The organism is Streptomyces sindenensis, from assembly GCF_014649035.1.
Lineage (GTDB): Bacteria > Actinomycetota > Actinomycetes > Streptomycetales > Streptomycetaceae > Streptomyces > Streptomyces sindenensis.
The window spans coordinates 1-56,947 of the sequence record NZ_BMSG01000037.1 but is presented as its reverse complement, the minus strand read 5'-3'; the positions used below and the strand labels follow the sequence as shown (position 1 = coordinate 56,947).

General features: G+C 74.2%; 45 protein-coding genes and 1 pseudogene (1 of these 46 cut by a window edge). 25 read left to right on the top strand and 21 right to left on the bottom strand.

Going from position 1 to position 56,947, the window contains the following annotated elements; genetic code table 11:
* Nucleotides 1–528 carry the 5' portion of a CGNR zinc finger domain-containing protein gene (locus IE145_RS28930; protein ID WP_189528384.1) on the bottom strand. 36 nt of this gene lie to the left of the window's left edge, so the window shows 528 of its 564 coding nt (coding positions 1–528); its start codon is at nucleotides 526–528; the stop codon falls past the left edge of the window.
* A gap of 104 nt (nucleotides 529–632) precedes the next feature.
* On the opposite strand from IE145_RS28930, the gene IE145_RS28925 reads away from it, so the two are divergent.
* Nucleotides 633–1,871, top strand: a complete 1,239-nt coding sequence (locus tag IE145_RS28925; protein ID WP_189528383.1) for an epoxide hydrolase family protein — start codon at nucleotides 633–635, stop codon at nucleotides 1,869–1,871.
* On the opposite strand, the gene IE145_RS28920 is transcribed toward IE145_RS28925, so the two are convergent.
* The 3 genes from IE145_RS28920 to IE145_RS28910 all read right to left on the bottom strand — a co-directional run bounded on the left by IE145_RS28920 (nucleotide 1,864) and on the right by IE145_RS28910 (nucleotide 5,236).
* Complete coding sequence (locus IE145_RS28920; RefSeq protein ID WP_189528382.1) at nucleotides 1,864–3,297, bottom strand: eCIS core domain-containing protein; 1,434 nt, start codon at nucleotides 3,295–3,297, stop codon at nucleotides 1,864–1,866. The two genes, IE145_RS28925 and IE145_RS28920, sit on opposite strands and share 8 nt — an antisense overlap.
* A 312-nt stretch (nucleotides 3,298–3,609) precedes the next feature.
* Entirely contained in the window at nucleotides 3,610–4,263 is a 654-nt protein-coding gene (locus tag IE145_RS28915; protein ID WP_189528381.1) for a peptidoglycan recognition protein family protein, read from the bottom strand.
* Between the two features lie 94 nt (nucleotides 4,264–4,357).
* On the bottom strand, nucleotides 4,358–5,236 hold the full coding sequence (locus IE145_RS28910) for a lysozyme (protein ID WP_189528380.1): 879 nt from the start codon (nucleotides 5,234–5,236) through the stop codon (nucleotides 4,358–4,360).
* 250 nt (nucleotides 5,237–5,486) lie between these two features.
* On the opposite strand from IE145_RS28910, the gene IE145_RS28905 reads away from it, so the two are divergent.
* Nucleotides 5,487–6,194 carry a bleomycin resistance protein gene (locus IE145_RS28905; protein ID WP_189528379.1) on the top strand — a complete coding sequence of 236 codons (708 nt, stop codon included), beginning with the start codon at nucleotides 5,487–5,489 and terminating at the stop codon, nucleotides 6,192–6,194.
* 10 nt (nucleotides 6,195–6,204) lie between these two features.
* Here IE145_RS28905 and IE145_RS28900 read toward each other — a convergent pair whose 3' ends face one another.
* Nucleotides 6,205–6,468, bottom strand: a complete 264-nt coding sequence (locus tag IE145_RS28900; RefSeq protein WP_189528378.1) for a hypothetical protein — start codon at nucleotides 6,466–6,468, stop codon at nucleotides 6,205–6,207.
* A gap of 427 nt (nucleotides 6,469–6,895) precedes the next feature.
* Here IE145_RS28900 and IE145_RS28895 point away from each other — a divergent pair, with 427 nt between their 5' ends.
* The gene (locus IE145_RS28895) at nucleotides 6,896–7,237 is read left to right on the top strand and encodes an RNHCP domain-containing protein (RefSeq protein ID WP_189528392.1); all 342 of its coding nucleotides are present in this window, start codon (nucleotides 6,896–6,898) and stop codon (nucleotides 7,235–7,237) included.
* Nucleotides 7,238–7,259: 22 nt separating this feature from the next.
* Nucleotides 7,260–7,679: an RNHCP domain-containing protein gene (locus IE145_RS28890; protein WP_189528377.1), complete on the top strand. Its 420-nt coding sequence runs from the start codon at nucleotides 7,260–7,262 to the stop codon at nucleotides 7,677–7,679.
* Between the two features lie 290 nt (nucleotides 7,680–7,969).
* On the opposite strand, the gene IE145_RS28885 is transcribed toward IE145_RS28890, so the two are convergent.
* The 3 genes from IE145_RS28885 to IE145_RS28875 form a co-directional block, all read right to left on the bottom strand.
* Nucleotides 7,970–8,806: a sugar phosphate isomerase/epimerase family protein gene (locus tag IE145_RS28885; RefSeq protein ID WP_189528376.1), complete on the bottom strand. Its 837-nt coding sequence runs from the start codon at nucleotides 8,804–8,806 to the stop codon at nucleotides 7,970–7,972.
* Nucleotides 8,803–9,957 (bottom strand): dihydrodipicolinate synthase family protein, encoded by a 1,155-nt coding sequence (locus IE145_RS28880; protein ID WP_189528375.1) that lies wholly within the window; start codon nucleotides 9,955–9,957, stop codon nucleotides 8,803–8,805. The genes IE145_RS28885 and IE145_RS28880 overlap by 4 nt, the downstream gene beginning before the upstream one ends.
* A 79-nt stretch (nucleotides 9,958–10,036) precedes the next feature.
* Nucleotides 10,037–11,188, bottom strand: a complete 1,152-nt coding sequence (locus tag IE145_RS28875; protein WP_189528374.1) for a Gfo/Idh/MocA family protein — start codon at nucleotides 11,186–11,188, stop codon at nucleotides 10,037–10,039.
* 109 nt (nucleotides 11,189–11,297) lie between these two features.
* On the opposite strand from IE145_RS28875, the gene IE145_RS28870 reads away from it, so the two are divergent.
* The 5 genes from IE145_RS28870 to IE145_RS28850 all read left to right on the top strand — a co-directional run bounded on the left by IE145_RS28870 (nucleotide 11,298) and on the right by IE145_RS28850 (nucleotide 21,081).
* A complete protein-coding gene (locus tag IE145_RS28870) occupies nucleotides 11,298–12,401 on the top strand; it encodes a LacI family DNA-binding transcriptional regulator (RefSeq protein ID WP_229825929.1) in 1,104 nt (367 codons plus the stop codon).
* A 187-nt stretch (nucleotides 12,402–12,588) separates the two neighbouring features.
* Nucleotides 12,589–15,654, top strand: coding sequence for a type 2 lanthipeptide synthetase LanM family protein (locus IE145_RS28865; RefSeq protein ID WP_229825928.1), 3,066 nt, complete (start codon nucleotides 12,589–12,591; stop codon nucleotides 15,652–15,654).
* Between the two features lie 49 nt (nucleotides 15,655–15,703).
* On the top strand, nucleotides 15,704–15,901 hold the full coding sequence (locus IE145_RS28860; RefSeq protein ID WP_189528371.1) for a hypothetical protein: 198 nt from the start codon (nucleotides 15,704–15,706) through the stop codon (nucleotides 15,899–15,901).
* A gap of 79 nt (nucleotides 15,902–15,980) precedes the next feature.
* The gene (locus IE145_RS28855; protein WP_189528370.1) at nucleotides 15,981–18,911 is read left to right on the top strand and encodes a helix-turn-helix transcriptional regulator; all 2,931 of its coding nucleotides are present in this window, start codon (nucleotides 15,981–15,983) and stop codon (nucleotides 18,909–18,911) included.
* Nucleotides 18,912–19,137: 226 nt separating this feature from the next.
* Nucleotides 19,138–21,081: an AfsR/SARP family transcriptional regulator gene (locus IE145_RS28850; RefSeq protein WP_189528369.1), complete on the top strand. Its 1,944-nt coding sequence runs from the start codon at nucleotides 19,138–19,140 to the stop codon at nucleotides 21,079–21,081.
* Here IE145_RS28850 and lanKC read toward each other — a convergent pair.
* The 4 genes from lanKC to IE145_RS28830 all read right to left on the bottom strand — a co-directional run bounded on the left by lanKC (nucleotide 21,068) and on the right by IE145_RS28830 (nucleotide 25,669).
* Nucleotides 21,068–23,713 (bottom strand): class III lanthionine synthetase LanKC, encoded by a 2,646-nt coding sequence (gene lanKC / locus IE145_RS28845; RefSeq protein ID WP_189528368.1) that lies wholly within the window; start codon nucleotides 23,711–23,713, stop codon nucleotides 21,068–21,070. The two genes, IE145_RS28850 and lanKC, sit on opposite strands and share 14 nt — an antisense overlap.
* A gap of 12 nt (nucleotides 23,714–23,725) precedes the next feature.
* Nucleotides 23,726–25,093, bottom strand: a complete 1,368-nt coding sequence (locus tag IE145_RS28840; RefSeq protein ID WP_189528367.1) for an MFS transporter — start codon at nucleotides 25,091–25,093, stop codon at nucleotides 23,726–23,728.
* Nucleotides 25,094–25,268: 175 nt separating this feature from the next.
* Nucleotides 25,269–25,427, bottom strand: a complete 159-nt coding sequence (locus tag IE145_RS28835) for a hypothetical protein (RefSeq protein WP_164873495.1) — start codon at nucleotides 25,425–25,427, stop codon at nucleotides 25,269–25,271.
* 80 nt (nucleotides 25,428–25,507) lie between these two features.
* Entirely contained in the window at nucleotides 25,508–25,669 is a 162-nt protein-coding gene (locus IE145_RS28830) for a hypothetical protein (RefSeq protein ID WP_164873496.1), read from the bottom strand.
* Between the two features lie 320 nt (nucleotides 25,670–25,989).
* On the opposite strand from IE145_RS28830, the gene IE145_RS28825 reads away from it, so the two are divergent.
* The 7 genes and pseudogenes from IE145_RS28825 to IE145_RS28795 all read left to right on the top strand — a co-directional run.
* Nucleotides 25,990–27,138 carry a radical SAM protein gene (locus IE145_RS28825; protein ID WP_189528366.1) on the top strand — a complete coding sequence of 383 codons (1,149 nt, stop codon included), beginning with the start codon at nucleotides 25,990–25,992 and terminating at the stop codon, nucleotides 27,136–27,138.
* Nucleotides 27,135–27,860 (top strand): iron-containing redox enzyme family protein, encoded by a 726-nt coding sequence (locus IE145_RS28820; RefSeq protein ID WP_189528365.1) that lies wholly within the window; start codon nucleotides 27,135–27,137, stop codon nucleotides 27,858–27,860. The genes IE145_RS28825 and IE145_RS28820 overlap by 4 nt, the downstream gene beginning before the upstream one ends.
* The gene (locus tag IE145_RS28815; protein ID WP_189528364.1) at nucleotides 27,857–28,075 is read left to right on the top strand and encodes an aroma-sacti cluster domain-containing protein; all 219 of its coding nucleotides are present in this window, start codon (nucleotides 27,857–27,859) and stop codon (nucleotides 28,073–28,075) included. The genes IE145_RS28820 and IE145_RS28815 overlap by 4 nt, the downstream gene beginning before the upstream one ends.
* A 121-nt stretch (nucleotides 28,076–28,196) precedes the next feature.
* On the top strand, nucleotides 28,197–31,436 hold the full coding sequence (locus IE145_RS28810) for an adenylate/guanylate cyclase domain-containing protein (protein ID WP_189528363.1): 3,240 nt from the start codon (nucleotides 28,197–28,199) through the stop codon (nucleotides 31,434–31,436).
* 3 nt (nucleotides 31,437–31,439) lie between these two features.
* The gene (locus tag IE145_RS28805) at nucleotides 31,440–32,390 is read left to right on the top strand and encodes a S8 family peptidase (RefSeq protein ID WP_229825925.1); all 951 of its coding nucleotides are present in this window, start codon (nucleotides 31,440–31,442) and stop codon (nucleotides 32,388–32,390) included.
* Complete coding sequence (locus tag IE145_RS28800; protein WP_189528362.1) at nucleotides 32,374–32,985, top strand: GAF domain-containing protein; 612 nt, start codon at nucleotides 32,374–32,376, stop codon at nucleotides 32,983–32,985. Before IE145_RS28805 ends, IE145_RS28800 begins: the two co-directional genes overlap by 17 nt.
* 88 nt (nucleotides 32,986–33,073) lie before the next feature.
* Nucleotides 33,074–33,739 (top strand): annotated as a pseudogene (locus IE145_RS28795) (sugar phosphate isomerase/epimerase family protein); the annotation flags it as partial.
* Here IE145_RS28795 and IE145_RS28790 read toward each other — a convergent pair.
* Nucleotides 33,681–34,715, bottom strand: a complete 1,035-nt coding sequence (locus tag IE145_RS28790) for an EamA family transporter (protein WP_444545683.1) — start codon at nucleotides 34,713–34,715, stop codon at nucleotides 33,681–33,683. The pseudogene IE145_RS28795 and the gene IE145_RS28790 sit on opposite strands and share 59 nt — an antisense overlap.
* Nucleotides 34,716–34,827: 112 nt before the next feature.
* Between IE145_RS28790 and IE145_RS28785 the strand changes: the two genes are divergently transcribed.
* From IE145_RS28785 to IE145_RS28775, 3 genes are all read left to right on the top strand, one after another.
* Entirely contained in the window at nucleotides 34,828–35,736 is a 909-nt protein-coding gene (locus IE145_RS28785; protein WP_189528390.1) for a LysR family transcriptional regulator, read from the top strand.
* Between the two features lie 229 nt (nucleotides 35,737–35,965).
* A complete protein-coding gene (locus IE145_RS28780) occupies nucleotides 35,966–37,798 on the top strand; it encodes a glycoside hydrolase family 3 protein (RefSeq protein WP_189528360.1) in 1,833 nt (610 codons plus the stop codon).
* A gap of 123 nt (nucleotides 37,799–37,921) precedes the next feature.
* The gene (locus IE145_RS28775; protein ID WP_189528359.1) at nucleotides 37,922–38,581 is read left to right on the top strand and encodes a hypothetical protein; all 660 of its coding nucleotides are present in this window, start codon (nucleotides 37,922–37,924) and stop codon (nucleotides 38,579–38,581) included.
* A 43-nt stretch (nucleotides 38,582–38,624) separates the two neighbouring features.
* On the opposite strand, the gene IE145_RS28770 is transcribed toward IE145_RS28775, so the two are convergent.
* The 3 genes from IE145_RS28770 to IE145_RS28760 form a co-directional block, all read right to left on the bottom strand.
* Nucleotides 38,625–40,109, bottom strand: a complete 1,485-nt coding sequence (locus IE145_RS28770) for a S28 family serine protease (protein ID WP_189528358.1) — start codon at nucleotides 40,107–40,109, stop codon at nucleotides 38,625–38,627.
* Nucleotides 40,110–40,201: 92 nt separating this feature from the next.
* Nucleotides 40,202–40,630 carry a hypothetical protein gene (locus tag IE145_RS28765; RefSeq protein WP_373296646.1) on the bottom strand — a complete coding sequence of 143 codons (429 nt, stop codon included), beginning with the start codon at nucleotides 40,628–40,630 and terminating at the stop codon, nucleotides 40,202–40,204.
* A gap of 125 nt (nucleotides 40,631–40,755) precedes the next feature.
* The gene (locus IE145_RS28760) at nucleotides 40,756–44,496 is read right to left on the bottom strand and encodes an ABC transporter ATP-binding protein (RefSeq protein ID WP_189528357.1); all 3,741 of its coding nucleotides are present in this window, start codon (nucleotides 44,494–44,496) and stop codon (nucleotides 40,756–40,758) included.
* A 211-nt stretch (nucleotides 44,497–44,707) separates the two neighbouring features.
* Between IE145_RS28760 and IE145_RS28750 the strand changes: the two genes are divergently transcribed.
* On the top strand, nucleotides 44,708–45,343 hold the full coding sequence (locus IE145_RS28750; RefSeq protein ID WP_229825923.1) for a helix-turn-helix domain-containing protein: 636 nt from the start codon (nucleotides 44,708–44,710) through the stop codon (nucleotides 45,341–45,343).
* A 26-nt stretch (nucleotides 45,344–45,369) separates the two neighbouring features.
* Here IE145_RS28750 and IE145_RS28745 read toward each other — a convergent pair whose 3' ends face one another.
* Both IE145_RS28745 and speB read right to left on the bottom strand, forming a co-directional pair.
* Complete coding sequence (locus IE145_RS28745) at nucleotides 45,370–47,052, bottom strand: thiamine pyrophosphate-binding protein (protein ID WP_189528356.1); 1,683 nt, start codon at nucleotides 47,050–47,052, stop codon at nucleotides 45,370–45,372.
* On the bottom strand, nucleotides 47,049–48,038 hold the full coding sequence (gene speB, locus IE145_RS28740) for an agmatinase (protein WP_069742582.1): 990 nt from the start codon (nucleotides 48,036–48,038) through the stop codon (nucleotides 47,049–47,051). Before speB ends, IE145_RS28745 begins: the two co-directional genes overlap by 4 nt.
* Before the next feature lie 177 nt (nucleotides 48,039–48,215).
* On the opposite strand from speB, the gene IE145_RS28735 reads away from it, so the two are divergent.
* The 4 genes from IE145_RS28735 (at nucleotide 48,216) to IE145_RS28720 (ending at nucleotide 52,584) form a co-directional block, all read left to right on the top strand.
* Nucleotides 48,216–49,904 (top strand): PucR family transcriptional regulator, encoded by a 1,689-nt coding sequence (locus IE145_RS28735; RefSeq protein ID WP_189528355.1) that lies wholly within the window; start codon nucleotides 48,216–48,218, stop codon nucleotides 49,902–49,904.
* A gap of 111 nt (nucleotides 49,905–50,015) precedes the next feature.
* Entirely contained in the window at nucleotides 50,016–50,285 is a 270-nt protein-coding gene (locus IE145_RS28730; protein WP_189528354.1) for a DUF1905 domain-containing protein, read from the top strand.
* A gap of 247 nt (nucleotides 50,286–50,532) precedes the next feature.
* On the top strand, nucleotides 50,533–51,642 hold the full coding sequence (locus IE145_RS28725; protein WP_189528353.1) for a hypothetical protein: 1,110 nt from the start codon (nucleotides 50,533–50,535) through the stop codon (nucleotides 51,640–51,642).
* 75 nt (nucleotides 51,643–51,717) lie between these two features.
* The gene (locus IE145_RS28720) at nucleotides 51,718–52,584 is read left to right on the top strand and encodes a DUF3592 domain-containing protein (protein ID WP_189528352.1); all 867 of its coding nucleotides are present in this window, start codon (nucleotides 51,718–51,720) and stop codon (nucleotides 52,582–52,584) included.
* A 69-nt stretch (nucleotides 52,585–52,653) separates the two neighbouring features.
* Here the strand turns inward: IE145_RS28720 and IE145_RS28715 are convergent, their stop codons facing one another.
* Nucleotides 52,654–53,277: a DUF1707 SHOCT-like domain-containing protein gene (locus IE145_RS28715; RefSeq protein WP_189528351.1), complete on the bottom strand. Its 624-nt coding sequence runs from the start codon at nucleotides 53,275–53,277 to the stop codon at nucleotides 52,654–52,656.
* A 228-nt stretch (nucleotides 53,278–53,505) separates the two neighbouring features.
* Nucleotides 53,506–54,933, bottom strand: a complete 1,428-nt coding sequence (locus IE145_RS28710) for an FG-GAP and VCBS repeat-containing protein (protein WP_189528350.1) — start codon at nucleotides 54,931–54,933, stop codon at nucleotides 53,506–53,508.
* Between the two features lie 221 nt (nucleotides 54,934–55,154).
* On the opposite strand from IE145_RS28710, the gene IE145_RS28705 reads away from it, so the two are divergent.
* Entirely contained in the window at nucleotides 55,155–56,063 is a 909-nt protein-coding gene (locus IE145_RS28705; protein WP_189528349.1) for a class I SAM-dependent methyltransferase, read from the top strand.
* 221 nt (nucleotides 56,064–56,284) lie between these two features.
* Here IE145_RS28705 and IE145_RS28700 read toward each other — a convergent pair whose 3' ends face one another.
* A complete protein-coding gene (locus IE145_RS28700) occupies nucleotides 56,285–56,674 on the bottom strand; it encodes a DUF6281 family protein (protein WP_229825920.1) in 390 nt (129 codons plus the stop codon).
* Nucleotides 56,675–56,947: the final 273 nt, after the last annotated feature.

Genomic DNA, 56,947 nt, shown 5'->3' with positions numbered 1-56,947 from the left:
CGCCTTCTTCTGGCGGTTGCCGCAGGTGTTCATGTCGCACCACCTGCGCGTACGGCTCCGGCTGGTGTCGAAGAAGGCGGCCCGGCAGGTCGGCGAGGCGCACAGGGCCAGCTTTCCGTCCCGTTCGCCCGAGATGACGTCGACCGCGTCGGCGGCGATCACGCCGAGGGCGTCCTCCACGGAGGAGGAGCCGAGCCACCATCGCCGCTCCCCCTCGGGCGTCAGGATCGCCGCGGCCCGCCCCTCGACGCTGCGGTCGCCGATGACCTGGACCGCGGCGGCGGGAAGAGCGTCCCGAAGCGCGGCGGCTGTCGCGGCCGCGTGGATCGACTCCCTCAACTCCCGTGCCAGATCCAGCTGTTCAGGCGTGCAGGAGTCCACGGAGAGGCCGTACACCGCCAGCCAGTCGATGAGCCGCCGCGGAACGGGGATGCGCTCCACGGCGTCACCGAAGCGCTCCGACAGGGTCCCCGTGAAGCTCGTCGACAGCACGTTGCCGAGGCGGAAATCAGGAAATCCAGCACGCATGGAACCACCTTAGCCGGTTGCGGGGCCGCCCGGAGAGCTGCTAGAACCGTCTTAGCCGGTTCATACGGAGTCGGCTTCGGCGCCCGTGACCGCCAGGAGGCCCCATGCCCCGCCCGTCCAGCGACGCACACGCGACCAGCGACGCACACGCGACCAGCGACGCAGACGCGACCGACGACGTCCACGTCCACGCCTACGCGACCCGTGCGACCGACGCCGACCTCGACGATCTGCGGGCGCGCCTGACCGCGGCGCGGCTGCCGGAGGCCGAGACGGTCCGGGGCGCTCCGCCCGGCCCCCGCCGATGGGGCCAGGGCGTTCCGCTGGCCGACCTCGCCGAGGTCGTGGAGTACTGGCGTACCGGGTACGACTGGCGGGCGTTCGAGGAGCGGCTGAACCGCATGGGCCAGTTCCGTACGACGATCGACGGGCTGGGCATCCACTTTCTGCACCGCCGGTCCGCGCGCGCGAACGCCGTCCCCCTGCTCCTGACCCACGGCTGGCCGGGCAGCATCGTCGAATTCCTGCACGTCATGGACGAGTTGGCCGATCCGCAGGACGCGGAGGCGCCGGCGTTCCATGTCGTGGTCCCGTCGCTGCCGGGCTTCGGCTTCAGCGAGAAGCCGGCCACCACCGGGTGGGGCACCGAGAGGATCGCGGCCGCGTGGGTGGAGCTGATGGGAAGGCTCGGATACGTCCGGTTCCTGGCCCACGGCGGCGACTGGGGCGGCAACATCACCACGGTGCTGGGCGGCAGGTTCCCGGACCGGGTGATCGGCGTCCACTCCACGTTCGCGGAGGCTCCGCCCGGTCTGACGACCAACGGGCTGACGGAGACCGAGCGCGGGTGGACCGAGGGGACCCACCGTTTCTGGCGCCACCGCGCGGCGTACGCGAAGCAGCAGGCGACCCGCCCGCAGACCATCGGCTACGCGCTCGTCGACTCGCCGGTCGGGCTGCTCGCCTGGATCCTCGACAAGTTCGCCGAGTGGTCGGACACCGAGGACAGCCCGTTCGAGACGGTCTCCCGGGACCGCTTCCTCGACAACGTCACCCTGTACTGGCTGACGCGAACGGGGGCGTCGGCGGCCCGCATCTACTACGAGAGCCACAACTCGCTGGACCCCGCGCTCCGGGTCGACGTCCCGTCGGCGATCACCATGTATCCCCGGGACATCGAGAAGACTCCGCGCCCCTGGGCCCAGGAGCGGTACCGGAGCATCGTCCGGTGGCGGTCGCCCGAGGCCGGGGGCCACTTCCCGTCACTGGAGATGCCCGGCTTCTTCGTCGCCGATCTGCGGGAGGGCCTCGCGGCGGTGCTGGCCGCCCGCGGGGTCACATGAGCCGGCGCTCCCCGGTCTCCTCATCGAGACCGCCGACGTTGATCGGCTGGAGGACGACGGTGATCGCGCCGGCCGTGAAGTGCCGCACCGGGCCACCGGTGTTCCGCCCGTGGAAACTGTTCGGCAGCGCCTGCCCGTTGGTCGGGTCCGAGCCCGCCGTATACATGTCGATGATGCCCTCGTGCCCCTGACGGGCCTGGGCGTCGTCGCTGCCCGCGGCCTGTTCCACCGTGATGCGGTCGTCGCCGTCCACCGCGACCACGGCCGCCACATGGTAGGGCCAGCCGCTGGCGTTGGCGGGCCGCGCGTACCTCCCTCGCCACGCGGTCTCCACGATGGCGTACGCCTGGCCGGCTCCGGGCCGTTCGTCGCCGTCCGTACGGTCGCCCCGGGCCGCCGCGTAGGCCCGGGCGCCCTCCACGTTCTCCCGGTGGCCCAGGCCGAACCGGGCGCCGCCCTCGGCGAACTCGCTGGCGTCCTGCCCCAGAGCCAGCCGCTGCTGGTGCATGATCTCCTCGGCCGTGTGGGCACAGTCCGCGAGGAAGGCCGACTCCGGCTCGTACTCCGCGTACGTACGGCCCCCGATGTCACCGCGCTGCCCGGTCGGCACGCAGTACCGGGGGGCCGGAGCGCCCTCCGCGACCCAGATGACGGTGGTGTCCTCCCCCGGCGTGAGCGGCATGAGGTAGAGGCCGTTCGCCGAGAGCCGTACGTTCCCCAGCTCGGCGGTGTCGCCCTCGGAGAAGCGCTGGAGGGCCGTCGCACCGGGGCCGCGCGCCGCGTGCCGTGTGCCGTGATCGCTCCGGTCGCTCGGGGCGCCTTCGGCGCTCTGCTCGGGCGTCCGCCTCATCACCCGGACCGCGTTGGCCTCGGCCTCGCGCTCGAAGCGGTCGCCGGGGTCGGAGACGCTCAGCCCGGACCCGTTGTCCGTACCGGCCACGGGGCCCTGACGCTGCTGGATGACGTGCGTCAGCTCATGGGCGAGCGTGTGCTTGTCGCCTCCGCCGTCACCGATGACGACGTGGCTGCCGGAGGTGTAGGCACGGGCCCCCACCTCGGCGGCGGAGGCGCGGGCCGCGGAGTCGGTGTGCAGCCGGACGTCGGAGAAGTCGGAGCCGAGCCGGGACTCCATCTCCTCACGCAGCGGTGCGTCCATCGGTCTGCCCGGGGCACGCAGCACGTCGTGCACGGCCGAGCGCTGCACCGGCTCCGCGGCGGGCTCCTGGTGGCCGCAGTCGGGTCCGTGCCGGTGCCGGTCGCGCTGGAGCATGCGGAGGACGGCGGCGTTGCCGGTGGTGCGCTGAAGAGCGAGAAGCGCGTCGGGCGCCCGGCCGCTCGGGGCCGCCGCCTCCCCCGGCCGCTCGGCGGCACCCCTGGTGGGGCGCTGCGGCTCCTTCTCGTTCTCTTTCGGCTCGTGCGCGCGCATGGGCTTCCGCTCGTAGGACTCGTTCGACAGGACTGTGTTCTTCCTGCCTACCCGGTACGGCGGTTCCCGGTAAGGGCTGTTCGGGACACGGTGCGGTGGCCCGCGGGGGCAACGCGCCCGCCCGGTGGGCCCCGGAGCGGCCGCTCACGGACGGTTTTCGCCTGGCCTGCCCTCCTTCTCGCGCGGTTCGGGGGCTTTCCCCCTCGCCCGTCCACGGCGGCGGCCGCATCGCGCAGCCGCCCCGCCGCTCAGCCCATGCCCGGCTCACCTCATGCCCGGCTCAGCCCATGCGCGGCTCAGCCCATGCCCGGCTCAGCCCATGCTCGCCGCGACCTCGCTCCGGAGCTGCGGCAGCTTGTCGTGCAGGACGCCCGGGCAGAGGGTGTCGCCGAAGTCCTTGTGTCCGTACAGGCGGCTGGGCGCGATGCCGTACTGGTCGCAGACGTACGCGCAGAGCGCCACCAGGACCTCCCACTGGGCCCGGGGCGGCTGTGCGCCGTCGTGGTACGCGCCCTCGTTGGCGATGCCGATGGCCTGGCCGTTCTGGCCGGACGTATGGGCGCCGAGGACGAAGTCGGTGCCGCCGCGCAGAGCACTGAGGCTGCGGTGGCGGCCCTCGGTGATCCAGCCGCCCCGGCTGACGAGGAAGTGGTAACCGGTGTCGGTCCACCCGTTCTTGTCCATGTGGAGGTCCTGGACCCAGTGGGCGTGGCGGTGGGCCTGGGCGCGGGAGACGTCGGAGGTGTTGGCGCTGACCGTGTGATGCACGATGATCTTCGTCGGCCGCTGCCCGACCAGGCTCACCGGGGTCCGCGGCGGGCGGGCCTGCCACTGCCCCGTGCCGTCGATGTCCGGTTCGACGACGTCGGCGCCGAGGGCGTGGGCCGTGCCCGGTAAGGCGGCTGCGGCCAGGCCGCCGGCACCGGCGAGGAGGATGTGGCGGCGGGACGGCTGCGGAAGGTGCACGGCGGGCTCCTGGTGTGAAGGGGTGGGCGCACGGTGGGGGTGCGGCCGGGTGAACCGCCGACGGGCTCACCCGGCCGCCGCGAGGGCCGAAAGGCTACGCCGTGTTGTTGGCGAGGGCCTGGAGCCGCGCGAAGCTGCCGTTGAACTTGTTGCGGTCCACGTCGCCGGAGACTCCGCCGACCCGGCCGGTGGCCGTGTACTGCCAGATCGTCCAGGTGGGGAAGCCGGCGGGGATGGTCGGGCTGGCGGTGCCCCAGTGGGCCACCCAGAGCGGGGACTTGGCGGACATGCCGGTCCAGCGGCCGGTGCAGGTGTTCCACCAGCTGGCCGTCGTGTAGATGACGACGTCCCGGGTGGTGCGGGCCTTGTACGTGTTGTAGAAGTCGTTGATCCACGTCCGCATCTGGGTCGTGGAGAGGCCGTAGCACATGGCGCCGTACGGGTTGTGCTCGATGTCCAGCACCCCGGGGAGGGTCTTGCCGTCCCTGGACCACCCTCCGCCGTTGCTCGCGAAGTAGTTGGCCTGCGTCGCCCCGTTGGAGACGTTCGGGCGTGCGAAGTGGTACGCGCCCCGGATCAGGCCGGCGTTGTAGGAGCCGGTGTAGTTGGCGTTGAACCTGCTGTCCTTGTAGGACGTGCCCTCGGTGGCCTTCATGTAGGCGAAGTCGATGCCCGCGGCCTTCACCGAGCCCCAGTTGATCGCCCCCTGCCAGTGGGAGACGTCGATGCCCTGGACACCGCTGGTGTCCATCGGCGTCACGCCGCCCGCCGAGGACGCGGGGCCCTGCTCGATACGGGTGCCCGCCCCCATCCACGCCTGGCCGGACCGGACCGGCTTGTCGGGGGCGGGCGCCGCGGCGGCTGCCGTGCCCGTTCCGGTCAGGATCAGCGCCACGGCACTGCCGAGAGCGCCGGCCAGCACAGCGCCTCGGGGTCTCTTGAGTCGGCGGGACGGAGAACGGTACGCGAGCATGGCCACCTCCGGGCACGTTGACGAGGACGGGATGCGCACGGCACGGCATCCGAGCGGCATCCGATAATCGGATGCCATGCACATGTCACGAGTAACGCACGGGCGCGGAAAGGCGTAAAGGGGTCGTGGGGTCTAGACCTGTGCCGCCGCCCCTCACCTGCGAGAACGTGCCGGAGCGGGGAAAATTTTCATTTCTGAAGGCCGCCGGTGCCGTTGACCGAGGTATTCAAATTTGACTAGATTGGATCGCATGACCGAGACGACGATCCCGATGCTTCCCTGCCGGACCTCCCTGATCGACTCCGTGGTCGCCTTCTACACCGCCCTCGGCTTCGACACGACATACCTGCAGAAGAGCCCGTACGCGTACGCCGTCGTCGAGCGCGGTCCGGTCGAACTCCAGCTGTACGGGATGAAGGAGTACGACCCCGCATCCTCCCACTCCGGGTGTTACGTCCTCACCGAGGACGTGGACGGTCTGCACACGGCGTTCCGGTCGGGGCTCAAGGCGGCCTACGGGCGCGTCCCGACGCGGGGGCTGCCGCGCATCGGCCCGCTGAAGGACATGTCGTACGGGGTGCGGCAGTTCCTGGTGACCGACCCGACCGGCAACACGATCCGGATCGGGCAGCCGATCAGCGAGGACGTGAACCACCGGCCCGCCCCGAAGGAGACGTTCGCCCGCGCGCTGCACCTGGCGGACCTCTTCGCGGACTCCAAGCAGGATCTCCCGGGGGCCGCGAAGATCATCGACCGGGTGCTGGGGCGGGCGGACGAGCGGCCGACCCCGGGGCAGAGGCTGCGGTTGCTCGTCCTGCGCGCCGACATCGCCCAGCGGATGGGTGAGGCGGAGCGGGCGGCGGAGCTGCTGGCGGCGGCGGAGGGGGTCGAACTCGGGCCCGGAGAAAGGGAAGCGGCCACCGACACCCTGGCCAGGCTGGCGGAGCTGCGGGGCTGATCCGCCCGGCTCAGACGGTCCGCGTCAACTTCTTCGCCGTGCTGCAGGAGCCGGCCCGCGCATGCCGCCACAACTGGACGGCCGTGAGGGCGAAGAGGGCCGTGAACGCGAGCAGGAACACGCCCGCGATCACCTGCCGGCCGCCCGGATCCCGGTCGGCCTGAAGGACGAGAACCAGCAGGGAGATGAGCATCCCGCCGAGGTAGACCGGCCGGACCCGCCGCAACTGCCGTACGGCACGGGGTGCGAGCGCTACACGCTTCGAGGTGGCCATGCCCGCCGGATACCCCCCGCTCGGCCGGCCACTCGTCGGCGCACCCGTCCGTGTCGGCCGCCGGGCGAAATTCGATGGCCGGCCCCCCGGCCCCCTTGTTACGGTGCTCGCTCCTCGACCGCGGGTTCCGACCGCGGGTGACCTCTGGGCGTGAGCCCTGGAAAGCAGTTGATGTATGCCCCGGACAGTGACTCCGAGCCTCCCTCGTCGCACCTGTGACGCCGGGGTGACCGGGCCTGACCGTCCGCGGCCGCCGTACACGGCCGACTGCTGACACCTCACGGCCGGCTGCCGTCGCGCGGCCGTCCGGTCCCGCTCCCCGTACGTCCCTGACGCGAGGGTGCTCGGTACTTCCCTGCTGTTTCTTTCCTCATCTTCGGCAAGGAGTATCCGGGTGTCTCACGACAACCCCCAGCACCGCTCAGCCATGTCCTCCCTGGACACCTTCACCTGCGTCCGCTGCGGACTGACCGTCGCCGCGCACGCGCCCGACGGCAGCCCGCGCAATCACTGCCCCAGCTGCCTGCACTCGCAGCACCTCGTCGACCACGTCGAGGGCGGCCGCTCCGACTGCGAGGGCCGGATGACCCCGATCTCCATCGCGGTGCTGCGCACCGGCGACTGGATGGTCGTCCACCGTTGCACCCGGTGCGACGAGCTGACCTCGAACCCCGTCTGCGGGGACGACAACCAGCTGATCCTGATGCGGATGGCCGTGCGTCCGCTGGCTCAGCCGCCCTTCCCGCTCGAAGCCTTCGGTGACCTGTGAACCGGGCGACCGGGAGGCTCCGATGACGCGGCGAGGGCCCCGTCGGGGATCGGGACGGCGTCCGCAGCGGGCCAAGGACGTGCTGCACGGACCGGCCGGGGCGCGCGGTGACGCGTTCCGGTGCGTCGGCTGCCGGCTCGACGTCCCGCTGGCGGCGCCGGGCACCGCCCACCGTAATCACTGCCCGTCCTGCCTGGTCAGCCTTCACGTGGACGGCCGGGTGCCGGGTGACCGGGCGGCGGGGTGCCGTGGGCGGATGGTGCCCCTGAGCCTGTCGGTGCGGCAGGACGGGGAGTGGATGCTCATCCACCACTGCCTCGCGTGCGGGCGGCTCAGCGCCAACCGCATCGCGGGCGACGACAACGCGCTGGCGCTCGTCCGGCTGGCGCTGCGGCCGCTCGCGGACGCGGAGATCCCCGTGCGGGCGATGCTCGCGCTGTGATCCCGGGGGCCGCCCGGCACCCGCCGGGCGGCCCCCGGGGCGGGGCCTCGGGCCGTCCGTCCGAGCCCGCGGCCCGTGCGGGAGGCGGACGGAGGGGCGTGAGCCGGCCGGACAAAAGCGGAATGGGGCCCGGCCTCGCGGCCGGACCCCCCTCGCTTTCCCCTCCCGTCGGGCCTTCCCGTTCCCCCCGGACCCCTCCCCGGAAGTCCCGACGCCCTGTGTGACCCGGGAGGGTACGCAAAGGTTGCAGCCCTTTACGATCTCTTTACTCTCGGTCGCGTCCGGGGCTCTCAGCAGGCATGTCGTACGTACCGTTCCGCCACTTCCGCCAGGACCTCCGCCCCGTCGCGGGCCCACAGTGCCTCGTTGAAGATCTCCACCTCGATCGGGCCGTCGAAGCCGGCCGCTTCCACCGCGCGGCGGAACGCCCGGAAGTCCACACTTCCGTCGCCCAGTTGCCCCCGGCCCAGCAGAACGCCCGCCGGAAGCGGGGTGATCCAGTCGGCCAGCTGGAAGGAGTGGATGCGGCCGCCCGCGCCCGCACGGGCGATCTGGGCGGGCGCCCCGTCGTCCCACCACAGGTGGTAGGTGTCGACGACCACCCCGACCTGCTCGGCCGGGAACCGTTCCGCGAGGTCCAGGGCCTGGGCGAGGGTGGAGACCACACAGCGGTCGGAGGCGTACATCGGGTGCAGGGGTTCGATCGCCAGGCGCACCCCGCGCGTCGCCGCGTACGGAGCCAGCTCCGCCAGCGCCTCGGCCACCCGCTCCCGGGCTCCGTGCAGGTCCCGGCTGCCGGGCGGCAGGCCGCCGGAGACCAGGACGAGGGTGTCGGTGGCGAGGGCCGCCGCCTCGTCGATCGCCGCCCGGTTGTCGTCCAGGGCCCGGGCGCGCTCGGCGGGGTCGAGGGCGGTGAAGAAGCCGCCCCGGCAGAGGCTGGTGACGCCGATCCCGGCGTCGGAGAACAGCCGTGCCGCGCGCTCGACGCCGTACGCCCGCACCGGGGCCCGCCACAGGCCGACCTTGCCGACCCCCGCCCTGCCGCAGCCCTCGGCGAGCTCCGGCAGCGACCACTGCTTGATGGTCTCCTGGTTGACGCTCAGACGTGCCAGGACGTCGTCGGTCATCGTGCGCCTCCCTGGACGGCGAGCAGCGCGCGCATGCGGTGGGCGGCCAGCTCGGGGTCCGGGAACAGGCCGAGCCCGTCGGCCAGTTCGTACGCCGTCGCCAGATGCGGCAGCGAGCGGGCCGACTGGAGTCCGCCCACCATCGTGAAGTGGTCCTGGTGGCCGGCCAGCCAGGCCAGGAACACCACGCCCGTCTTGTAGAAGCGGGTGGGGCGCTGGAAGAGGTGCCGGGACAGCTCGACCGTCGGGTCCAGGAGGGCCCGGAAGCCGGCCACGTCCCCCGTGTCCAGCACCCGTACCGCGTGGGCCGCCAACGGGCCCAGCGGGTCGAAGATGCCCAGCAGGGCGTGGCTGAAGCCGCGTTCGTCGCCCGCGATCAGCTCCGGGTAGTTGAAGTCGTCACCCGTGTAGCAGCGGACCCCGCCCGGGAGGCGGCGGCGGACGTCGATCTCGCGGGCCGCGTCCAGGAGGGAGATCTTGATGCCGTCGACCTTGTCGGGGTGTTCGGCGATGACCTCAAGGAACGTGTCCGTGGCCGCGTCCAGACCGGTGCTGCCCCAGTAGCCCTCCAGGGCCGGGTCGAACATCGGGCCCAGCCAGTGCAGGATCACCGGCTCCGACGCCTGCCGCAGGAGATGGGCGTACGTGGCGAGGTAGTCCTCGGGCCCCCGGGCGGCGCGGACCAGGGCGCGTGATGCCATGAGGATCGGCTGGACGCCGTGCTCCTCGGCCAGGGCGAGCTGCTCCTCGTACGCCGCCGTCACCTCGGCCAGGGCGGGTGCGGGGCCTTCGGGCAGCTGGTCGGTGCCCACGCCGCAGGCGATCCGGCCGCCCACCGCCTTCGCCTCGGCGGCCGAGCGGCGGATCAGCTCGGCCGCGCCCGCCCAGTCGAGCCCCATCCCGCGCTGCGCGGTGTCCATGGCCTCCGCGACGCCCAGGCCGTGCGACCAGAGGTGACGGCGGAAGGCGAGCGTTGCCTCCCAGTCGACGGAGGCCGGTCCGTCCGGGCCGATGTCCGCGTACGGGTCGGCGACCACGTGGGCCGCCGAGAAGACCGTACGGGAGGAGGGGGCCCCGGCTCCCGGCGCCAGGTCGAGCGGGGTGGCGCGGGGGGTGTACGGGCCCTGGGGCAGGTGGATCGTGGTCGTCATGCCGGCCGCTCCCCGTCGTTGCGCCGTGTGGCCGGCGGTAGCGGGTTTCCGTCGCCGCGCCGCGCGGTCGGGCTGTACGTCACAGCGTCAGCTCCGCGACGGCGAGACGGCGGCCCTCGGCGGACGACTTCAGCCCGAGTTCGGCCAGTTGGACGCCCCGGGCTCCGGCCAGGAGGTCCCAGGTGTACGGCGTGTCCTGGACGACATGGCGCAGGAACAGCTCCCACTGGGCCTTGAAGCCGTTGTCGAACTCCTGGTTGTCCGGGATCTCCTGCCACTGGTCGCGGAAGGACTCGGTGACGGGGAGGTCCGGGTTCCAGACCGGCTTGGGGGTCGTCGAGCGGTGCTGGACACGGCAGTTGCGCAGTCCCGCGACGGCCGAGCCGTGTGTGCCGTCGACCTGGAACTCGACGAGCTCGTCGCGGTTGACCCGGACCGTCCAGGAGGAGTTGATCTGCGCGACGGCCCCGCCCGCCAGCTCGAAGATGCCGTACGCGGCGTCGTCGGCGGTCGCCTCGTACGGCTTGCCCTGCTCGTCCCAGCGCTGCGGAACGTGCGTCCGGACCTGCGCGGTCACGGAGGTGACCGGGCCGAACAGCTCGTGGAGCACGTACTCCCAGTGCGGGAACATGTCGACGACGATGCCGCCGCCGTCCTCCGCCCGGTAGTTCCACGAGGGGCGCTGCGCCTCCTGCCAGTCGCCCTCGAAGACCCAGTAGCCGAACTCCCCGCGCACGGACAGGATCTCGCCGAAGAAGCCGCCGTCGATCAGGCGCTTCAGCTTGCGCAGGCCCGGGAGGAAGATCTTGTCCTGGACGACGCCGTGCTTGATCCCGGCGTCGCGCGCGAGGCGGGCCAGGTCGAGGGCGCCCTCGACGTCCGTGGCGGTCGGCTTCTCGGTGTAGACGTGCTTGCCCGCCGCGATCGCCTTCTTGATGGCCTCCACCCGGGCCGAGGTGACCTGGGCGTCGAAGTAGATCTCGACCGTGTCGTCCGCGAGTACCGCGTCGAGGTCCGTCGACCACTCGGTCAGCCCGTGGCGCTCGGCGAGTTCCTCCAGGGCGTGGGCGCGCCGGCCGACGAGCACGGGCTCGGGCCACACCACCTCGCCGTCGCCGAGGTCCAGGCCCCCCTGCTCACGGATCGCGAGGATCGAGCGCACCAGGTGCTGCCGGAGCCCCATGCGTCCCGTGACGCCGTTCATGGCGATGCGCACTGTCCTGCGTGTCACGAAGTTTCCTCCATACAGCCGTAGCAAGCGCTTTCTATCGGAGATGACGCTAGCCTGCCGACAGCGGCCGGACAAGAGGGGGCCGCACGTGACCTCACGGAGGACAGCGATGACAGTCACCCTGGCGGATGTGGCGGCCCGCGCCCGGGTGTCCCCGGCCACCGTCTCCCGCGTGCTGAACGGCAACTACCCGGTGGCGGCGTCGACCCGGGAACGGGTCCTGCGTGCGGTGGACGATCTGGACTACGTGCTCAACGGGCCCGCGAGCTCCCTGGCCGCCGCCACGTCGGACCTGGTCGGCATCCTGGTCAACGACATCGCGGACCCCTTCTTCGGGATCATGGCGGGGGCGGCGCAGACGCAGATCGGCGGGCCCGGAGACGGTTCGGGACGGGCGGGCGGCGAGAAGCTGGCCGTCATCTGCAACACCGGCGGCTCCCCGGAGCGCGAGCTGACCTATCTCACGCTCCTCCAGCGCCAGCGCGCCGCCGCCGTCGTCCTCACCGGCGGCGCGGTCGAGAGCCCGGCGCACCAGGCCGCGATGGCGGCGAAGCTGGCGAAGCTCGCGGACGCGGGCACCCGGATCGTCTTCTGCGGGCGGCCCCCGCTGCCCGAGGGGGACGCGCTCGTCGCCGCCCTCGCGTTCGACAACCGGGGCGGCGGCCGCCGCCTCACCGAGCACCTGATCTCGCTGGGCCACCGCCGGATCGGTTACGTCGCCGGGCCCCCGGAACGCACCACCACCCGCCACCGGCTGGAGGGCCACCGGGAGGCCCTGCGCGCGGCGGGGCTGGAGGACTTTCCGGCAGGGGGCGGTACGGCCGGCGGCGCGGGGGCCGACGGCGACCGGCTCGTCGTGCACGGCCCCTACGACCGGCGCTCCGGGTACGAGGCCACCCTCGAACTCCTGCGCAGGGCCCCGGACGTGACCGCGATCGTGGCCGCCAACGACACCGTGGCGCTGGGCGCCTGCGCGGCGGTCCGGGACCAGGGGATGCGCATCCCGCAGGACATCTCGGTGGCGGGCTTCGACGACCTGCCGTTCTCGGTGGACGCGGTACCGGCCCTCACGACGGTCCGGCTGCCGCTCTTCGAGGCGGGCGCCCGGGCGGGACGGCTCGCGATGGGCAAGGAGAACCCCCCGCCCGGCGGCATCGCGACGATCGCGGCCGAGCTGATGATCCGGGGGTCCACCGCGGCACCGAGGGGCTGACCCGGCCGCGGGGCCGGCCCGGTCGCCACCGCCGTACCCGGTGGGCGTCCCCGGGCCGTGGGGGCGCCCGCAGGCCGGAGGGCGAAAGATGGGGGCGACTCCCCCATGTGCCCGTACCCCCTCCCCCGCCACGATGGTCACGGGCGGCCCGCACGGGGCCGGTCCGGGACCGGGGAGGTGCGGAGCGGTGGCGGAGAAGAACCTGATCGACAGAGGTACGAGCCGTCGCCCGGCCCCTGCCGCCCCTGCCGTCTCCGTCGCCTCCCTCCACCGCGCGGCCTCCGAGCCGTGGTGGCTGCCCGGTGTCGTCGGGGGCAGCGCTTCCGGTGAACCCGCCTGGGCCGCCTTCGCCCGGGAGGCCGTCGCCGCCGCGCCGTGCGACGCGGTGGTCGCCGACCGCGCGTACCCGGGGCTCAGCGGCTTCGGGCCGATCGTCGCGCCGTTCGTGGAGGCGGCCGAGGGACGGCTCCGGGACGCGCTGGCGGACGGGGAGCCCGAGGAGGACGGGGCGCCCGTCCTGGCGGACTTCCGGCGGCAGTTGACCCGGCGGCTGGCCCGCATCGCGGCGCGCACGCTCGTCACCGAGCTGCACGAGGCCCGGCGGCTGGGCCGGTTGAGCGGGGAGGGACCCGAGGAGCGCTTCCGGGACTTCGTCGCGCAGACCGCCCGCCGCGACGGCCTCGACCGGCTCGTCACCGGCTACCCCGTGCTGGCCCGCCTCCTCGCGACGGCCTGCCTCACCACCGCGTCCGCCTTCGCGGAGCTGGTCGCCCGGCTCGCCGCAGACCGCCATCTGCTGGCCCCGGCGGGAGTGTTCGGCGCCCCGGACGGCGGTCCGGGCGGGCTCGGTCCGGCTGCCCGGCCGGGGGCGCTCACCGGGGTCGAGGCCGGTGCGGGCGACAGCCACCGCGGCGGCCGGTCGGTGATGCTCCTGCGGTTCGCCGACGGCACCCGGCTGGTCTACAAGCCGCGCCCGCTCGCGGCGCACCGGCACTTCAACTCCCTGGTCGAATGGTTCGGTTCGCTGCCGGGCGCCCCCGAGCTGCGGGTGCCGCGCGTCCTGGACCGGGGGGACTACGGCTGGGCCGAGTTCGTGGAGGAGCGGCCCTGCGCCTCGGGGACGGAGACCCGGCAGTTCTACCGGCGCCAGGGTGCGCTGCTGGCCCTGCTCCACGCGCTGGACGGTACGGATCTGCACCACGAGAACCTCATCGCCTGCGGCCCGCACCCGGTCCTGGTCGATGTGGAGACCCTGTTCCACCCGCCGCTGGGGCCCGCCCGCTCCGCCGATCCGGCCGCCCGGGCCCTGCACGACTCCGTCCACCGGGTCGGCCTGCTCCCCCAGTTGCTCGTCGGGGACACCTCGGCGCTCGACATGTCCGCCATCGGCGGGGGCCGGGCCGCGTCGTCCCCCATCGAGACCGCCGACTGGGCGGAGGCCGGCACCGACCGCATGCGGCTGGTACGGCGAGCGGGGCGGTTCACCGAGTCCGCCAACCGGCCCCGGCTCGACGCCGAGCCGGCCGACCCCTGCGCGTACACCGAGGCCCTCTGCGACGGATTCCGCGCCGGATACACGGCGATCCACGACCACCGCGACGAACTCCTCGGCGCGGACGGGCCGTTGCGGCGGTTCGCCGAGGACGAGGTGCGCGTCGTCCCCCGGCCCACCTGGACGTACACGACGCTGCTGGACGAGTCGACCCACCCCGACCTGATGCGGGACGCCGCCGAACGGCACCGGGTGCTGTCCCTGCTGCGCACCCCGCTCCTGGGCGTGCCCGCGCTGTCCGGCGTGGAGGACGAGGAGATCGCCGAGCTGTGGTGCGGTGACGTGCCCGTGTTCGCCACCCGGCCGGGCTCCGGCCGGGTGTGGAGCGGCACCGGCCGTACGGTCGTGGCCCCGGCACCCGACGGGGCAGCTCCCGGCGCCGTCGCCCCCACCGGTCTGGCGCGCGTCGAGGCGAAGGTGCGCGCGATGGACACCGTGGACCGCCAGGACCAGGAGCGGATCATCCGGACCGCCATGGTGAGCACCTCCCCCGAGCCGCCGCACCGGCCCGGCCCGGGCAGCCGGACGCCGGGAGCGGCGACCGCGCCGGAGCCCGAGCAACTGCTGTCCGCCGCAAGGTCGGTGGGCGATCAGCTCGTCTCCCTCGCCTACCGGCACGAGGGCCGCACGAACTGGATCGGGCTCGAACTGCTCGGCGAACGCTACTGGCGGCTCACGCCGATGGCGGCGGACCTCGCCGGCGGCTACACCGGCCCCGCGCTCTTCCTGGCCCAACTGGCCGCGCTCACCGGCGTGTCCCGGTACGCGGAGGCGGCCCGCGAAGCGCTCGCGCCCGTCCCGGGACTGCTGGACGCCCTGCACGGGCGGGCCGACGAGCTCGGGGCCCTGGGCTCCGGCGCGTACGCGGGCCTCGGCGGCATCGCGTACGCCCTGACCGAGGTGGGCACGCTGCTGGGCGACCGGGAGGTGCTGGACCAGGCCGGTCCGGCCGTCCGCCTGTGCTGTGCGGCGAACGCGGCCGAGGACGGGTACGGGGTGCGCGGCGGCGCGGCGGGCGGGCTGGTCTCGCTGCTCGCGGTGTACCGCGCCACCGGCCGGCCGCAGGCCTGGTGGGGCGCCGTGCGCTGCGCCGAGCGGCTCGCCGCCGCCCCGGCTCCCGGGACCGGAGGCTTCGCCGACGGGGCGGCGGGGATCGGCTGGGCGCTGCTGCGCCTGGCCGAGGCCGGGGGCGACGCCCGCCACCGGAACGCCGGGCTGCACGCCCTGCGCCGGGCGACCGCGCTGACGGACGCCGCGACGGCCCACGGACCCGCCTGGTGCGACGGCGTGGCCGGGGTGGCGCTGGCGATCGCCGACAGCCCCGACGCGCGGGAGGATGCGGAGCTGTCCGGCTGGCTGGCGGCGCGCTCCGGCGAGCTGGCGGGCAGGGGGCCGCTCGCCGACGACAGCCTGTGCCACGGGGAGTCCGGGCTGCTCGAACTCCTCGGTCACAGCGCCCTGCCCGCTCTCCTGCCCGGCGTACGGGCCGCGTGGGTGCGCCGGGCCGGGACGCTGGTGGCCGCGGCGGACCGGGCGGGGCCGCTGTGCGGGACGCCCGGCCGCGTACCGCACCCGGGGCTGCTCACCGGCCTCTCGGGGATCGGGCACGGGCTGCTGCGGGCGGGGTTCCCCGACCGGATCGGCTCCGCCCTGCTCCTGAGCCCCTCCCGGCCCCCTGATCCACCCCGGTCTTCCCGATGAGACGCACCGTTGCTGATCACCACACCAACCAACAGAGGATGAGGCAGAGATGAAGCAGTACGGCGAATCGGCCCTGCAGGCGTCCGGCGACATCGCGCACGAGGGCTCCCCGGAGCACCCGGCCGGGCAGATCTCCCTCGGGTCCACCGGCGGGCTCGGTGCGCGCAGCAGACTCCTCAGCGCCTCGGAGGGCGAGAGCGGCTACAGCCACGACCTGCCGTGGACCACCATGACGGCCCCGTGGTGACCAGATCCAGCCAACTCGGCGACAATTGAGCCGAATTGGCCTGCTGCCGTGGGAGTTGTCACTCCAGTAATCTGCGGCCATGCGAGCCACTTCGCCGGTCATCGTCGGGCGAGACGAGGAGATCGGACTGCTGAGCAGCGCCCTGGACGCCGCGCAACGGCGTTCGGGGCGCGCGCTGTTCCTCATCGGGGAAGCCGGTATCGGAAAGTCCCGGCTGGTGGGCGAGTGCGCCTACCGGGCCTACGGGCTCGGCATGCCGGTGCTGCGCGGCCGGGCCACCTCGACCGGGCTCGTCGTGCCGTTCCGTCCGCTCGCCGAGGCGCTGGCGTCCCGGTTCCGGGCGGCCGGCACCCCGACCGATCCGGAGCTCGCCCCCTACCATCCGGCGCTGGCCCGGCTGGTCCCGGAGTGGCGCAGGGCCGGATCGCCCGGATATCCGGAGACGGTCGTGGAGCTGGCCGAGGCGTTGCTGCGGCTGCTGTCCGTGCTGGGCAGGGAGGCGGGCTGCACGATCCTGCTGGAGGATCTGCACGACTGCGACACGGAGACCGTCGCGGTCGTCGAGTACGTCATCGACAACCTCGCCGATCTGCCCATCCTGTTCCTGGGCACCCTGCGCCCGGAGCCGGGCGCCGCTCTGGACCTCGTACGCTCCGCCGAGCGCCGTCAGGCCGCGATCGTACGGGAGTTGAGTCCGCTCGACGACGAACAGGTGCGGGCGCTGACACGTGCCTGTCTGGAGGCGGGACCCCGGGAGATACCGGAGGCGGTGCACCGGCGGCTGGCCGGACGCGCCGCCGGCAACCCCTATCTGCTGGAAGTGCTGCTGGCGGACCTCCTCGACACCGGCCGGCTCCGGCGGACGGACGGCGTGTGGGAGGCGGTGGAGCAGCAGGGCGACTCCATCCCCTCGGACATCGTGCGCAGTTGGGCCCGCAGGCTGGAGCGCCTCGACGAGCCGGTACGGGATCTCCTGCTGGCGGCGGCCACGCTGGGCAGCCAGTTCTCGGTGACGGTGCTCCAGACCGTCACCGGCTTCGAGGACCGGGCCCTCTTCACCCATCTGCGGTCCGCGGTGGAGGCCGGGGTCATCGCCCCGGACGGCGCGGCCCCCGACCGCTACACCTTCCGGCACTCGCTCACCGCCGAGGCTCTGATCTCCTCGCTCGCCCCGGCCGAGCGCGCCTCCCTGGCCCGCCGGGCCGCCGCCGCCATCGAGCGGTCCGGGGAGCCGCTGGACGAGGACGGGCGGCAACTGGTGGCCTCGCTGCAACTGGCGGCGGGCGACCGGGCCGGGGCCGCCCGCCAGTTCGCGGAGGCCGGAAGACGGATGCTCGCTTCGGGAGCGCACGGCTCCGCCGTGGTGCTGCTGGAGCGGGCGCACCCCCTGGCCGCCGAGGTCGACCGGGCCGCCGTCGCCGAGTCGTTGGCGATCGCCCGGGCCGAGGGCGGCGATCTGGACGGCGCACTGAAGCTGGCGGACGCGCTGCCGCCGGTTCCGGCGCGTTCCGAGGCCGCCGCCCGGCGCGGCCAGATCCACATCGACCTCGCCTGGGCGGCGGTCATGGCGGAGCGCACCGCCGATGCCGCGCTCCAGGTCGAGGCGGCCCGGGTCCTCCTGGGCCCGACGCCGCCCCCGGGCCGCCGGGCCGCGCTCGTGGTGGTCGACGGCTATCTGGCGCTGCTCCCCGGGCTTCCCGGGCACGGGCGGCCGTACCGGGATCCGGTGGAGACCGAGCAGGCCGTCCAGAAGGCCGCCGAGACCGCCGAGGCCGAGGGGCTGCCCGTGGTGGCCTGCCGGGCCTGGCAGTTGCTGGCGCTGCTGCGGCGCGAGGAGGGTTTCGACGCGGCGGACGCCGCGCTGGAGCGGATGCTGTCGATCTCCACCGAACACGCCCTGCCGGTCTGGCGGGTGGAGGCGCTGGTACGGCTGGGCGCGAACGCCTTCATGCGGACCGGGGACGCGTCCCGGCTGCTCTCCGCCCGGGCGGCGGCCACCGATCTCGGCGCGCTGCTGCTGACCCGTACGGTCGACGGACTGCTCGCGATGAACGCGGTGCTGTGCGCCCGGTGGGAGGAGGCGCAGGAGATCATCGACCGATCGGCCGAGGCCAGTGCCCGGGTCGGCGATCTGTCCGCCCACCGCTATCTGCTGCTGGCCGGGGCGACGATGGCCGCGCACCGGGGGCGGCGGCGGGACATGGACCGGGCGCTGGCCGCGTTCCGGCGGGCCGGGGGCGAGCAGTCGCTGCTGGTGCCGCTCCGGTCGGGGCTCTGCCGGGCGTTCGGGGCCCTGCTGGAGGAGGACCGGGAGCGCGCGACGGCCGGTCTCGACGAGGCGCTGGCCTGGGAGTTGGACCATCCGAGCTACTACTACCTGAGCGGGCGGTACGGGCTGCGCCCGCTGCTGCGGGTCCTGGCCGGGCAGGCGGACCGGGCGGAGCTGGAGGAGGCGAGGACGGCTCCCGGGGGCTGCCTCGCCTGGAACCGGCAGTTCCTGGAGCTGGCCGACGCGGTGCTGCTGGGCCGGAAGGGGGACCCGGCCGGGGCCGCCCGGGTGATGGCGTCGTTCGCCCGGCGCTCCGCGCCGTTCCCGGTCGCCCGCCATCTGGGGCTGCGGCTGGTCGCGGACGCGGCCCGGGAGGACGGGTGGGGCGAGCCGGTGGCGTGGCTGCGGACCGCCGAGGAGTTCTTCTACGGGGCCGGGGTGCAGCCGGTCTCCGCCGCCTGCCGGGCGGCGCTGCGGCAGGCCGGGGCGAGCGTGGGCCAGCACCGGGGCGGCTGGGACCGGATCCCGTCGCCGCTGCGGAGCAGTGGGGTGACGCCCCGCGAGTACGAGGTGTTCGTGCTGCTGCCCGAGCGGCCCGGGAACCAGCAGATCGCCCGCCGGCTGTCGATCTCGCCGCGCACGGTGGAGAAGCACATGGCCAGCCTGCTGAACAAGACCGGCCGTACCGACCGGGCGGCGCTGTGCGAGTTCGCCGCCGAGTGCGCCGCCGAGCCTGCCTGAGCGGCGAGGAGCGGGGCGTACCGCCCGCCCGCGCCGCGCCGCGGACGTGCGGGGACGTACGGGCATGGGGGCCGGGGCGGGCAACATGGGGGTGCCGGGCGGTTTCGGTCGGGTGCCCGGGCGGAAAATGCGGGCGGGGCCCCGATGTGCCCAGGCTCGGGCGGCAGCAGGATCGGCCGTGCGTATGGTCCAGTCCGCCGCCCGTCCCCCTCCCGGAGGCCCGCTGATGACCCGACCTCCCGTCCGTACCGGTTCCGCCGGCGCCGCCGGTGCCGTGCACTTCTCGCTGCTCGGCCCGTTGACCGCCCGGCGGGACGGCCGTGAGCTGCCGCTCGGCCCGCGCAAGCAGCGCCTGGTCCTCGCCACCCTGCTGTCCCGGCCCAACACCCCGGTGCCGGTCGACGTGCTGACCGACGCGGTGTGGCCGGACGATCCGCCCCGTACCGCCCGCAAGAACCTCCAGGTCTACATCAGTGCCGCCCGCGCCCTTCTGGGCCCGGCCGGGGACGGCGGAGCGGACCGGTTGGTGCACGGCTGCGGGGGCTATCACCTGCGCATCGCCGAGGGCGAGCTGGACACGCTGCGCTTCGGGTCGCTGGCCCGTGCGGGGCGGGCGGCGGCCGAGCGGGGCGATGTGGCCGGCGCGGCCCGGCTGCTGCGCGAGGCGCTCGACCTGTGGGAGGGGCCGCCGCTGCACGATCTGCGGGACTCGGCCGGGGTGGCCGAGGAGGCGGACCGTCTGGAGGCCCGATGTCTGACGGTGTACGAGGACTGGGCGGAGGCCGAGATCGAGCTGGGCCGGGCCGCCGTCGCGGTGGACGGGCTGCGGGACCTGGTGGAGCGCCACCCGCTGCGGGAACGGCTGCGGGCCGCCTGGATGAACTCCCTGCACCAGTCCGGCCGGCAGGCCGAGGCGCTGGCGGTGTACGACGACTACCGGCAGCTGATGGCGCGGGAGCTGGGGCTGGAGCCGAGTCCGGCGATGGCCGCGCTGTACCGCTCGATGCTCGGCCGGGGCCGTGAGGTGCGGCGGCCCGCCGTGTCCCGGGAGACGAAGTGCCCGGTGGCGCTGCCCGCCGGTACCGGGGCGTTCACCGGCCGCCGCGAGGAGCTCCGGGACCTGCTCGGCGTCCTGGGCGGCGGCGAGGAGCGCGTGGTCGTCGTGTCGGGCCCGGGCGGGGCGGGCAAGTCGGCGCTGGCGGTCCGGGCGGCGCATCTGCTGGCCGACCCGTTCCCCGACGGCCGCGTCCACGTCCGGGTGCGCCGGGAGGACGGCTCGGCGCGCGGCCGGGCGGAGATCCTGGCGGAGCTGGGGCGGTGGTGCGGGGTGACGGAGGCCCGCGCCGAGGCCCCGGGGGCGGCGGCGGGCGCTGATGCGCCGGCCTCGGTGGCGGGCGCTGGATCCCCCGCGCCGGCCGGTGCTCTCGCGGCGCTCGCGGAGGCCTGGCAGGAGTGGCAGGCCCGGCACCGGGCGCTGGTGGTCCTGGACGACGTGCCGGACGAGGCGTCCGTACGGGGGCTGCTGCCCCGGTCGGGGAAGTGCGCCGTACTGGTCACCGCCCGGGGGCAGTTGCCCGGTCTCGCCCCGGTGCACCGGATCGCGCTGCCCGCGCTGGCGGACGGCGAGGCGCTGGAGCTGCTGGGGAAGCTGATCGGGGCCGGGCGGCTGCGGACGGACCCGGGGGCGGCGTTGCGGATCGTCCGGGCCTGCGGGGGGCTGCCGCTGGCGGTGGAGGTGAGCGGGATGCGGCTGGCGGTGCTGCGGCACCTGCCGTTGGCGGAGTACGCGGACCGGCTCGGCGACCCGTCGGCCGCGCTCGACGAACTGGTCGCGGGGGACGTCTCCGTACGGCACCGGATCGCGTCCGGCTGGCGGGACCTGGCGGACGGCGACCGGTGGGTGCTGGGTCGGCTGGCGGGGCTCACCGAGGACGGGTGCTTCACCCTGGACCGGGCCACGGTGGCGCTGGGCTGCGGGGAGCGGGCGGCGATCCGGGCCGTGGAGTCGCTGATCGACGCCGGTGCGGTGACCTCCCCGGCGGGCGAGGTCACCGCGCATGCCGCGCTGTACGAAGTGCCGCGCCTGCTCTGCCTGTTCGCGCGCGAGCAGGAGGTGCCGGCGGCGGGCGGCCGGGCCGGTGCGCCCGCCGTCGCCCTCAGCCCAGGGTGAGCAGCTTCAGCAGATCGTGCGGCCGGTGGCCGCCGTTCCGGGGGCCCTGGCCCTCCGGGGCGGCGGCCCCGTCGTTGTCCGCCCCGGTATCCGGCCCGGCATCCGCCCCCGCCAGGAAGTGCAGGGCGAGCAGCAGACCGGCCGACCCGGTGGCCAGGTCGGCGGAGCAGCGCCGCAGCCGGGCCCCGGGCACCAGCAGCCGGTCCCCGTCGGCGACCAGGTGCCAGGACAGGTTGCGCACGGAGGCCAGGACCTCGGGCCCGGCCGGTCCGCCGTCCTCCAGCTGACGGGCGGTGGCGACGAGTCCGGCGCGCCCGGTGAACAGCCCCGGCTCACGGACGAACTCGTTGCCGCAGCCCTTGCGCACCCCGGGCAGCAGGCCGGCGAGCGAGGGCGCTTCCTGCCGGGCCAGGTAGGCGCGGGCGACCAGGGCGAAGCCGCCGCTGCCCTGGTCGAGGTAGAGGAGGTGGCGGCGGCCGTCCTTGACCTGGACCGTGCCGTCGTCCATCGCGACGCAGTGGCCGGAGTCCCGGTACAGGGCGGTGCGGGCGGCGCGCAGCAGCCACTCCTCGCCGGTGAGCGCGTGCAGTTCGAGGTGGAGCAGCGCCGCGCCGCTGAGCCCGCGCAGCAGCCCGGCCGACGGCGGGGCCTCGGGCCCGCCCGCCACCGTCTCGCCCCGCACCAGGCAGTCGAGGTCCCAGGCGGTGCGCAGGGCGGTGTCCACGAGCTCCGGGTCCGGGGCGCCGGGTCCCGCCGCGGCCAGGCGGACGGCGGCCAGGGCGATGCCCGCGCGCCCGGTGAGCAGGTCGGCCGAGGGGGACGGGTGGGCGGCCTCGACGGCTCGGGCGAACAGCTCGCGCCCCTCGTCCGGGCGGCCGAGCAGTGCCAGCGTCACGGCTGTGCCCGGCAACCCGTCGTAGAGGCCGCCCGGGGCCGCGGGGTCGCGGCGACGGGCGGTCTCCGCGAGCCAGTCGGTCCAGGCGGCCGGGACCGGGGCCCCGACGCGGTGGAGGGCGTAGAGGACACCGGCGGCCCCGTGCGCCAGATCCGTACCGCCGGTGGCGAAGCCCTTGGGGTCGCCGGGGAAGAGCCGGTCGCGCCGCTCGGGCGTCGCGCCCGCGTGGATGCCCGCGATCAGCCGGGCTCGCAGCTCGGCCCAGTCGGGCGTGGGCCCGCCGAGGAGGGCGGTGATCTCGCTCTCCCGGTCCATGGCGCGCTCCGCCGCCCACAGCAGGGCCGGGCGGGCCGGACCGGCGTCGGGCGCGAGTCCGTAGCGCTCCCGGGCCCAGGACTCCAGGGACAGTGCCTTGACCCGGTCGTGGGAGGCCATCTCGGTCAGCGGCATCAGCATGGTGAGCCAGGTCGCCCACAGGGCGTAGGCGTCGGCCTCCGCGCCCGGGGTGCCGGGCGGCGCCTGGAGACCGGGAGCACCGGCCAACGGAGTCGTCTCGTCGTCGAGTTCGGTGGCGTACTCGAAGTCGACGAGGGCGAGCCGGCCGTCCGGCCGCAGGATGATGTTGGAGGGGTGCAGATCGCCGAAGCGCAGCCCCCGGCCGTGGATCTCGCGCAGCGCGTCGCCGAGTTGGGCGGTCACATGGTGCACCCACGCGGCGTAGGGGGCGAGTTCGCCGGCCGTGCGGGCTCCGCGCACCAACGCGAAGCGGGCCACGATCTCGTCGAGCAGGGTGGGCCCCTCCACGTACTCCGTCATCAGGAAGCGGTGCTCCCACACGGTCCGTACGCCGTACACCTCCGGTACGCAGTCGAGCCCGGCGAGCGCCGTGAGGGCCCGGTGCTCGCGCTCCAGCCGGGTCACGGCGTCGTCGCCCACCGCGTCGAGCCCGCAGTGCGGCCGGGCCTCGCGCAGCACGACCCGGTGGCCGGTCTCCCGGTGCCGGGCGAGGTAGATGCCGCCCGCGTTGGAGAACTGGAGCGCCTCGGTGACGGTGTACGGGAAGGAGTCGTCGCGGGCGGCGGCGCGGGCGGCGAGGTGGGGCCGCAGCAGCTCGGGCACCTTCACCCAGGCGGGCGTGCGGAACACCACGCCCCGTTCGTCGGGCACGAGTTCGCCGGAGGGGTGGCGCAGGGCGGGCACCCGCTCACCCCGGGCGTCGCGGCACCAGCGGTCGACGAAGGAGCCGTACCGTACGTAGACGGGGGCGTCGCCGATGCGCAGGTCGCTCAGGATGTACGGGCCCGGGCGGCCGGAGAGGACCGTGGTCAGCTCGTCGAGGACGCGGGTCAGGGCCGCCTCGTCCGGCGGGTAGAGGGTGAGGAACTTGCCCGCGCTGCCCCGGGACATGTACTTCCCCGACATCAGCAGGAGCGCCTGCTCGCTGCGGAGGAATTTGAACGGCACCCGGTGGCGGAGGCAGATCGCGGCGGTGTCGCTGAGGGTCAGCGCCGCCTCCTCGGGGACGGTCGACACGTGGATCTTCCAGCCCTGTTCGGCCGGTTCGCCGTCCTCGGGCAGCAGCGCGGTCCACAGCCCGCCGGCCACGCGCCGCCAGCCGGCGGGCGGTTCGGCCGTGTCGAGCAGGTAGCGGGTCTCCTGGTCGGGCAGCCGGGCCGGGGTGTCGTAGTACCGGCGGTCGGCGAGGCAGTACAGCTGGGTCTCCTGGATGCCGGGCACGGCAGTACCTCCTCAGAGTGCGCCGGGACCGGCGGCGTCGGGGACGGGGCGGGGCGCGGCCTCGCGCGGGCCGGGGGCGTCAGGGGCGGCGGCGCCAGGGGCGGGATGCGGCACGGCCGTGTGCGGGCCGGGGGCGCCGGCTTCGTCGTCGTCCGGGGCGGCGGGGCCTGCGGGCGGCGGGACGGCCCCGGACCGTACGGAGGGGGCGAGCGTCATGACCGCCGCCGAGACGGCCAGCACCGCGCCGACCACGCCGAAGGCGTTGCGCGGGCCGAACGCGGTCAGCAGCGCGCCGCCCGCGAGCGGGCCGAACGGCTGGACGATCGAGGACAGGAAGGAGGCGGCGCTCTGCACCCGGCCGACCCGGTCCTCGGGGGTGACGACCAGCAGGGTCGACAGGAAGCCGATGCTGGCGACCGTCGACAGGCACATGCACACCGCGCAGAGCAGCCCCGCCACCAGCGGGCTGCTGAGCCAGGCCAGCACCCCGGCCGTCAGCACGCAGCTCCAGCAGGTGATGACCAGGAGGGCCCGGATGTGCCGGTCGGGCGAGAGCCGGGGCGCGAGCAGCGCACCCACCAGCGCGCCCGCCGAGACGCAGGTGATGACGAAGCCGCCGCCGAGCCCGGAGCGGCCGCCCTCGGAGAAGACGGCGAGCGCGGTGAAGGTGAGGGCCCCGAACGCGAAGTTCATTCCGAGACCGAAGACCAGCAACACGGTTCGGAGATAGGGCAGTTGCCAGAGGAAGCCGAGTCCGGCGGTGAGCTCGTCGCGGCTGAGGACCGACCCGGCCTTCTTGCGGGCGGCCGAGCGGGTGCGGACGAGGGCCACACAGACGGTCGACAGGAACAGGCCGAGGAACTGGGCGGTGAAGGGCAGCGCCTCGTGGATGCCGAAGAGGGCCCCGCCGACGAGCGGGCCGACCAGACGGACCGTCGCGGTACGCGCCTGGAGCCGGGCGGTCGCCTGGCCCATCTGGTCCGGCGGCACGACCGCGCGCAGCAGACCGAAGGCGGCGGGGGCGTAAACGCTGTTGAGGACGGCTCCGGCGGTGGCGACCAGCAGGACGAGCACCATGGGGGCGTGGCCGTTCCACACGGCGACGGTCAGGGCGGTGACCGCGAGCAGGCTTCCCACGTCGCACAGGCGCATCAGCCGACGGCGTTCGACCCGGTCGGCCACGACCCCGCCGGGGAGCATCGTGATCAGCACGGCGCAGACGGAGACGGTCCCCACGGTGCCGGCCTGCACGGCGGAGCCGGTCTCCTTGAGGATGAGCAGGGGCAGCGCGAGGGCGCTCATCTGACTGCCCAGAACGGCGAACAGGCCGCTCATCCAGAGCAGCCGGAAGTCCCGGTTGGAGCGGAGGGGCGTGGCCATCGGCAGGCTCCCGGAGATCGGCATACGGACGTGGGACGAGGGACAAGCGCGGCGGGGCGGCTCCCGTGGTTCGCGGAGCCGCCCCGTACCGCCCGGCCGCCGGCCGGGCGCCGCGGGGGCGAGGTCTCGGCCTCGGCCCGCCGCGGCGCGCGGCCCGGTGGGATCAGCGCTGCGTTCAGCGCTGCTGCTCGACGACGCTCAGCACGCTGATGCAGTTGCCGTCGGTCGTGTCGCCGCCCTGGACGGACGTCTCCTGGAGGTCCAGGACGGAGTGCGCCTCGACCTCGGGGGTCTCGTTGGTCTCGTCGCCGGCCGGCTTCGTGTTCTCGGACATGCTGATCTCCATCCACGGGATAGGCGGAATGCGGTGTGCGGAACGCGGTGTGACGGGAAAGCGGTGCGCGGCGGGCGAGATCAGTTCTCGACGACGCTGAGCACGCTGATGCAGTTGCCGGGCGGCGCGATGATGTCGCGGTCGGCGTTGACGGACGTCTCCTGAAGGTCCAGCACGGAGTGCGCCTCGACCTCGGGGGTCTCGTTGGTCTCGTCGCCGGCCGGCTTCGTGTTCTCGGACATGCTGATCTCCATCCACTCGTCACTGCGGGACCGGAACGCCCGGGGGATTCCTCCGGTGTCCGGTGCGGCGGGCCGGTGCCTGCCGTTGCCGAGAAAGTTAGGAAGCCGGGCCTGGCGATCGCTTCGCCGCCGGTATGGCTCCGGTTTGGCCCCAGCTCGTGGCGGCGGGAGCGCCCCCGGCGGGGTGGGCCGACGTCCCGGGAGCCCGTGCCGACCTGCGCTCATACCGCTGCCGAAGCGTCTTCGGACCGTCCTCGAACCGGTGGCCGACAGCCTGGGTACGCGCCCGACGCGCCCCGGCCCCGAAGGAGGCGGCCCGCATGGAACTCGCCGAACTCGTCGCACGGCGGCCCTTCCCCGCCGCAGGACTGCTGCTCGGTCTCACCCGGCGCTGCCCGCTGAGCTGCGCGCACTGCTCGACCGGGTCCGGCCTGTCCACCCGCCAGGAGCCGGACGGCCGTCAACTGGAGCGGTTCGTGGGCTCGTTCACCGCGGAGAACCGACCGGACGTGGTCATGCTCACCGGCGGGGAGCCGCTGCTCCTGCCCGCGCTCGCCGAGCGGCTGAGCACCCTGGCGCGGAGCGCCGGGTCCCGTACGGCACTGCTGAGCGGCATGTTCTTCGCCCGGAGCGGAGCCCTTCCGGCCGGCCGGAGCGGGACTGCCCGATTCGGGCGGCGCAGATCGATTCCGCCCGCCATCCTGCGCGCCATCCGCTCGGTCGACCATTTCTCGGCCTCGCTCGACGTCCACCACGAACGCGAGGTGTCGCGGGCCGACGTGTTCCGCGCCCTGCATCTCGTCCGGGAGGAGGGCGTGGCCGTGAGCCTCCACCTCACCGGGACGGGCGGCTCGGACCCGTATCTCGCCGACCTCACCCGGGCGGTGGAGGAGGAGTTCGGCGGCCAAGTGCCGTGCCTGGTCAACGAGGTGCGGCCGTTCGGCCGGGCCGCTTCCTGGGCGCGGGCCACCCGCACCGGCCCCGACCCCGCCGCGGCGTCCCCCTGCTCGATGGCCGCCTGGCCGGTGGTCGCCTTCGACGGCCGGGTGCTGGCCTGCTGCAACCAGGACACCGTGGACCGCCGGCCCGCCCCCGCCCATCTGGACCTCGGCCACATCGCCGAGGACGACTGGGCGACCGTACGCCGCAGAGCGCTGGAATCCCCGATGCTGCGCATGCTCCGCACGGTCGGGCCCGCGCATCTGGCCGCCCGGTTCGGTTCCGGTCCCCGGCCGGGCTCCTACTGCGACGGCTGCCGGGCGCTGGGCGGCGACGAGGCGGTGGCCGCCGGGGCACGGTCGGTGGCGGGCGGGGCGGCCGGGGCGCTGCTGGACCTGACGGCCGCGATGCGGGGCTCCCGGGAGGGGGCCCAGGGCGTCGTGCGCCGCCACGGCTGCGCGGAGTACGCGCCGCTGGTCGTCACGGGCGAGCCGGCCCGGCCGGGTACCGACGGACGGGACATCCGATGAGCACCGGCGCCTCCGCCCGGCTGCGGACCAAACTGCTGCTGCTGGAGCCGGAGTTCCGTGGCGCGACGCACCACCTGTGGAGCGCCGAGGGGCTGTTGCCGCGCTACCGGTCGTATCTGTGCGCCATGCACGCCGTCGTCCGGGCCTCCGTCCCGCTGATGGAGCTGGCCCTCGACCGCCTCCGCGCCCGGGCCGCCTCCGGTGATCCGCTCGCGCCGCCGCTCGCCGCGTACCTGGCGGAGCACATCCGGGAGGAGAAGGGCCACGACGCCTGGCTGCTGGAGGACCTCCGGGCGGCGGGCGGGACGCCCGAGGACGCGCTCGGCCCGCTGCCCTCTCCCCTGGTCGCCTCGCTCGTCGGGTCCCAGTACTACTGGATCGAGCACCACCATCCGGTGGCCCTGCTCGGCTACATCGCCGTGCTGGAGGGCTACGCGCCCGCCCCCGGCCTGACCGGCCACATCGCCCGGCGCACCGGGCTGCCCGCCGCCGCCCTGCGGACCGTACGGGAGCACTCGGTGCTCGACACGGAGCACCTGGACGAGCTCTACGCGCTGCTGGACCGGCTGCCGCTCGGCCGGGACCGGGAAGCGGCCGTGGCGGTCAGTGCCCTGCACTCCCTCGACGCGCTCACCCGGCTGTTCGTCCGGCTCGGGCGCTCCGCGCCGGCGCCGTCGCCGCGGGGAGCCGGACCTGTCTCACCGATGGGAGTCACACCATGACCGGACCATCCGAGAACGGCGGACGGGCGCCGCTGCCCGATGCGTTGTACGAGGCGGGCTTCCCCGTCGACCTGCTCACCGAGGAGCAGCGCGAGGTGCTGAGCGGTCTGACGCCGGAGGAACTGGCGCTGCTGCTCGACGTGAAGAGCAGGCTGGACGCCGTGGGACCGGAGGTCCAGGCGCACGGCGAGATCGCCGGGGGCGCGCTGTTCTGACCCCGGCCCGACCCGGTTCCGGCCGGACGGCGGTACGGGCCCGGCACCGCGATCACCGCCGCCGGGCCCGTACCCGCCCGACCGTCCGGAGAGCCCGATGTCCCGGAGAGAAGGACCCCTGATGAACTGCCTCTCGTGCCAGCAGGACCTGCCGCCGACGGCCCGGTTCTGCTCGTCCTGCGGGACGCCGTGCGCGACCGCCGAAACCGCCGCGGCCGCCACCGCCGTCGCGGTCACCGGGGCCGGGCCGGCCGCCGCCGCGCCCCCGCCCGGTGACGAACGCAAGCCGGTGACCGTGCTGTTCTGCGATCTCGTCGGGTCCACGGCCCTGTCCGGCGTGCTCGACCCGGAGACGCTGCGCACGGTGACCCTGCGGTACTTCGAGGCGATGAGCGCGGAGATCGTGGCGCGGGGCGGCACCCCGGAGAAGTTCATCGGGGACGCGGTGATGGCCGTCTTCGGCGTCCCGGTGGTGCGGGACGACGACGCCCGCCGGGCGCTGGCGGCGGCGCTCGGGATGCGCCGGGCACTCGCCCGGCTGAACGAGGAGCTGGCCGCCGCCCTCGACATCGAGCTGGCCATCCGGATCGGCGTCAACACCGGTCAGGTGGTGGCGGGTTCGGACCGGACCGCCCGGCAGGCGCTGGTCTCCGGGGAGACCGTGAACATCGCCGCCCGGCTGGAGCAGAACGCGGGCCGGGGCGAGATCCTGATCGGCCCCGGGACCCTGCTCGCCGCCGGTCCGACGGTGCGCGCCGAGCCGACCGGGCCGCTGCGGCTCAAGGGCAAGCGGGACAGCGTCGAGGCCCACCGGCTGCTCGCGCTGGGCGCGGACGACCCCGAGCTGCTGCGCCGCTTCGATGTCCCGTTCGTCGGGCGCGACGCCGAGCGGCGGGCGCTGGACGCCGCGCTGGACCGGGCGGTGCGCGAGGGCGCGGCCGGACTGCTGCGGGTCACCGGGGAGGCCGGGATCGGAAAGACCCGGCTGGTACGGGAGTGGCTGGTGGCGCGGTCGGCCTCCGGCGGGCTCGCGTACGGGGCCGGGCGGTGCCGCAGTTACGGGGACCACGGCACCCTCGCGCCGCTGGCCGACGCGGTGCGTTCCCTGCTGGCCGCGGCGGGCCCCTCGAAGGACGCGCAGGAGGCCGCCGACGGGCTGGCGGTCGACGACGCGATGGCTCTGCTGTCCGGGGGGCTGCTGCGTGACGGTACGCCGAACGCGCCCTTCGAGGACATGTGCGCGGCCCTGGCGACGGTCCTGGAGCGGATGGCCCGGGTCCGCCCGGTCGTCCTGGTGCTGGACGACTGGCACGCGGCGGCCCCGCTGCTGGTCCGCACGGCGCACCGGCTGACGGACGGCTCGGGGTGCGCGGGCGTTCTGGTGCTCTGCGCCGGGCGGCCGGACGGCCCCGGCGAGGACGGCGAACCAGCCGCAGGTGCGGGCCCGTTGCTCCAGCTGACGGGATTGCCGTACGAGGAGGCGGCCCGGCTCGCCGCCGTTCTCGCCGCCCCGGACGGCGGGCCCTTCGACACCTCCCGGCCCGCCGGGGACACGCCCCCCGGCAACGATCTGCTCCTGGCGCGGGCCGGGGGCAACCCGCTCTACCTGGAACAGCTCCTGGTCGGTGACCGGACGGACGCCGGGGGCGGGGCGGCCGGCGAGGAGCTGCCGCCCACGCTCCAGGCGCTGCTGGGCGCGCGGATCGGTGCGCTGGCCCGGGCGGAGCGCGACGTGGTGGACCTGGCCGCCGTGATCGGCCGGGAGTTCACCGCACCGGAACTGGTCCGGCTGCACCAGTCCGTACGGGCCGCGGAGGGCCACGGGGCCGTCTCGCAACGGCAGTCGGTGGACGAGGCGTTGGAGGCGCTGGGCCGTCGGCGGCTGGTCGAGTCGGGCCCTCCGGGAGACCGGGCGGCGGAGGCGTACCGGTTCAGCAGCGGGCTGGTGCACGAGGTCGCGTACGCCTCGCTGTCGAAGCGGGCCAAGGCCGAACGCCACGCCTGGGCCGCCGAGTTGCCCAGCGTGCTGCGCAGCGGCGACGGTGCGGTCGGCGGCCATCTGGAGCGGGCCTACCGCTATCGGGCGGAGCTGGGCCTGCTGGACGACCGGGCCCGCCGGCTGCGCGACCGGGCCGCCGCCGCGCTGGGCCGGGCCGGGGCGCAGGCCGCCGCCCGGTCCGACCTGCACTGGGCGCACGGCCTGCTGGAGCGGGCGGTGGAGCTCAGCCCCGGCGACCCGGCGGCGACCCGGCGGCTCGGCGAGGTGCGGGTGGCGCTCGGCCGCGCCGCGGAGGGCGCCGAACTGCTGCGCCGGGTACGGGACGGGGCGGCCGATCCGGTGGAGGCCGCGCACGCCCGCCTCGCACTCGCGGTGCTGGACCCGGGCGGACCGGGGCCCGGCCCCGCCGCCGTGGCCCGTACCGTGCTCCCGGTCTTCGAGGCGGCCGGGGAATCGGTCGGCCGGGCGCGCGCCCATCTGCGGCTCGCCCAGCAGTTCCAGCGGTCCGGGCGGCACGAGGAGGCCGAACGGGACCAGGCGCGGGCCCTGGAGCACGCCGTGCTGTCCGGTGCGGAGCCGGAGCGGGCCGGGGCGCTCGGCGCGATCGGCATCTCCCTGTGGCGCGGGCCGGTCCCGGTGCCCGCCGCGGTGATCCGCTGCCGGACGCTGCTGGCGGCGCACGGCGCGGGCCGCCCCACGGTGCGGGTGACGCTCAACTGCCCTCTGGCGGTGCTGTACGCGCTCCAGGACGCGGCCGATGACGCGTACGGCTGCCTGGCCGAGGCGGAGCGGCTGGCCGGGAAGCTGGGGTTCGCCGAGGCGGAGGTCTTCCTGCCGATGTTCCGGGCGACGGTGGAGGCGCTGTCCGGCCGGAGTGCCGCCGCGCTGGAGCTGCTCGGCCGGGCGGACGCGGCGGCCCGGCGCACGGGGGCGGCCGGGATGCGGACGGCGGTGGCGCTGGACGCGGCCCGCCTGGAGCTGGACGAGGGCCGGGAGGACCGGGCGGCCCAGCGGCTGGCGGGCGTCGGCGACGCTTCGGGGCTGAGCCGGGCGGACGCGGTGGACCTGGCGGGGCTGCGGGCCCGGCTGACGGCGCGGGACCGGCCCGAGGAGGCGGCCGGGTGGGCGGAGCAGGCGGTGCGGGCCTCGCTGCTCACCGATTCCCCGCTGGTGCAGGCGACGGCCGAGCTGGACCGGGCGCACACGCTCGCCGCGCTGGGCCGGCACCCGGAGGCCGGGGCAGCCGCCCGCGCGGCCGGTGCGCACTTCACGGGCAAGGGGCATCGGCCGGGGGTGCGCCGGGTCTCCGGATTCCTCGCGCGCCCGCCCCTGCCGATGGCCACGACGAGGGAGAGGAGCTGACCGATGACCACCACGGAACCGGCACGAGCACCGGCACCGGCACCGGCACAGCCGGAATCGGTGCGGACCCGGGCGCGTACGGCCCCGGGGCAGGGCCTGACCTGGAGTCTGCGCGGGCGCGGCCCCGACGACGTACCGGTGCTGGCGGACGCCGGGCCGCCGCTCGGCCGCCCCGCCGGGCCGGCCACCGGGCGCGGTGTCCGCGTCTGCGTCGTGGACTCGGGCGTGGAGCGCGACCATCCGCTGGTCGGCCCGTTGGCCGGCTCCTGGGTGGTCGTCAAGGACAGCGAGAGCGGCGGGATCACCGTCGAGCCGACCACGACCGGGGACACCTGCGGCCACGGCACCGCGTGCGCGGGCATCATCCGCCGGACCGCCCCGGAGTGCGAGATCCACAGTGTGCGGGTGCTCGGGGAGCGGTTCTCCGGCACCGGCGACATCCTGATGGCCGGGCTGCGCTGGGCGGTGGAGCAGCGGTTCGACGTGGTCAACCTCAGCCTGTCCACGACCCGTACCCGATTCGCGCAGGAGCTGCACAGCCTGGCCGACAGCGCCTACTTCGCCCGTACGGTGATCGTCGCCTCGGCGCACAACACCCCGGTGGAGAGTTTTCCCTGGCGGTTCGCCTCCGTGATCTCGGTGGGCAGCCACCAGGAGGACGACCCCGAACTGCACCTGTACAACCCCGAGCCCCCGGTGGAGTTCTTCGGACCGGGCCAGAACGTGACCGTGCCGTGGCTGGGCGGCCGGACGATCCGCACCACGGGAAACAGCTTCGCCACGCCGTACGTCGCCGGGCTCTGCGCCCGCGTGCTGTCCGCGCATCCGCGGATGACGGCCTTCCAGCTCAAGAACGCCCTCTATCTGTCCGCGGCCAACGTGCGCCACGCGCCGCGTCCTTCTTCCCCTCCGGCAGGAGATACAGGAGATCCCCGTGATGGCTCAGAGAACTGATTCCGCCCTGTCCCCCGCCTCTCCCGTCCTCGACGCACCGCGCGGCGAACTGCTCCAGTCGGTCGTCGACGTGGCCCGTGCCATCTTCGGGGCCGAGGCCAGTTCGGTGTTCCTGCTCGACGAGGAGGCGGACGAGCTGGTCTTCCAGGCCGTGTCCGGGCAGGGCGAGGAGTTCCTGGTGGGCCGGCGGTTCCCGGCCGGGCGCGGGATCGCGGGCTGGGTGGCGACCTCCGGCGAGCCGATGGTGGTCGACGACCTGAGCGCGGACCCGTCCTTCGACCGCTCGCTGGCGGAGTCGACGGCGTACGTGCCGAACGCCCTGATGGCGGCCCCGCTCATCAGCGACGCCCGGATCCTGGGCGTCCTGGAGGTGCTGGACCCCTCTCCGCAGGCCCGGTCCGGGGTACGGGAGCTGGACCTGCTCGCGATGTTCGCCCGGCAGGCCGCCGCCGCGCTGCGGGTGATCACCCCGGAGCGGGTACGGGAGACCGAGGAGCGCCCGGTCCTCGCCGGGCCCACGCTGGCGGGCACGCAACGCGAGGACGCGCTGAAGCTGTTGGGTAGCCTGGAGCGGCTGCTGCGCGGCGTCGGCTGAGGCGGGCCCGGTGGGGAACCGCGCGCGGGAGTACCCACCGGCCCGGCGGGCAGGAGCGGGGCGTCGGCACAAGGGAAGGACACGCACGATGAAGCTCGCTCTCTCCACCCTCGGGGTGCCGGGGACGCCGGTCGCCGAGGTCGTCCGGCTCGCCGCGGGGAACGGCTACCAGGGGGTGGAGCTGCGCGTCCATCCCGAGGAGCCCGTGCACCTGGGGATCTCGGCGCTGGAACGGGCCGGCGTGGTCGAGGCGTTCCAGGCCGGCGGGGTGGAGATCCCGGCCCTCGCCGGGTATGTCCGGGTGGCCGCCGAGGGGGACGACGAGCCGGTCCTCGCGGAGCTGGCCGAGCTGGTGAAGCTCGCCCGGGACCTGGGCGCGCCCTTCGTCCGGGTCTTCCCCGGCGGCGGCGACCAGGAGCGGGCGGAGGCCGACGCGACGGCCGCCCGGCGGCTCGGCGCGGTGGCCCCGGCCGCCGCCGACATGGGCGTGAGCATCCTGCTGGAGACCCATGACTCGCACCGCGCGGGCCTCGACGTCGCCCGGGTCGTCGCGGCGGTCGGGCACCCCCGGGTCGGCGCGATCTGGGACGTGCTGCACACCTGGCTCGCCGGGGAGGAGCCGGCGGCCAGTCACGCGGTGCTCGCCCCGCATCTGGGCTACGTCCAGGTGAAGGACGTCGCCTCCGCGGACGACCTCACTCCGCTGCCGCTGGGCTCCGGGGTGCTGCCGCTGGCGGAGTGCCTGGACGAGCTGGGTCCGGACACGTGGGTGTCCTGGGAGTACGAGAAGCGCTGGCACCCGGGGGCGGCGGAGCTGCCGGGCCTGCTGGGCGCCGGACGTGACCACTTGCTGCGGCTCGGCGCCCCGAAGCAGTAGCGGCCCCGACGCCCGAGGTCAGCGCCACCCCGCCCACCAGCAGCGCCGCCGCGCACCAGCGCAGCGGGCTCACCCCCTCGCCGAGCACCAGCGCCGCCGAGGACATCCCGAAGACCGGGACGAGCAGGGTGAAGGGCGCCACGGACGAGGCGGGGTACTGGCGCAGCAGGAAGCCCCAGGCGCCGAAGCCGAACACCGTACTGACCCAGGCGACGAACAGGATGATGCCCACCCCGCTCCAGTCGAGCGAGGCCAGCGCCTCCGCGTCCCGGTCCGGGCCCTCGAAGAGGAGGGACAGCCCCAGCAGCGGGAGCACGGGAACGGCCGAGACCCAGACCATGAACGTCAGGGCGTCCCCGGGCGCCGCCCGCCGGGTGAACACGTTGGACACGCCCCAGCAGGCCGCGGCCCCGACGACGAGGACGAACGCGAGGACCGGCCCGCCCGCGCCCTCGTCCACGGCGGCCACCACGATGCCCGCGAGCGCGACGGCCATGCCCGCCACCCGGATCCGGCCGGGCCGCTCGGAGAGGGCGAGGGCGGCGAACAGGGCGGTGAAAACGGCCTGGATCTGGAGGACCAGGGAGGAGAGTCCGGCGGGCATTCCCTGGTCCATGCCGATGAACAGGAGCCCGAACTTCCCCACGCCCAGGACGAGCCCGACCCCCACGACCCACTTCCAGGCGACCGGCGGACGGCCCAGGAGGAAGATCGCGGGCACGGCGGCGGCGAGGAAGCGCAGCGCGGAGAAGAGGAGCGGCGGGAAGTGGTCGAGCCCCAGCTCGATCACGACGAAGTTCACGCCCCAGAGTGCCGCGACGAGCACGGCCAGGGCGATATGGCGTGGACGCATGCGGCGAGCATTCAGCAGGATGACCGTGTAGCACCAGCGCCGATTTCTTCATGGTGGAATTCAGCGCTGCTGAAGAATGCCCGGGAAGACGCCCCTGGAGGATGAGGTCACCGTGCTCGATCTGGCCCGGCTGCGCGCCCTGCACGCGGTCTTCGTCCACGGTTCCGTCGCGGGCGCGGCGACCGCCCTCGGCTACACCCCGTCCGCGATCTCCCAGCAGATCACCAAGCTGGAGCGGGAGACCCGGACCACGTTGCTGGAGCGGCGCGGGCGCGGGGTGGCGCTGACCGAGGAGGCGTTGCGGCTGGCCGAGACGGCCCAGCGGCTGCTGGCCATCATGGAGCAGGCGGAGACGGAGCTGGAGGAGCGCCGGGGGCTGCCGACGGGCCGGCTGACGATCGCCGCGTTCGCCTCGGCCGCGCGGGGGCTGCTGCCGGGGGTGCTGGCCGAGCTGGACCGGGACCATCCGGCGCTGGACGTCCGGCTGGACGAGGTGGACCCGCATCTGTCGGTGGACCTGGCGGCGAAGGGGGTGGTCGATCTGGCCGTGGCGCACGACTGGGACATCGCCCCGCTGCCCGCCCCGGAGGGCCTGGCCCAGGCGGTGATCGGGCTGGACCGGTGCGATCTGCTGGTCCCCGAGGGACATGCGCTGGCCGGGCGGGACGGGGTGCGGCGCGAGGAGCTGGCGCGCGAGCGGTGGATCTGCCAGCCGCCGGGGACGGTGTGCCACGACTGGCTGGTGCGGACGCTGCGCACGGCGGGGTACGAGCCCGACATCCGGCACCGGGCGGAGGAGAACCACACCCAACTCGCCCTGGTGGCGGCCGGTCTGGGCATCGCGATGATGCCCCGGCTGGGGCGGGGGCCGCTGCCGGAGGGGGTGGTGGCGGTGCGACTGGACCCGGTGCCGGAGCGGCGGCTGTACGCGCTGTGGCGCACGGAGGCGGCGAGGCGTCCGGCGATCACGGCGGCGGTGGACGCGCTGCGGGCCCACGGCGCGGCGGCCGGTCTGGCGTGAGGCGAGTCCGCCCACGGCCGGCGCGATTCCGCCCACGGCGGGCGTGAGGCGGGTCTCCGGTCGACGCGAGGCAGACGGGCCTACGGACGGCGGGAGGCAGCTTGGACCACGGCCGCCGACTCTTTGGCGGTACGTCACTCCGGGGCCCGGCACGGCCTCTTGACCGGAAGTTATTTTCCCTATAAGCGTACTCCCTTGGAAGTTTCTTTCACCCCGGGAAGGAGCTCACGTGCCCCACCGCACCTCAAGACGCACCCTCCTCACCGCCACCGCGGCCGTCACCGCCGCCGCCGCGACCGGCGCCCTCACCCCGCCCGCCGTCGCCTCGGCGCACCCCACGAACGCCTCCACCGACCGTCGACTGCGGCGGATCATCGCCGGGATGAGCCTGGAGGAGAAGGTCGGCCAGCTCTTCGTGATGCGGGTCTACGGGCACTCCGCCACCGACCCCGACCAGGCCGACATCGACGCGAACCTCAGGGAGATCGGGGTCCGTACGGCGGCCGAGCTGATCTCCACGTACCACGTCGGCGGCATCATCTACTTCACCTGGGCGCACAACACCCGCGACCCGCACCAGATCGCCGACCTCTCCAACGGCCTCCAGCGCGCCGCGCTCGCAGAGCGCCACCGGGTGCCGCTGCTCGTCTCCACCGACCAGGAGCACGGCATCGTCTGCCGGGTCGGCGAACCCGCGACCCTGCTGCCGGGCGCGATGGCCCTCGGTGCGGGCGGCTCGCACTCCGACACCCGGCGGGCCGCCTGGATCGCGGGCGCGGAGCTGGCCGCGCTCGGTATCAACCAGAACTACGCGCCGGACGCCGACGTCAACGTCAACCCGGCCAACCCGGTCATCGGCGTACGGTCCTTCGGCTCCGACCCCGACGCGGTGGCCGGCCTGGTCGCGGCGCAGGTGAAGGGCTACCAGGGCGCGGGCATCGCCTCGACCGCCAAGCACTTCCCCGGTCACGGCGACACGAACACCGACAGCCACACCGGACTGCCCGTCATCAACCACACCCGCGCCCAGTGGGAGGAGCTGGACGCCCCGCCGTTCCGCGCCGCGATCCGGGCCCGGATCGACTCGATCATGACCGCGCACATCGTGGTCCCGGCCCTCGACCCCTCCGAGGACCCGGCCACGCTCTCCCGGCCGATCCTCACCGGCATCCTCCGCGAGGAGCTGGGCTACGACGGGGTGGTGGTCACGGACTCGCTCGGCATGGAGGGGGTGCGCACGAAGTACGGCGACGACCGCGTGCCGGTCCTCGCCCTGCTGGCGGGCGTGGACCAGCTGCTGAACCCGCCGAATCTCCCCGTCGCCTGGAACGCCGTGCTGGAGGCGGTCCGCAGCGGTGAGATCAGCGAGGCGCGGATCGAGGAATCGATCCTGCGGATCCTGCGGCTGAAGAGCCGACTCGGCCTGTTGCGGGACCCGTTCGTCAGCCACCGAGGCGTCGAGCGCACGGTCGGCAGCCACGCGCACCGGGCCGCCGCCGACCGGATCGCCGAGCGCACGACGACCCTGCTCGCCGATCCGGGCGCGCTGCTGCCGCTCTCCCGGCGCACCCACCGCAACCTGCTGGTGGTGGGGGCCGATCCGGCCTCCCCCTCCGGGACGACGGGCCCGCCGACCGGCACCCTGGCCCATGCCTTCGGAGAACTGGGCTTCAGCGCACGGGCGTTGTCCACCGGTACGGCCCCGAACCGGGCGAAGATCGACGAGGCGGTCGCCGCCGCCGCGGGCAAGGACGCGGTGGTCGTGGCGACGTACAACGTCACGGCGAGCAGCTCGCAGCGCACGCTGGTGACCGCGCTCGTGGCGACCGGCGTCCCCGTCGTCACCGTCGCGATCCGCAACCCGTACGACGTCGCCCACCTCACCGGGACCGGCGTCGCGGCGAGCCTCGCCGCGTACTCCTGGACCGATGTCGAACTGCGCGCGGCGGCCCGGGTGATCGCGGGCCGCGCCGAGCCGGAAGGCACCCTGCCGGTTCCGGTGCAGCGCGCGGACGATCCGACGCAGGTGCTGTACCCGGTGGGCCACGGACTGTCGTACTAGCCCTACGGCGACCGGGCGGCTCCGGCCTCCGGCCATCGGCGCAAAGCACCCCGCACCTGGCGTGGCCCCCGCTCCGGCGGGCCGCGCCGGGTGTACGTCTTCGATGACGTATTGGGGGGTTTCATGGATGAGCACACGTCCTCGGGGGCCCGGAGCCGACGGCCCGCCACCCCGTTACCGGCCCGCGTGGTCCTGGCGGTGGCCGCCGCCGTGGTCGCGCTCCTGCTGGCCGCCTGCGAGGCCCCGGGCCGAACGGCCACCGACGACCGGGGGCCCGCCCCCGCCTCGCCCGGCCCGTCCCCGTACGGCGTGGTGTTCCTCGGGCCCGGCGACTGCAGTTCGCGGGGCCCGGTGATCCGGGAGGTGTTCTGCCGCAGCGAGAAGGCCGCGGCCACCGTCCTCGCCCGGCACCTCGGTACCCCGGCGTCGGGCCCGCCCTGCCCGGACGCCACCGACTTCGTCCTGCACGTCTCCGAGACGGGCACCGGAGCCCGTTCCCGGCTCACCACCGGCTACGCCTGCATGCGGAACCTGGAGCCCCCGCACCCGGGCGACCCGGGGCAGGGCGGCGGAGCGCTGACCGTCGTCGGCGACTGCGTCACCGCCTCCCGCGCGGGCGAGGTCACGGAGACCGCGTGCGCGGACACGGGCGGCCGCGCCCCGCGCTACCGGGTGGAGTCGGCGGTGCGGCGGCGGGACCGGTGCCCGGACGACACGGAGCTGTTCGTCTCCCTGCGCGGGGAGAAACCGGTGGGCTGCGCCCGCCGGTCCACCGGATGGTGACGGTGGCCGACGGACGCGGCCCGGAGCGAATTGCCGCGAGCGGCTACGGGCGCAGCGTGGCCTCGTCGCGCTCGACCTCGCCGTTGCGCTGGTCCAGCCTGGTGTCGAACTTCGCCAGCGGCTTCGCCTTCGCCGGGTCGTTCTCGACGGCCGCCGGGGCGACGCCCGCCCAGCGCAGGATGTCGGCGGTGGCCTTGGCCCGCTGGGCCTCGGGGAGACCGGAGACCCGCGCGCCGTGGTTGCCGCCGGGGACGGTGTACACGGCGCTGTCCTTCGCGCCGCGGCCGAGGCGGAACGGCTCCGCGCTCCACGGGTCGTTCTCGCCGTTGACGTACATCATCCGCCGGGCGTTGTGCTTGACCCAGCGGTCGACGTCCCGCATCGCGCGCCGGTCGAACTTCATCGGGATGGAGCGGGGCACGAAGTTGCGCGGGGGCTGGTAGCCGTAGCGGCTCAGGTTGCCGAGCCAGGGCTGCTCGATGTCCGGCGATCCGAGCTGGGTGCCCGCCTGGTAGTAGTACGGGGTGTACCGCTCCAGGCCCTGGTCGGCATAGCCGGAGAAGCCGACGATGCCGTCGACGGAGTTCCAGATGTCGTCGTCCGTGGCCTTCTCGGCGTCGGCCGGGATGTCCACGCAGTCGGCGAGCAGGCTGTACTGCCAGAACGCGAACACGTAGTCCAGGACCGTGGCCTCGTAGGCGCGGTCGAGGGAGCCGATGGTGTTGAAGGTCCAGCCGTTGGCGGCGGCCTGCTCCTTGTACTTCTTCTGGAGCGGGGCCCGCCGGACCAGCGCCTCGCGCTGCACGCCGGCCAGCTTGTCGCGGCACTCCTCGGTACCGACGTTGCGGAAGAACCGGTCGTACGCCGAGTCCTCCTTGTCGTTGACGTCGTTGGGCGCGACGTAGGCGACGACGCCGTCCATGTCCTTCGGGTAGAAGCGCTCGAAGTACGTGGCGGTCATGCCGCCCTTGGAGCCGCCGGTGGCCAGCCACTTCTTGCCGTAGATCTTCTTCAGCGCCGTGTACACCCGGTGCTGGTCGCTGGCGGCCTGCCAGATGTCCAGCTTGGACCAGTCGGCCGGGGCGGGGCGGGACGGGGTGAAGAAGCGGTACTCCAGGGAGACCTGGTTGCCGTCGATGATCTGCGTCGGCTCACTGCGGCTGGGGTTGGTGGAGACGTTGTAGCCGCTGGTGAAGAAGACCGTGGGGCGGCTCACGTCCTTGTGCAGCAGGGTCAGGCGCTGCTGGAACGTGCCCTTGGACGGCCGCCGGTGGTCGACCGGCTGGGTGTAGTTGAGGACGAAGTAGCGGTAACCCGCGTACGGCTTCTCCTCGATGAGGCTCATGCCCGGGATCGCCAGGATGCGGTCCTTGATGTCCTCGGTGCTCGCTTCGCTGCCGAGGACCGATCCGCTGCTCGGCTTCACGGCCGGTTCCGCGGCGGTGGCCGCACCGGCCGAGGCCCCCGTGGCTCCGACCGTGCCTATGAGCACGGCGAGCGAGAGAACCCCTGTGAGTGACTTGCGCATGCACTCTCCCCTTGATTCACAACAGTCGCCGTGAACTTATCGGGGGCAACACACGCCACGCCAGACCCGGTTGTCCGTGTCAGCACAGGATGTCAGCACAGGATCCATCCGGTGGACACCGATTTCTTGCCGATCGCACCGGTGGCACGGACGCAGCGGTTCAGCGCGTTGACCGTGACCGGGCCCGCCATCTTCGTGTACGAGCCCTTGTCGGAGACCACGCGGCCACCACGCGCCTGGAGGGTGACGCTCATCGTCCGCCGCTTCCCGGGCTTCTTGGCCACGGTCACCGCGCAGGCGTGGGCGCGAGACTTGTAGACGCGCAGCTCTCCCATGGAGAACCCCACCGTCTTCGCCGGGCGGCCGGAGCAGCCGGAAGCGGCCCGGGCGGTGCCGGGGGCGGCGAGGAGGGGGAAGAGTCCGCCCAGCAGGGGCAGGACGAGGAGGCCGACGAGCAGCAGCCGTCGCCGACGTATCGGTTTCACCGCTCCGGCCGGTCCCGCGGCCCCGGCCCGGCTCACCGGCCTCACCGTTGTGTCGAACACGTTCGCCCCCACCTGGCATCCGGACGCCCATGCGTCCCTGGCTACGACGCAGCAGACGCCCGAGAGGTTGCGCGCCACCTCCGCCCGGGGCCGCCGGGCCCTCAGACGGCCGCGGGCTCGTCCTCCCCCAGGCCCTCTATGCCCTCGCCCATGAAGGTGCGCCACAGCCGGGCGTACCGCCCGTCCAGGGCGAGCAGCTCGTCGTGCGTACCGTCCTCGGCGACGCGTCCGTGGTCCATCACCACGACCCGGTCGGCGCGGGCGGCCGTCGTCAGCCGGTGGGCGACCACCAGCGTGGTCCGGCGGCCGGAGAGCCGGTCGGTCGCCTGGTTGACGAGGGCCTCGGTGGCGAGGTCGAGGGCGGCGGTGGCCTCGTCCAGGAGCAGGACGTCCGGGTCGACCAGCTCGGCGCGGGCCAGGGCGATCAGCTGGCGCTGTCCGGCGGAGAGGTTGCGGCCGCGCTCGGCGACCTCGTGGAGGTAGCCGCCCTCCAGCGTGGCGATCATCTCGTGCGCGCCGACCGCGCGGGCCGCGGCCTCCACCGCGGCGTCGGTGGCGTCGGGCAGCCCGTAGGCGATGGCGTCGCGGACCGTCCCGGCGAAGAGGTACGCCTCCTGCGGGACGACGCCGAGACGGTGCCGGTAGGCGGTCATGTCGAGCTTGCGCAGGTCGGTGCCGTCGGCGGTGACCCGGCCGCCCGTGGGGTCGTAGAACCGGGCGACCAGCTTGACCAGCGTCGACTTCCCGGCCCCCGTCTCCCCGACGAAGGCGACGGTCTGCCCGGCCGGGATGTGCAGGTCGATCCCGGTGAGGGCCTCCTCCTCGTCCCCGTACGCGAAGGAGACGTCCTCGAACGCGATCTCGCCGCGCAGCGAGGGCACGTCGAGCGGCTCGTCCGGGTCGGCGGTCGAGGTGGGCTCGCGCAGCAGCTCCTGGATGCGGCCGAGGGAGACGGTGGCCTGCTGGTAGCCGTCGAAGACCTGGGAGAGCTGCTGGACGGGGGCGAAGAACAGGTCGATGTAGAGGAGGTAGGCGACCAGGGCGCCGACGGTCAGCGTGCCGTTGTCGATCCGGCCCGCGCCGACGATCATCACCGCGGCGGCGGCGACGGAGGCCAGCAGCTGGACGAACGGGAAGTAGACGGAGATCAGCCACTGGCCGCGCACCCGGGCCTCGCGGTACGCGTCGCTGCGCTCGGCGTAGCGGGCGGCCCCGTCGTGCTCGCGGCCGAAGGCCTGGACGATCCGGAGACCGGCGACGGACTCCTGGAGGTCGGCGTTGACGGCGCTGATGCGGGTCCGCGCCAGTTCGTACGCCTTGACGCTGCTGCGCCGGAAGAAGAAGGTGCCGATGATCAGCACGGGCAGGGTGGCGAAGACGACCAGGGCGAGCTGGATGTCCAGGACCAGCAGCGCGACCATGATCCCGAAGAAGGTGACCACGGAGACGAACGCGGTGACGAGCCCGGTCTGGAGGAACGTGGAGAGCGCGTCCACGTCCGTGGTCATCCGGGTCATGATCCGGCCGGTCAGCTCGCGCTCGTAGTAGTCGAGTCCCAGGCGCTGGAGCTGGGCGAAGATCTTCAGGCGGAGCGAGTAGAGGATCCGTTCGCCGGTCCGGCCGGTCATCCGGGTCTCGCCGATCTGGGCGGCCCACTGCACGAGCACGACGGCCAGCGCGATCGCGGAGGCGGCCCACACCGCGCCGATGGAGAGCCGGCTCACGCCCTCGTCGATGCCGTGCCGGATGAGGACCGGCAGCAGCAGGCCCATCCCGGCGTCGACGGCGACGAGCCCCAGGCTGACGAGGAGGGCGGTGCCGAAGCCGCGCAGCAGCCGGCGCAGCCCGTACGACTCCTCCGGGCGGACGGCGCGGGCCTCGTCGACCTCGGGGGTGTCCGTGGCGGGCGGCAGCGCCTCGACCTGGGCGAGGAGTTCGGGGGTGGCGGGCATGCCGGCGACGGTGGTGTCCCGCTCCTCCTCCCTGCGGATCCACAGCTCGGGGGTGATGCCGCGCTCCGCGTCGAACTCGGCGTCCAGCTCCTCCTGGAGCGCGCGGTCGTCCTCGGGGCCGGCCCCGGTGCGCGGCGGCCGGTGGCCGGGCGAGGTGGCGCCCAGCTCGTCGGGGTCGGTGAGGAGGCGGCGGTAGCGGGCGGAGGTGCGCTCCAGCTCCTCGTGGGTGCCGATCGCGGCGAGCTTCCCGCCGTCGAGGACGGCGATGCGGTCGGCGAGCTGGAGGGTGGAGCGGCGGTGCGCGATGAGGAGGGTGGTCCGCCCCGCCATCACCTGTTTCAGCGCCTCGTGGATCTCGTGCTCGACGCGGGCGTCGACGGCGGAGGTCGCGTCGTCGAGGAGGAGGAGCCGGGGGTCGGTGAGGATGGCGCGGGCGAGGGCGACGCGCTGGCGCTGGCCGCCGGAGAGGGTGAGCCCGTGCTCGCCGACGGTGGTGTCGTAGCCGTCCGGCAGTTCGGAGATGAACCCGTGGGCCTGGGCGGCGCGGGCGGCCGTCTCGATCTGTTCCTGGGTGGCGTCGGGGAGGCCGTAGGCGATGTTGGCGCGGACGGTGTCGGAGAAGAGGAAGCTGTCCTCGGGGACGAGCCCGATGGCGGCGCGCAGGGATGCCTGGGTCAGCTCGCGGACGTCGTGGCCGCCGATGAGGACGGCCCCGTGGGAGACGTCGTAGAAGCGGGGCAGCAGGAGCGAGACGGTGGACTTGCCGCTGCCGGAGGCGCCGACGACGGCGACGGTCTCGCCGGGTTCGACGGTGAGCGAGAACCCGTCGAGGACCGGGCGGTCGTCGTCGTAGCCGAACCGTACGTCGTCGAACTCGATCCCTGCCGGGGCGTCGGCGGGCAGCTCCTTGGTCCCGTCCGTCATGGAGGGCTGGGTGTCGATGAGCTCCAGGACGCGTTCGACACCGGCGCGGGCCTGCTGGCCGACGGTGAGGACCATGGCGAGCATCCGGACCGGGCCGACGAGCTGGGCGAGGTAGGTGGAGAAGGCCACGAACGTGCCGAGGGTGATCTCGCCCCGGGTGGCCAGCCAGCCGCCGAGGGCGAGCATGGCGACCTGGCCGAGGGCGGGCACGGCCTGGAGGGCGGGGGTGTAGCGGGAGTTCAGCCGGATGGTGCGCAGCCGCCCGGCGAAGAGGCGTCGGCCGACCTCGCGGAGCTTCCCGGTCTCCTGGTCCTCCTGCCCGAACCCCTTGACGACCCGGACCCCGGAGACGGCCCCGTCGACGACTCCGGCGACGGCGGCGGCCTGGCTCTGGGCGTACCAGGTGGCGGGGAAGAGGCGGGTACGGGAGCGGCGGGCGATGAACCAGAGGGCGGGGGCGACGGCGAGGGCGACGAGGGTGAGCGGGAGGGAGAGCCACGCCATGATCGCCAGGGAGATGAGGAAGAGCAGCACGTTCCCGATGGTCATCGGGAGCATGAACAGCAGCCCCTGGATCAGCTGGAGGTCACTGGTGGCCCGGCCGACGACCTGCCCGGTGGACAGCTCGTCCTGACGCTTCCCGTCGAGCCGGGTGATCGTCGCGTACATGTCCGTACGCAGGTCGTGCTGGACGTCCAGGGCGAGCCGGCCGCCGTAGTAGCGGCGGATGTAGGTGGCGATGTAGACGAGGACGGCCGCGCCGATGAGCAGCCCGGTCCAGACGGCGAGGGAGCGGGTGTGGTCGGTGACCACGTCGTCGATGATCACCTTGGTGATGAGCGGCACGAGGGCCATGACGGCCATGCCGGCGAGCGACGAGCCGAGGGCGAGCACGACGTTCCGCCGGTACCGCCACGCGTACCCGGTCAGCCGCCGGCCCCACCCCTGTTGCTCTGCGCCCGCCACGCGTTGCCTCCCCGTCTCGTATCGGTCTTCCGGAAGGCCGTCCCGTATCGATCTTCCGGAGGCACCAACACGGCGGGGAGCGGATTTCATCCCTCCGCAAGGAATGGGGGCGCTTCCGGAGCACGACAACCGCCGAGAGGAGACCACCCCTTCGAGTGGCTGCGCAACCAAGGCAGGCGACATACACTGGAGCATCTATACGTTTCGATATATGTACAACGACTTTCTGGTGGTCGAGCACGTCGCCGAGCTGCTGCGGGAGCGCCCCACGACGCTCGGGGAGCCCTACTCCCGGCACCTCGGCGACGGCGTCCGCGAGCTGCGGTTCAGCCTTGGCCGACGAGGGGGCGCGACCCGGGTTCCCTATGGGCTCGCGCCGGAAGGAGAAGGAGAAGCGGTAATGGTCAGCCACGCACGCTGGAAGCTCGCCCGCGACGAGAGAGTCGCCCAGGGGATCGCCGAGGACCCCGAGGTGGAGCGGCGCCGCGAGGAGATCTCTCTCGCGTTCGACCTCGGGCAGGCCGTGTACGACCGGCGGACCTCCCTCGGCATCTCGCAGACCGAGCTGGCCCGGCGCGCCGGTATGACGCAGCCGCAGGTCTCGAAGCTGGAGCTCGGTGGCACAGTCCCCACCGTGCCCCTGCTGGCTCGGCTGGCCCGTGCCATGGAGGCGACGTTCCGGATGGAGCTGTTCGGGAGCAGCATCCGGGTGACGTTCACCGACCTGGACGGACCCGCTCCGGAGGGGACCGACGGGGAGCCGCCCGCCACGGAACGTGTGTCCGCGCCCGCCGCCGAAACAGAGGAGGCGGACACGGGCACGGAGAGGACGGCGGCCACCGGCTGAGGGGGCCGGGCCCCGGGCCTGCCGGCCTACAGATGCGTCGGCTCGAACATCCGCAGCAGCGCCGGAAGCACGACGACCGAAGGCCCCGGGGCCGCCAGCGCCTTGCCCAGGTCGGCGGCGAGCGACTCCGGGCCGGTCCGGACGGCGGGCACGCCGAAGGACTCGGCGAGGGCGACGAAGTCCGGGCGGGCCAGCTCGGTGCCGGCGGTCTCGCCGAAGGCGTCCGTCATGTACTCGCGCAGGATGCCGTAGCCGCCGTCGTCGACGATCAGCCAGGTCAGCGGCAGATCGTACTGGCGCGCGGTGGCCAGCTCCGCGATGGAGTACATCGCGCCGCCGTCGCCGGAGACCGCGAGCACGGGCCTGGTCGGGTCGGCGACGGCCGCCCCGATGGCGGCCGGGAAGGCGTAGCCGAGGCCGCCCGCGCCCTGGGCGGAGTGCATGGTGTTGGGGTGCCGGGCGTCGAACGCGGACCAGGCCCAGTACGCCAGGATCGTCATGTCCCAGAAGCTGGGCGCGGCGTCGGGCAGCGCCTCGCGGACGGCGGCGAGGACCTGCTGCTCCAGGGTGAGTTCCTGGGCCTCGATCCGGACCCGTACCTTCTCCAGGACCGTGCGTACGCGCTCGGCGGCACCCGCGTCCTCGCGACGCTCGACGGCCTCCAGGAGGTCGGCCAGGGCCTCGCGGGCGTCGGAGTGGATGCCGAGGGCGGGGTGGTTGGACTCCAGCTTCCCGGCGTCCGCCTCGATCTGGATCACCCGGCCGCGCGGGCGGAAGGTGTGGTAGTTCGAGGAGAGTTCGCCGAGGCCGGAGCCGACGACGAGCAGGACGTCCGCGTCCTCCAGGAAGTCGGTGGTGTGCCGGTCCTCCAGCCAGGAGCGCAGCGACAGCGGATGCTCCCAGGGGAACGCGCCCTTGCCGCCGAAGGTGGTGACGACCGGCGCGTCGATCTTCTCGGCCAGCGCGCGCAGCTTGCCGGAGGCGTCGGAGCGTACGACTCCGCCGCCCGCGATGATCACGGGCCGCTCGGCGTTGGACAGCAGATGCGCGGCGGCGATCGTCAGCTCGGGCCGCGGATAGAGCTCGCGCGGGGTGGCGTCCATGGCGCTGACGACGGGGAGAGCCGTCTCGGCCAGCAGGACGTCCTGCGGGATCTCCACCCAGACCGGCCCGTGCGGGGCGGTCAGCGCGGACTCCCAGGCGGCGGCGATCGCGGACGGGATCTGCGACGCGGCCCGCACGGTGTGCACGGACTTCACGATGTCGCGGACGGATGCCTGCTGGTCGCGCAGCTCGTGGAGGTAGCCGTGCCGCCCGCCGCCGAGCCCCGCCGTCGGGATCTGGCTGGAGAGGGCGAGCACGGGGGCGGAGGCGGCGGCCGCCTCCTGGAGCGCGGCGAGCGAGGTGAGCGCGCCGGGCCCGGTGGAGAGCAGCAGCGGGGCAACCTCCCCCGTGATCCGGCCGTACGCGTCGGCGGCGAACCCCGCGTTGTTCTCGACGCGGAGCCCGACGTACCGGAGCGAGGAGCGGCGCAGCGCGTCGAACATGCCGAGCGCGTGCTGACCGGGCAGGCCGAAGACGGTGGTCGCGCCGAGCCCCTGGAGGGACTCGACGACGAGGTCACCGCCGTTGCGGCCGGCCGGCGGGTTCAGTACGGCGGCGGCCTGCGCGGCGGTGAGCCGCGGCCGGTCGTCGTGGTCGTGGCTCACTTGGCGCCCTCGGCGCTCCGGGGGCTCCTGGACGCCGCGATCTGGCGGGACATGATCGTCGTCAGCTCGTACGCGGCGTGGGAGGCGGCCACGGACGTGATCTCGGCGTGGTCGTACGCGGGGGCGACCTCGACCAGGTCGGCGGAGACCAGGTGGCAGGAGGAGAGCCCGCGCAGGATCTCCAGCAGCTCGCGGGAGGTGAGGCCGCCGGCCTCGGGGGTGCCGGTGCCGGGGGCGTGCGCGGGGTCGAGGACGTCGATGTCGATGGAGATGTACAGCGGCCGGTCCCCGATCCGCTGACGGAGCTGGTCGGCGATCTCGTCGACGCCGCGCCGCATGACGTCGGCGGAGGTGACGATGCCGAAGCCCATCTTCTCGTCGTCGGTCAGGTCCTGCTTGCCGTAGAGCGGGCCGCGGGTGCCGACGTGGGAGAGGGCGGAGGTGTCGAGGATGCCCTCCTCGACGGCCCGGCGGAACGGCGTGCCGTGGGTGTACTCGGCGCCGAAGTAGGTGTCCCAGGTGTCCAGGTGCGCGTCGAAGTGGAGCAGGGCGACGGGCCCGTGCTTCTTGGCGACGGAACGCAGGAGGGGCAGGGCGATGGTGTGGTCGCCGCCGAGGGTCATCAGGCGTGCGCCGGTGCCCAGCAGGTCGTCGGCCGCGCCCTCGATGGTCTCGACGGCCTCGTTGATGTTGAACGGGTTCGCCGCGATGTCACCGGCGTCGGCGACCTGGGCGAGGGCGAACGGGGAGGCGTCCTGGGCCGGGTTGTAGGGGCGCAGCAGCCGGGAGGCCTCACGGATGGCGTTGCCGCCGAAGCGGGCGCCGGGCCGGTAGGAGACCCCGGTGTCGAAGGGCACGCCCACCACGGCGACGTCGGTACGCCCGACCTCGTCGAGCCGCGGCAGCCGGGCGAACGTCGCGGGCCCGGCGTACCGGGGGACGCGGGAGGAGTCGATGGGGCCGCGCGGCGAGTCGGTGCTGCTCATGGGGGTGTGCCTTTCCGTGGTTCGGTCCGTACGGACGGTTCGTGCCGGTTCCGCTTCCGTACGGCCTCCAGTGTGCGGGGTGCCGTGCACTGCTCGCCGGACGCGGGCGCGAGGACGACGGTAGGTGGCCGGGGAGCGGGACTGAAGTGTAGGTTTCCTCCACCTTTACCACCTTGAATGGACGAACCATCCATGACCTCCGCCCCGACGGCCGCCCCCGGCCCGCCGACCCCACCCGTCCCCCTGTCGAAGCTGCTGGCGGCCAAGGACCTGGGCCTGCGCCGGATCGCGGGCCCGGCCGAGACCGAGCTGCTCTGGGTGCACACCTCGGAGATGGCGGACCCGTACCCGTACCTCCTCGGCGGCGAGCTGCTGCTGAGCGCCGGGGTACTGCTGACGGACGCGGACCACTACGTCGGCCGCCTGGTGGAGGCGGGGGCGGCGGCGCTGGGGTTCGGGGTGCGGCCGGTGCACGAGACCGTGCCCGGGGCGCTGATCGAGGCGTGCGACCGGCAGGGCCTGCCGCTGCTGGAGGTACCGCCCGAGACCCCGTTCACGGCGATCGCGCGGACGGTGTGGCGGCTGATGGCCGAGGCGCGCCACCGCGAGCTGCGCCGGGTGACCCGCGCCCAGCAGGCCCTGGCGACAGCGGCGGCCCGCCCCGACCCCGTACCGGCGGTCCTGCACCAGCTCGCGGCGCAGCTGGGCGGCCGGGCGGTGCTGCTGACGGCGCGGGGCGAGGAGATCCACGCGGCGGGCCGCCGCCTGGCTCCGGAGCCGGCCGGAGCCCTGACCCGCCTGGCCCGGGTGGTGGCCCGGGAACGCCCCGGCTCCCCCGCGTCGGCCACGGACACGCACGGCGACACGCACGTGTCGGCGTACGCGCTGGGCGGCGGCGAGGGCCTGGTCCTGGCGCTGGCGACCCGGCAGCGGGAGTCCGGCGACCACACGGTGGCGGGCATCGCGGTGGTCCTGCTGTCGCTGCTGGCCGCCCCGCACCAGGGCGCGGACGCGGCGGGCCGTTCGGCGGCCCTGGTCCGCATGCTGCTGGGCGCCGGCCCCGCCGAGGCGGCCCCGCTCCTCGGCGGGGCCGGGCCCTGGACGGTGATCCACGCCCGCCGCACGGACGGCACCCCGGCGGACGCCCTGACGGCCGGAGCCCTCGGCGCGTCCCTGGGCACGGCCCTGGTCGACGCGAGCCGCGGGGGCGGCGAGGCGGTGCGGCTGCTGCTGCCGGGCGCGGAGGCGGAAGGCGAGGCCGGGGAGGACGAGACGGCGAAGACCGGGGAGGGCAAGACGGCGAAGGGTGAGGCGGTGGAGGCCGAGGCCGTGGAGGCACGGCCGGGGTCGGACCCGGCTCGGTCCGGGTCGGACCCGGCACGGCGCGGCTCGGGACCGGCTCGGTCCGGGTCGAACCCGGCACGGCGCGGCTCGGAACCGGCTCGGTCCCCGAAGCCCGTGTCGATCACCCCGCAGCCCGGCTGGACGCTCGGCGCGTCCGCCCCCACCCCCGTCACCGCGCTCGACGCCGCCGACGCCCTGGCCGCCCGCGCCCTGGCCCACGCACGGGCGACCCGCGCCCCGCTGACGGTGAACGCCCCCGTGAGCGGCCTCGCCGCCCTGGTTCCGCCCGAGGAGGCGGCCGCCCACGCCCGCGCCCTCCTCACCCCGCTCACCGCACCGCTGGCCGACACCCTGCGCTGCTGGCTCTCCCTGCACGGCAGCTGGGACCGTACGGCGGTGGCGCTCGGCGTCCACCGCAACACCGTGCGCCAACGCATCGGCCGGTGCGGGGAGTTGCTGGACGCGGACCTGGACGACATGGACGTACGGGCGGAGCTGTGGTTCGCGCTGCGGCAGGGGTGAGCGGGAGGGCCGGGCCCACGGCTCACCGATGAGTTTCGGCGCCCGCCCCCGTCCTACTGGTGAACACCGCGACGAGCCGCGCCGCGGGCTCACGGACAGGCGGTACCGACGATGGACAAGCAATTCACCGCGACTCTGCGGAAGAGCCCGAGCAAGGGCGGCTGGACCTATGTGGTGTGGCCCGAGTCGGCCGAGTTCTTCGGCACCCGCGGCCTGGTGAAGGTCCGGGGCACCGTCGACGGCCACCCGTTCCGGAGCTCGTTCATGGCCCTGGGGGACGGCACGCACAAACTGCCCGTGAAGGCGGGCGTACGCAAGGCGATCGGCAAGGAGGAGGGGGACACCGTGACCGTCCGCCTGGAGGAGCGCATCTCCGGCTGACCCAGTGGGAGGGCCGGGAGCCCCCCTTTCCCCGGCCACCACAGCAGCCGCCCGGACGGATCGGTGAGGACGTGGGCGTTCATGCCGTGGCAACCGCATTTTCCGGAGCAGTACGGAGCAGTACGGAGCAGTACGGGGTGTCGGCGGCGAACTGGGCCAACATCCCTCCCGGAAAACGCCGTTGAGGGGAAGGAGAAAGGCCCCCCGACGCCTACCGGGCCGCGGCCCGGGCCGCCACAATCTCGGTATGACGATCACGCCGGCCCCTCCGAGCGCACCGCCGACGCGCAGCACCCCCCTCGACCTCGCCCGCGTGGTCCTCACGGGCGCGGTGATCGGGAGCTCGCTCGCCGCGCTCGTCGTCGGCACTGTCCTCGGACACGTTTCGCTGCTGGTCGGCGGCTTGGTCCTCCCCATCGCCCATGGACTGCTGGTCCTCGCCGCCGGGGCGCCCGAGCGCGCACGCCGGAGGGCCATCGTCCCCTGCACCACCCTCGCCAGGATCGAGGGCCTGCACGCCACCGGCGGGGAGACCAGCGACGTGCCCGTCCGCTTCGACCTCACCGTCGCCCCGGACGGCAGACCGGCGTACCGCGTCGAGTCCACCCAGTCCGTCAATCTCGTCGACCTGGCCGACTACGAACCAGGCGGCATCGTCGTCGTCCAGTACCCGCCGCACCAGCCGTGGGCGGTGAAGCTGGTGAAGCGCCCGACACCGGAATGGGAGGACCGCGCGGCTTCGGCCCGCATCAATTCGGCGCCCGGCCCGGCCCTGACCGCCAAGCCGCCTCCGGACGGCTCCGTCGGCGGCTACCTCACTCTCCTCGCCCTGCTGCTCGGAGCGGCCGCCGTGGTCTTCGCCTTCCGGGCCGACCTCTTCGGCCCGGAAGGCCCCGCCGACCGGCCCCCCTCGGCCGCTGGGCCCGCCGACCCCGGCACCTCGTCCACCACGATCGTCTCGGCCGCGTCCGGCACCGTCGCCCTCGGCCCCGGACAGTCCCTGTTCGACGGGGGCCGACTGCGTCTGGCGGTCGATTCGCTCACCCAGGGCGACGGCAGAAACCGCCAGGCTCTCACCGTCGTCGCGCAGGACCGCCTCCTCACCGTCGTCTTCACTCCCGCGGGCTCGCAGGCACCCGGCTTCGACCTGGACGCTCTGCCGTACCCGCGCATCCCCGCCCTCGTCCGGGAGGCCAGGACCACTCTCGGCGTCCGCTCCCCGCAGACCTGGCAACTCACCGCCGAGAGCCTTTCCGGCGCCCTCACCCTCCGAGTCGGGGTGGCAGGCGCCGACGGTGCCGCCTCGCTGGAGGCGAACGGCCACGGCGAGATCGTGCGGCGCGTTCCGGCGCGCTGACAGACGGACGGGACGGGCGCTCGAACGGAGCGGGTGAGCCGGGCGGGCCCCGCTGTCGGACCAGGAGGAGCACGGATGGGATGGCACGCATACCTGGCGCTGTGGTGCGTCGTCCTCGGCGCCGTCGCGGTCGTCGGTTACGGACGGTCGCTGGCCGGGGTGACCCGCGGCCAGCGGGCGGTCCGCGTCATGGGCCGGATCGAACGGGTCACGGAGCCCCGGCACGGGAGCTCGGGACGCGAGGGGATCGCCGTGGTCGTCACCTTCCGCGATCCCGCCACGGGGCAGGAGTTCACCGTCACCAACGACGGCGAGTGCGGCGACCGGATCAGCACGGCCTGGACGGGCCGTGAGGTCGGCATCCGCTACCCTCCCGGCCGCCCCCACGCCTACCAGTTCACCACCGACCCGGACGCCGGGCGGAGCGGACTCGGCCGGCCCAACTTCGCGGTCTTCCTCATCTACGTCGGGCTGGTCGTCGTCGCCTCGATCGACTGGGGCTGGCCGTGGGCCCTCATCGGCTTCGGCGTCCCCTGGACGCTGCTGAGCGCGACCTATCTGCCCCGGGCCGTACGCGACACACGTCTGCGCATCGAGGGCCTCGCCTCCGGCGACCCGGTCCCGGGCCGCGTCATCGCCGTACTGAAGGACGTCACCGTCGACGAGGACAGCGGAACCGCCACCAGACACACCCCGGTCGTCGCCTTCACCACCCACGACGGCACCGCCGTCACTGCCTACCGCACTACGGGGCTGAGCGATCCCGCCCGCTCACGCGGCCGGGAGCTCACGATTCACTACCGCCCCGACGACCCGGCCGTCTTCACCACGGACCTCGCCGCCGAACACCGCTCCCGCGTCGGCGAGATCGCGTTCGCTGTCGGGTCCCTTCTCGTGGGGGTCGCCGCGGCCGTGGCGGGAGGGGTCCTGATCGCGGGCTGACGCCCACCGCCCCTGCCAAGCCGGCCCCGCGACCGGCACGACGCCGGGCTCCGTTGTCGAGCAGCCGGCTCAGCCCCGCGTCGCGTCGCCGGCCAGCTTGCGGCGTTCCCGCTTGTTGGGGTGGCGGACGACCACGCCCGCCATGCCGCCGGAGCCGGTGAGCCGGATCAGGGGAGTGCCCGGGAGGCGGTCGGACGTGGTCTTGTCCTTCAGGCCGCCGAAGCCGGGGTCCATGCCGGTGGTGTCCGCGGCCCAGCCGTCGGGGATGACGACCGTGACGCCGGAAGTCTCCCCGTACGCCTCCACCACGACCTCCGCGAGGCGGCACTCGACCCGGGTGAAGTCGAGACTCACGCCTCCCATGCCCGCGTGAGCGATCACGTGGCCGGGCACGTCCCAGCGGCCGGGGCCCCGGGACGCGCCGTACATGCCGCCCTTGAGCACCAGGGGCGGCAGGCTCTCCGCTGCCGATGAGGGCGACTTCGGCAGGTCGGCTGTCAGGACGGCCAGTTCGGCGTACGTCTTCGAGGTCAGCGCCTGTTCCAGGCGGGAATCCAGCTCGTCGAGGTCGATGCGCCCCTCGGCCGCGGCATCGCGCAGTTGCTCCACCACTGCCTCCCGGTCGTCATGGGAAGCGCGGAGTTCTCCTGATGGGACGGGGCGCGGAGAAGGCTCCGGGGGCTGGGCAGTCATGATCCCCAGAATAGGCAGTCGGCGGGCCGGGCCGCCAGGGTCCGCGCGTCGTCAGCGCCGTCCCCCGTGCGGGCGCGCCGCAGGGCAGCGCGCCCGCATCCGCCGGTGACCGGCGGCTCCCCGGTGACCGGCGGCTCCCCGGTGACCGGCGGCTCCCCCGGCGACCGGCGGCCCCCGGGTGACCGGCGGCCCCCGGGTGACGGTCCCGCTCCCCGGGCAGCGGGACCGTCAGCCCAGCCGGTTGCCGAAGCGGACCGCCGACGGTGTCACGCCCAGGCTCGCCTCGCCGAAGGAGACGCTGCCCTGGGTGACCGGGCCCGTGCCGCTGCCCTTGAAGAGCCAGACGCCGCCCTGGTCGGTGTTCTCGCCGGGGGCGGCCACCGCCAGCGTGGCCGGTACGCCCTTGGCTCCGGCCACGACATGGACCTCGCCGCCGAAGGCGTCGCCCTGCTCGTCGACGCCGGGGACGTTCGCCGTGGACTGGCCGATCACCTTCGTGTCGGCGCCCGTGATGCCCGTGGCGCGCCCCTTGAAGATCAGCACCCCACCGGCGTTCTTCGCCGTGCCCACGTCCTCGCCCGGCAGGCCCACGACGACCTCGCCGTAACCGTCGCCGTCCAGGTCCCCCACCGCGGCGCTCGCACCCATGGCGTCCCCCGGCTCGTCGGCGCCCGGCACTCCGGCGGTGGCCTGGGTGATCCACTTCGGCTTCACGGAGGTGTTCTGCCCCTTGGGTCCGCCGAGGGCGACCGCCACCGCGCCGCCCTTGCTCGGGAAGTCCACGTCGCTGTCCAGGCCGGTGGGCTGCCGGGTGAAGACCAGGTCCGGGTACGCGTCACCGTTGACCGAACCCACCGTCACCGAGGCGTGGTGGAGATACGTTCCCGGCGCGGTGAGGACGGGGACGTGGGTGAAGCCCGTGCCGGTCGACAGGTACAGCGACGTCCCGCCGCAGTCCGGCTCGTCGCTACAGCCGGTGCTGAGCAGCAGGTCGTCCTTGCCGTCGTTGTTGATGTCCGCGGCCTGTACGCCCTCATAGGTCTCGACGCCGTCGGCGGTCAGCGCCGTCCGGGTGCTCCCGACCGAGCCGTCCGCGCCGATCTTCTCGCTCAGAACGACTTTCCCGGCCCAGTCGGCGTTGTCGATCCCGGCCACGTCCGCCCGGCCGTCGCCGTCGAAGTCGCCCACCGCTTCGCCCTGGCCCCGGCCCTGGAACTCGACGGCCCGGGTGCCGAGACCGCTCTTGCCGCCGAACAGGATGATCGGCCGGCCGTTGCCGGCCGAGACCAGCAGGTCGGTGTAGCCGTCGGCATCGATGTCGGCGGGCGCCGACCCACCGAAGCGGGCGTTCGCGGTGGCCGAACCGGGGATCCCGGCCGTGTTCTGGTTGATCACCTGGTGCCGGGCCGGGTTGATGCCCTTGGCGTCGCCCGGGTAGACCGCCAGGTAACCGGCCTTCTTGATGCCGGACACGGTCCCGTCGGGCACCGAGGCGACCATGTCCTCGTACCCGTCCCCGTTGAAGTCGACCGGCTGCCGCACGGCGGAGGCCGACGCTGCCGCCACCGCCGTACCGGAGAGGGCCGGGGCGGCGGTCGCCGTGGCGGCGAGCGTCACGAAGATCGCCGAAACGGTACGGAGTCGAGAAGTCTGCATGGGTCATCCCCCGGATGTACGCGTGCGTACGGCGAGCGGGCCCGCCGCCCGCCATCTGCCCAGAAAGACCTTCCGTGCGGCGAATGGTTGTACGCCCCGGCCCCGGACCATCACCTGCGAGCTTCCCGCGCCATTGCCCACGCGGCCGACTTCGGCGCCATCTTCTTGCGTTATAGGCAAGCCCACATGCGTCAGACGCAGGAGACCGTACGCTCGATCGCATGGCTCACGCACACCAGCACCACCACGAGGTGCCCCACGCCCCCGCCCACCCCCATGCCCACGCCCACACCCACGACTCCGGGGCTACCCCCAACGGCCTTCCCGAGATCCTCGATCTCGACGCCGCCCTGTTCGCGCCCCAGCTGACCGCGCTCACCGGACGCATCGCCTGTCTGGCCGGTGACGACGTCCGGCACATCGTCGACCTCGGCTCGGGTACCGGAACCGGCACGTTCGCCCTGCTGGAGCAGTTCCCGACCGCCCGCGTGACCGCCGTCGACAGCTCCCCCGAGATGCTGGAGCGGCTCGTCTCGGCGGCCCGCGAGCGGGGGCTGGACGACCGGGTGCGCACGCTGGAGACCGACGCCGGTGCGGGGCTGCCGGGAGTGGTCGATGCCGACCTGGTCTGGGCGTCGGCATCCCTGCACCACCTGGACGACCCCGCGACCGCCCTGGCCGGCATCCGCGCCGCGCTGCGCCCCGGAGGGCTGCTGGCGGTCGCGGAGGTGGACGGGATGCCGTACTTCCTGCCCGGGGACGGGGAGTCGGGCGAGCTGGAGGCCCGCTGCCGGGCGGCGCTCGACGGCCTGCACGCCGAGCGGATGCCGCACCGGGGCGCCGACTGGGGCCCCCTGCTGACGGCCGCCGGCTTCTCCGTCGAGCAGGAGCGCGCCGAGCCGTGGGAGCTGCGCGCGCCGCTGCCCGAGGGGGCCGGGCGGTACGCCTTCCTGGTCTTCGAGCGGGTCCGCGGCTCGCTCGACGGGCGCGTCGACACCGACGACCTGGCCGCGCTCGACCGGCTCGTCGACGGCGGGCCCGAGGACGTACGCCACCGCGACGACCTCGTCGTACGCTCCACGCGCCGGATTTGGATGGCCCGCCGCGCCCAGGGGGACATGAGGGCGTGAAGGCAGGAAGCCCCGAAGGCATGAGGAAGCAGGCAGCATCGCCGGGCCTCGGGCCGCGGCTCCGGCCCGCGAGCGCCGCCGGATCCCTTGACTCCAGGAGTGCCCTCGCGCTGCAACGAGCCCTGGGCCAGGAGGCGGCGGTGACGCGCCTGCTGAACGGGGAACGGGAGCGGCAGGAGGAGTCGGCCCGGCCTGGGGGGCGGAACGGGCCCCGCGTCGTGTCACGGCTTGTCGATCAGTTCCTGTACCTCCGGCGGGAGTCTCGTGCCGGAGTAGGAGACGACGAGCACCGCTTCGTCCGGTGAACTGCCCACGGCGATGGCTGTCTCCGGGGACAGGCCCTTCACCGCGTAGGCGGGTTCCTCGGTCTCCTCCGTCTCAGCCTCCTCCCGGCTGCCGGTGTCGTCGCAGGGAGGCAGGGTGGCGGTGCCCAGCTTGTCGGTGACCGTGAAGTCCACGTTCGCGACGTCCTTGTAGGTCCGCCCCTCGTAGCTGACCTCGAATGCGCAGCTTGCCTCCCCCTCGCCGCCGCTGTCAGCAGCGCACCCGGTCACTGTTCCTATCAGGGCCGCCGTCAGCAGTGCGCACGCAGATCGTCCGGACCGGCTCATGGACGTACTCCTTCGGTAGATGCCGCGCAGGGCGAGGACGCCGCCCCCGCCAAGGGTCCTCGCCTTCGTCGTGCAAGGGAACGCGTTCGTGTCCGTGGTGCGGTTGTGGTGTCCTGATCCACCGCGCTCACGGCAGCGCCGCTAGGTCCTGTCGTCAAACTGCCGTCTGCCGCCCTCCGGGCGACGACGGCAGTTTGACGACAGGACCTAGCTGTATTGACCCGCAGGGTTGTTCACACGGCTGATCGGTGGGTGGCCGCCGAGTGCGGTGTG

Bases quoted from the DNA above. Each gene is read 5' to 3' on its own strand.
- IE145_RS28855 (WP_189528370.1), top strand. From the start codon at position 15,981: ATGCGAGCCACTTCGCCGGTCATCGTCGGGCGAGACGAGGAGATCGGA.
- IE145_RS28840 (WP_189528367.1), bottom strand. From the start codon at position 25,093: ATGGCCACGCCCCTCCGCTCCAACCGGGACTTCCGGCTGCTCTGGATG.
- IE145_RS28770 (WP_189528358.1), bottom strand. From the start codon at position 40,109: ATGCGCAAGTCACTCACAGGGGTTCTCTCGCTCGCCGTGCTCATAGGC.
- IE145_RS28800 (WP_189528362.1), top strand. From the start codon at position 32,374: ATGGCTCAGAGAACTGATTCCGCCCTGTCCCCCGCCTCTCCCGTCCTC.
- IE145_RS28885 (WP_189528376.1), bottom strand. From the start codon at position 8,806: ATGACCGACGACGTCCTGGCACGTCTGAGCGTCAACCAGGAGACCATC.
- IE145_RS28810 (WP_189528363.1), top strand. From the start codon at position 28,197: ATGAACTGCCTCTCGTGCCAGCAGGACCTGCCGCCGACGGCCCGGTTC.
- IE145_RS28895 (WP_189528392.1), top strand. From the start codon at position 6,896: ATGTCCTCCCTGGACACCTTCACCTGCGTCCGCTGCGGACTGACCGTC.
- IE145_RS28820 (WP_189528365.1), top strand. From the start codon at position 27,135: ATGAGCACCGGCGCCTCCGCCCGGCTGCGGACCAAACTGCTGCTGCTG.
- IE145_RS28725 (WP_189528353.1), top strand. From the start codon at position 50,533: ATGACGATCACGCCGGCCCCTCCGAGCGCACCGCCGACGCGCAGCACC.
- speB (WP_069742582.1), bottom strand. From the start codon at position 48,038: ATGAGCAGCACCGACTCGCCGCGCGGCCCCATCGACTCCTCCCGCGTC.
- IE145_RS28860 (WP_189528371.1), top strand. From the start codon at position 15,704: ATGAAGCAGTACGGCGAATCGGCCCTGCAGGCGTCCGGCGACATCGCG.
- IE145_RS28790 (WP_444545683.1), bottom strand. From the start codon at position 34,715: ATGCGTCCACGCCATATCGCCCTGGCCGTGCTCGTCGCGGCACTCTGG.
- IE145_RS28905 (WP_189528379.1), top strand. From the start codon at position 5,487: ATGACCGAGACGACGATCCCGATGCTTCCCTGCCGGACCTCCCTGATC.
- IE145_RS28880 (WP_189528375.1), bottom strand. From the start codon at position 9,957: ATGACGACCACGATCCACCTGCCCCAGGGCCCGTACACCCCCCGCGCC.
- IE145_RS28705 (WP_189528349.1), top strand. From the start codon at position 55,155: ATGGCTCACGCACACCAGCACCACCACGAGGTGCCCCACGCCCCCGCC.
- IE145_RS28850 (WP_189528369.1), top strand. From the start codon at position 19,138: ATGACCCGACCTCCCGTCCGTACCGGTTCCGCCGGCGCCGCCGGTGCC.
- IE145_RS28920 (WP_189528382.1), bottom strand. From the start codon at position 3,297: ATGCGCGCGCACGAGCCGAAAGAGAACGAGAAGGAGCCGCAGCGCCCC.
- IE145_RS28775 (WP_189528359.1), top strand. From the start codon at position 37,922: ATGGATGAGCACACGTCCTCGGGGGCCCGGAGCCGACGGCCCGCCACC.
- IE145_RS28715 (WP_189528351.1), bottom strand. From the start codon at position 53,277: ATGACTGCCCAGCCCCCGGAGCCTTCTCCGCGCCCCGTCCCATCAGGA.
- IE145_RS28870 (WP_229825929.1), top strand. From the start codon at position 11,298: ATGACAGTCACCCTGGCGGATGTGGCGGCCCGCGCCCGGGTGTCCCCG.
- IE145_RS28890 (WP_189528377.1), top strand. From the start codon at position 7,260: ATGACGCGGCGAGGGCCCCGTCGGGGATCGGGACGGCGTCCGCAGCGG.
- IE145_RS28720 (WP_189528352.1), top strand. From the start codon at position 51,718: ATGGGATGGCACGCATACCTGGCGCTGTGGTGCGTCGTCCTCGGCGCC.
- IE145_RS28750 (WP_229825923.1), top strand. From the start codon at position 44,708: ATGTACAACGACTTTCTGGTGGTCGAGCACGTCGCCGAGCTGCTGCGG.
- IE145_RS28825 (WP_189528366.1), top strand. From the start codon at position 25,990: ATGGAACTCGCCGAACTCGTCGCACGGCGGCCCTTCCCCGCCGCAGGA.
- IE145_RS28835 (WP_164873495.1), bottom strand. From the start codon at position 25,427: ATGTCCGAGAACACGAAGCCGGCCGGCGACGAGACCAACGAGACCCCC.
- IE145_RS28815 (WP_189528364.1), top strand. From the start codon at position 27,857: ATGACCGGACCATCCGAGAACGGCGGACGGGCGCCGCTGCCCGATGCG.
- IE145_RS28900 (WP_189528378.1), bottom strand. From the start codon at position 6,468: ATGGCCACCTCGAAGCGTGTAGCGCTCGCACCCCGTGCCGTACGGCAG.
- IE145_RS28710 (WP_189528350.1), bottom strand. From the start codon at position 54,933: ATGCAGACTTCTCGACTCCGTACCGTTTCGGCGATCTTCGTGACGCTC.
- IE145_RS28700 (WP_229825920.1), bottom strand. From the start codon at position 56,674: ATGAGCCGGTCCGGACGATCTGCGTGCGCACTGCTGACGGCGGCCCTG.
- IE145_RS28830 (WP_164873496.1), bottom strand. From the start codon at position 25,669: ATGTCCGAGAACACGAAGCCGGCCGGCGACGAGACCAACGAGACCCCC.
- IE145_RS28925 (WP_189528383.1), top strand. From the start codon at position 633: ATGCCCCGCCCGTCCAGCGACGCACACGCGACCAGCGACGCACACGCG.
- IE145_RS28735 (WP_189528355.1), top strand. From the start codon at position 48,216: ATGGACGAACCATCCATGACCTCCGCCCCGACGGCCGCCCCCGGCCCG.
- IE145_RS28730 (WP_189528354.1), top strand. From the start codon at position 50,016: ATGGACAAGCAATTCACCGCGACTCTGCGGAAGAGCCCGAGCAAGGGC.
- IE145_RS28805 (WP_229825925.1), top strand. From the start codon at position 31,440: ATGACCACCACGGAACCGGCACGAGCACCGGCACCGGCACCGGCACAG.
- IE145_RS28910 (WP_189528380.1), bottom strand. From the start codon at position 5,236: ATGCTCGCGTACCGTTCTCCGTCCCGCCGACTCAAGAGACCCCGAGGC.